Raw genomic sequence first — 57,245 nt, forward strand, 5'->3', positions numbered from 1 at the left:
TCGGTCCGAAAACCATGCGAAGGAACCTCGCCTTCGCAATCGTTCGAGAAGCGGACGCGGCCCGCGCCTAGCAAACGTCCTGCATGTTCCGCGCCAGATCGTCGAGCAGCATCCGCGCGGTCGCGACGTTGGTCGCCACCGGCACGTCGTGCACGTCGCACGCGCGCACCAGCGCGGTGATGTCGGGATCGTGCGGCTGCGCGGTCATCGGGTCGCGCAGGAACACGACGATGTCGACGCGGCCGTCGGCGAGCTCCGCGCCGATCTGCAGGTCGCCGCCGAGCGGCCCCGACAGCTTGCGCTCGACCTCGAGCCCGTGCGCGGCGGCGATACGGCCGCCCGTCGTGCCGGTCGCGACCAGCCGGCATTGCGCGAGCGTCTCGCGATACTGGCCCGCGAGCGCGACGATCTCGTCCTTCTTCGCGTCGTGCGCAATCAGTGCGATGCGGGGTTTGCTCATCTCCAGTTCCTTCGTCGTTCGGTTGTTGTCGTCGTGAATCGAAAAGCGCGGGTCAGAACGTACCCGGATACGCGCCGCCGTCGAGCAGCCAGTTCTGCCCGGTGATGTAGCCGGCGTGCACGCTGCACAGGAACGCGCAGGCCGCGCCGAACTCGGCGCGGGTGCCGAGGCGCCCGGCCGGAATGTCCCTGGTGCGACGCGCACGCATCTCGTCGACCGTCACGCCCTGCGCCTGCGCCGACGCGGCGAGCGTCGTCGCGATCCGGTCGGTGTCGAACAGCCCCGGCAGCAGGTTGTTGATCGTCACGCCCTGCCCCGCGACCTTGCGCGACAGCCCCGCGACGAAGCCGGTCAGCCCCGAGCGCGCACCGTTCGACAGCGCCAGCACGTCGATCGGCGCCTTCACGGCCGAACTCGTGATGTTGACGATCCGGCCGAAGCCGCGGCCGATCATCCCGTCGACGGTCGCGCGGATCAGCTCGATCGGCGTCAGCATGTTCGACTCGAGCGCACGGATCCAGTCGTCGTGCGAGAAGTCGCGGAAGTCGCCGGGCGGCGGGCCGCCGGCATTCGTCACGAGAATGTCCGGCTGCGGGCACGCGGCGAGCGCGGCCGCGCGGCCGTCCGGCGTCGTGATGTCGCAGGCGACCGCCGTGACCGACACGTTCGCGCCGGCCCGGATCTCTTCCGCGGTTTCCTCCAGCGTGTCGCGCGTACGCGCGACGATCACGAGGTTCACGCCCTCCGCGGCCAGCGCTTCCGCGCAGCCGCGCCCGAGGCCCTTGCTGGCCGCGCATACGAGCGCGGTCTTTCCTTCAATGCCGAGATCCATCGTCGCTTCCCTGGTGGCGCGCGTGCCGGCGCGGCCCCGTGTGGCCGCCGACGGGCGGGCGAACGGGCGTGCGCGGCACGCGGATTGTCGTGAGACGTCGATAATATCCGGATCGCGCGGCGCGCCTTGGTAAAATTGCGGCCATAAGCGACGGCCGGCCCGTGCCCGCCGCCGCCCCGATCCCCTTTTGCCGCCAAGGCACCCCGTCATGAAACAGGACAGCCGTTTCCCGAACCTCTTCATCACCGATCACCCGCTGATCCAGCACAAGCTCACGCACATGCGCGACAAGGACACGTCCACGCGCACGTTCCGCGAACTGCTGCGCGAGATCACGCTGCTGATGGGCTACGAGATCACCCGCAACCTGCCGATCACGACCAAGCGGGTCGAAACCCCGCTGGTGGCGGTCGACGCGCCGGTGATCGCGGGCAAGAAGCTCGCGATCGTGCCCGTGCTGCGCGCGGGCATCGGGATGTCGGACGGCCTGCTCGACCTGGTGCCGTCCGCGCGCGTCGGCCACATCGGCGTGTACCGCGCCGACGACCACCGCCCGGTCGAATACCTGGTGCGCCTGCCTGACCTGGAAGACCGCATCTTCATCCTGTGCGACCCGATGGTCGCGACCGGCTATTCGGCCGTGCACGCGGTCGACGTGCTCAAGCGCCGCAACGTGCCGGCCGCGAACATCATGTTCGTCGCGCTGGTCGCCGCGCCCGAGGGCGTGCAGGTGTTCCAGGACGCGCACCCGGACGTGAAGCTGTTCGTCGCGTCGCTCGACTCGCACCTGAACGAGCACGCGTACATCGTGCCGGGCCTGGGCGACGCGGGCGACCGCCTGTTCGGCACCAAGAACTGACTCGCCGGCGCCGCCTGCCGCGCGGCCCGGCGCGCCGCGACGGCCGCCCCGGCCGTTCGGCCATGCGCGGCGGCCCCGAACCGGCGGTCGCCGCGTGATAAAATCACGATCCACTCGACACGCGCGGCCCCGCGGCTTCATGCCCGCCGAAACGGCCGCCGATTCAACGACACACTGAAACAATCGCCCGCGCTGCGCGCCCGGGCACGGAGAAAGGTATGGCTGGTCATTCGAAATGGGCCAACATCAAGCATAAGAAGGCTGCGGCCGACGCGAAGCGCGGCAAGATCTGGACCCGCCTGATCAAGGAAATCCAGGTCGCGGCGCGCCTCGGCGGCGGCGACGTCAACTCGAACCCGCGCCTGCGTCTCGCGGTCGACAAGGCAGCCGACGCGAACATGCCGAAGGACAACGTCAAGCGCGCGATCGATCGCGGCGTCGGCGGCGCGGACGGCGCGAACTACGAAGAAATCCGGTACGAAGGCTACGGCATCAGCGGCGCGGCGATCATCGTCGACACGCTGACCGACAACCGCACCCGCACGGTCGCGGAAGTGCGCCACGCGTTCTCGAAGTTCGGCGGCAACATGGGCACCGACGGCTCGGTCGCGTTCATGTTCGATCACGTCGGCCAGTTCCTGTTCGCGCCCGGCACGTCGGAAGACGCGCTGATGGAAGCCGCGCTCGAAGCCGGCGCGAACGACGTGAACACGAACGACGACGGTTCGATCGAGGTGCTGTGCGACTGGCAGGCATTCTCGGCGGTGAAGGACGCGCTCGAAGCCGCCGGCTTCAAGGCCGAACTCGCCGAAGTGACGATGAAGCCGCAGAACGAAGTCGAATTCACCGGCGACGACGCGGCGAAGATGCAGAAGCTCCTGGACGCGCTCGAGAACCTCGACGACGTGCAGGACGTGTATACGAACGCCGTCATCGTCGAGGAATGAGATGCCGGCCGCCGCGCACCTGTCGCGGCGGCGGCCCGACCGATTCCGCGGCCGGCGCGCCTGAGCGTGCCGGCCGCCCTGTTTTCTAGTCTGCGGGGAATCCCATGAAACTACTCGTCGTCGGTTCCGGCGGCCGCGAACATGCACTGGCGTGGAAGCTCGCGCAGTCGCCGCGCGTCCAGATGGTCTACGTCGCGCCCGGCAATGGCGGCACGGCGCAGGACGAGCGTCTGAAGAACGTCGACATCACGTCGCTCGACGAACTCGCCGATTTCGCGGAACGCGAAGGCGTCGCGTTCACGCTCGTCGGGCCGGAAGCGCCGCTCGCGGCCGGCATCGTCAACCTGTTCCGCGCACGCGGCCTGAAGGTGTTCGGCCCGACCCGCGAAGCCGCGCAGCTCGAAAGCTCGAAGGATTTCGCGAAGGCGTTCATGAAGCGCCACAACATTCCGACCGCCGACTACGAAACCTTCTCCGATGCGGCCGCCGCCCACGCGTACCTCGACGCGAAGGGCGCGCCGATCGTCGTGAAGGCCGACGGCCTCGCGGCCGGCAAGGGCGTCGTCGTCGCGATGACGCTCGAAGAGGCGCATGCGGCCGTCGACATGATGCTGTCGGGCAACAAGCTCGGCGATGCCGGCGCGCGCGTCGTGATCGAGGAATTCCTCGATGGCGAGGAAGCCAGCTTCATCGTGATGGTCGACGGCAAGCACGCGCTGGCACTGGCTTCCAGCCAGGACCACAAGCGCCTGCTCGACGAGGATCGCGGCCCGAACACCGGCGGCATGGGCGCGTATTCGCCCGCGCCGATCGTCACGCCGCAGATGCACGCACGCGTGATGCGCGAGATCATCATGCCGACCGTGCGCGGGATGGAGAAGGACGGCATCCGCTTCACCGGCTTCCTGTACGCGGGCCTGATGATCGACAAGGACGGCAATCCGCGCACGCTCGAGTTCAACTGCCGGATGGGCGACCCGGAAACGCAGCCGATCATGGCGCGCCTGAAGAGCGATTTCTCGAAGGTCGTCGAACAGGCGATCGCGGGCACGCTCGACACGGTCGAGCTCGACTGGGATCGCCGCACCGCGCTCGGCGTCGTGCTGGCCGCGCACGGGTACCCGGACGCGCCGCGCAAGGGCGACCGCATCAACGGGATCCCGGCCGAAACCGAACAGGCCGTGACGTTCCATGCGGGCACGACGCTCGCCGACGGCGACAAGCTCGTGACGTCCGGCGGCCGCGTGCTGTGCGTGGTCGGCCTCGCCGATTCGGTGCGCGAAGCGCAGCAGCATGCGTACGACACGATCAACCAGATCAACTTCGAAGGCATGCAGTACCGCCGCGACATCGGCTTCCGCGCGCTCAACCGCAAGAGCGCGTGACGTCGCCATCGCCGCCCCGCGCCCGCGCGGCGGCGGCCCCTCTGCCGGGGTTCGATAGAATGCCCGGCAGACGCTTTTTTTACGGCCCCCGCGTCAGGCGGGGGCAGCCAGTCCAGACATGACCGATTCGACCTACGACGTGGCGCGTGTGCGCACGTACCTCCAGGGCCTGCAGACACGGATCGCCGACGCGCTCGGCGCGCTCGACGGCACGCCGCTCGCGACCGACACGTGGCAGCGCGGGCCGGCCGAACGCCTGCGCGGCGGCGGCTGCACGCGGATTCTCGAAGGCGGCCGCGTGTTCGAACGCGCGGGAATCGGCTTTTCCGACGTGGCGGGCGATGCGCTGCCGCCGTCGGCGAGCGCAGCGCGCCCGCAGCTCGCGGGCCGCGGCTTCGAGGCGCTCGGCGTGTCGCTCGTTTTGCACCCGCGCAATCCGTACTGCCCGACCGTGCACATGAACGTGCGGATGCTGATCGCGACGAAACCGGGCGAAGCGCCCGTGTTCTGGTTCGGCGGCGGCATGGACCTGACCCCGGTTTACGGTTTCGAGGACGACGCGCGGCATTTCCACCAGACCTGCAAGGATGCGCTCGATCCGTTCGGCATCGAGCTCTATCCGCGCTTCAAGCAGTGGTGCGACGAATACTTCTTCCTGAAGCACCGCAACGAGACGCGCGGCATCGGCGGGATCTTCTTCGACGATTTCTCGGAGCCCGGTTTCGAACGCTCGTTTGACCTGATGCAAAGCGTCGGCGATGCGTTCCTGCACGCTTACCTGCCGATCGTCGAGCGCCGCGCCGAGCTGCCGTACGGCGAGCGCGAGCGCGACTTCCAGGCCTACCGCCGCGGCCGCTACGTCGAATTCAACCTGGTGTTCGACCGCGGTACGCTGTTCGGCCTGCAAAGCGGCGGCCGGACCGAGTCGATCCTGATGTCGATGCCGCCGGTCGCGAACTGGCGCTACAACTGGCAACCCGAGCCGGGTTCGGCGGAAGCGCGGCTGTATAGCGACTTCCTCGTGCCGCGCGACTGGGTCTGAGCCCGCGCCCCCCGCTGCCCCAACGAAAGGACGCGTTTCTGGACACCACCGCCCGCCCCGCCCCGCTGCCGCGCCGTATCGGCTTGCTGGGCGGCACCTTCGACCCGATCCACGATGGCCATCTCGCGCTCGCGCGCCGGTTCGCCGAGCTGCTCGACCTGACCGAACTCGTATTGCTGCCCGCCGGGCAGCCGTACCAGAAGCGCGACGTGTCGGCCGCCGAGCACCGGCTCGCGATGACGCGCGCGGCCGCCGGCACGCTGTCCGTGCCGGGCGTGACCGTAACGGTCGCCACCGACGAGATCGAGCACACCGGCCCGACCTACACGGTCGAGACGCTCGCGCGCTGGCGCGAGCGGATCGGCCCGGATGCGTCGCTGTCGCTGCTGATCGGCGCGGACCAGCTCGTGCGCCTCGATACGTGGCGCGACTGGCGCACGCTGTTCGACTACGCGCACATCGGCGTGTCGACGCGCCCGGGCTTCGAGCTCGGCGCGGCGCCGCCGGACGTCGCGCGGGAAATCGCCGCGCGGCAGGCCCGCGCCGACGTGCTGAAGGCCACGCCGGCAGGCCGCCTGCTGATCGATACGACCCTTTCGTTCGACATCGCCGCGACCGACATCCGCGCGCACCTGCGCGAATGCATCGCACGCCATGCGCAAATGCCCGACGCGTCGGCCGAACATGTGCCGGCCGCCGTATGGGCCTATATTCTTCAACATCGCCTCTACCATTCCTGAATCCATGGATATTCGCAAACTGCAGCGCGTGATCGTCGACGCCCTCGAAGACGTCAAGGCGCAAGACATCAAGGTGTTCAACACCAGCCACCTGACCGAACTGTTCGACCGCGTGGTCGTCGCATCGGGCACCTCCAACCGCCAGACCAAGGCGCTCGCGTCGAACGTGCGCGACAAGGTCAAGGAAGCCGGCGGCGACGTCGTCAGCTCCGAAGGCGAGGACACCGGCGAATGGGTGCTGGTCGACTGCGGCGACGCGGTCGTGCACATCCTGCAACCGGCGCTGCGCCAGTACTACAACCTCGAGGAAATCTGGGGCGACAAGCCCGTGCGGATGAAGCTCGGCGGCGGCAAGGGCAACGGCTTCGCGACGGCGAGCGAAGACGACGAGGAAGAGGAAGAAGCGCCCGCACGCCCGGCGCGCAAGACGGCCGCCCGCCGCCGTTAAGCCGCCACGCGTGTCCCGATGAAGCTTTTCATCCTCGCGGTCGGCCACAAGATGCCGGGCTGGATCGCCTCCGGCTTCGACGAATACACGAAGCGGATGCCGCCCGAGCTGCGCATCGAGTTGCGCGAAATCAAGCCCGAACTGCGTTCGGGCGGTCGCAGCGCCGAAAGCGTGATGGCGGCCGAGCGGCAGAAGATCGAGGCCGCGCTGCCGAAGGGCGCGCGCCTCGTCGCGCTCGACGAGCGCGGCCGCGACTGGACCACGATGCAGCTCGCGCAGGCGCTGCCCGGCTGGCAGCAGGACGGCCGCGACGTCGCGTTCGTGATCGGCGGCGCCGACGGGCTCGATCCGGAACTGAAAGCGCGCGCCGACGTGCTGCTGCGCATCTCGAGCATGACGCTGCCGCATGGCATGGTGCGCGTGCTGCTCGCCGAACAGCTTTACCGGGCGTGGAGCATCACGCAGAATCACCCCTACCACCGCGCATGACGTGTCGTCCTCGAGACGCGCGCCGCGCGCGCTCAACGAGATAACGACACCATGCCGTCCAGCACGTCCCCCGCGCTTTTTCCGACCCCGCTTTTCCAGACGCTTTACCTCGCTTCGCAAAGCCCGCGCCGCCAGGAGCTGCTGCAGCAGATCGGCGTACGCTTCGAGCTGCTGCTGCCGCGCCCCGACGAGGACGCCGAGGCGCTCGAGGCCGAACTGCCCGGCGAAGCCGCCGACGCGTACGTGCGGCGCGTGACCGTCGCGAAGGCCGAGGCCGCGCGTGCCCGCCTCGTCGCGAGCGGCAAGCCGGCCGCGCCGGTGCTGGTGGCCGATACGACCGTGACGATCGACGGCGCGATCCTCGGCAAGCCGGCCGACGCCGACGATGCGCTCGCGATGCTCACCCGCCTCGCCGGCCGCGAACACGCGGTGCTGACCGCCGTCGCCGTGATCGACGCCAGCGGCGAGCTGCTGCCGCCCGCGCTGTCGCGCTCGTCGGTGCGCTTCGCGGCCGCGTCGCGCGACGCATACGTGCGCTACGTCGAAACCGGCGAGCCGTTCGGCAAGGCCGGCGCGTACGCGATCCAGGGCCGCGCGGCCGAATTCATCGAGCGAATCGACGGATCCCATTCAGGTATCATGGGTCTGCCCCTTTTTGAGACTGCCGCGCTGCTGCGTACCGCACGCGTCGCCTTCTGAACCGCACCATGAACGAAGAAATCCTGATCAACCTCACGCCGCAGGAAACGCGCGTCGCACTCGTCCAGCAAGGCGCGGTGCAGGAGCTTCACGTCGAGCGCACGCTGTCGCGCGGGCGGGTCGGCAACATCTATCTCGGCAAGGTCGTGCGCGTGCTGCCCGGCATGCAGTCGGCGTTCATCGACATCGGCCTCGAGCGCGCGGCGTTCCTGCACGTCGCCGACATCTGGCATCCGCGCCTCGCGGGCGAGCCGCAGTCGGGCGCGCCGCACCAGCCGATCGAGAAGATCGTGTTCGAGGGCCAGACGCTGATGGTCCAGGTGATCAAGGATCCGATCGGCACGAAAGGCGCGCGGCTGTCGACGCAGGTCAGTATCGCGGGCCGCACGCTCGTCTACCTGCCGCAGGAACCGCATATCGGCATCTCGCAGAAGATCGAAAGCGAGGCCGAGCGCGAGGCCGTGCGCGCGCGGCTGACCGCCGTGATCCCGCCGGACGAGAAAGGCGGCTACATCGTGCGGACGATCGCCGAGGACGCCACCTCCGACGAGCTGGCCGGCGACGTCACGTACCTGCGCAAGACGTGGGCGACGATCGTCGCGCAAGCGCAGCGGCTGCCGGCGACAAGCCTGCTGTACCAGGATCTCGATCTCGCGCAGCGCGTGCTGCGCGATTTCGCGAACGACGACACGACGCGCATCCAGGTCGATTCGCGCGAGACGTACACACGTCTCGCGGAGTTCGCGGGCGAGTTCACGCCGGCCGTGAGCCCGAAGCTGCATCACTACACGGGCGAGCGGCCGCTGTTCGACCTGTACAACATCGAGACGGAGATCCAGCGCGCGCTGTCGCGCCGCGTCGACCTCAAATCGGGCGGTTACCTGATGATCGACCAGACCGAGGCGATGACGACGATCGACGTGAACACGGGCGGCTATGTCGGTGCGCGCAACTTCGACGACACGATCTTCAAGACCAACCTCGAGGCCGCGCACACGATCGCGCGGCAACTGCGGCTGCGCAACCTCGGCGGGATCATCATCATCGACTTCATCGACATGGAGAACGCCGAGCATCGCGACGCGGTGCTGTCCGAGCTGAAGAAGGCGCTCTCGCGCGACCGCACGCGCGTGACGGTGAACGGCTTCTCGCAACTCGGGCTCGTCGAGATGACGCGCAAGCGCACGCGCGAATCGCTCGCGCACGTGCTGTGCGAACCGTGCCCGACCTGCCAGGGCAAGGGCCAGGTGAAAACGTCGCGCACCGTGTGCTACGACATCCTGCGCGAGATCCTCCGCGAATCGCGGCAGTTCAACCCGCGCGAGTTCCGCGTGATCGCCGCGCAGCAGGTGATCGACCTGTTCCTCGATGAAGAGTCGCAGCATCTGGCGATGCTGATCGACTTCATCGGCAAGCCGGTGTCGCTGCAGGTCGAGTCGAATCTGAGCCAGGAGCAGTACGATATCGTGCTGATGTAACCTTCCGCCCATCCGCCGCCGGCAGCGCCGCGCGGCGCTCCGCTGCGGTGACCGGGCTGTTCGCGCATGCCGCGCCGGCACCTGCCACCGCCCTTTCATTGACCCTTTTCGCATTCACCCCACACCATGAGCCAAGGCCACAACCGCCGCCAGCGCAAGAAACTCCACATCGGCGAATTCCAGGAACTCGCATTCAACGCCACCGCGCAGTACCGCAACGACATGACCGACCTCGAGCGCGGCCAGTTGATCGATGCGTTCATCGACTTCGTCGAAGCGAACGGGCTGCTGACCGTCGCGTCCGCGGACGAAGGCATCGGCGCGTACGTGATCTCCGGCGCGCCGCGCGGCACGACGACCGACGCGGACCGCGAACTCGTGCGCGGATGGCTGGCCGCCCGTCCGGAACTGACGGACGTCAAGGTCAGCGAATTCAGCGACGCGTGGTATCCGGACGCCTGATTGCCCGGCGTCACGCTGCTTCAAACGGCGCCCGCGCCTGCCCGCCATCACGGCGGGCCAGGCCGGCGTCGCGTGTTTCCCCTTCCGCCGCCCCTCTCCTCCCCGGCACCGGCTCACACGATTCGCGCCGCGTCGACCGTGATTATCCCGATTTCCGCAGTGAATCGGACGCTTACTTCAATTTAACGATCGTTAAAAGACGGCTCGTGTTGACGGACCTACTCTGATCGCACGAATCCGGTGGTTTTCGGCACGATCGGCAAGCAAGACGAAAGAATTCAAACGATTCGTCCTGCAGGCGCTCCGGGTTCCGACTCAGGCGAAAACGCGACACGGCGACAGGTCAATCAGGGAGACAACAACGATGCGTCCGACGCCTTGCTTCCGTCGCGACGATACGTCGACGCACACGAAGGCTGCCTGAGATCCATTTCCATAATCGAGACGAGGACGACATGAACACGCCCACCCTTCATCAAGCAGGACTCCGAATGATCATGATCGCGGCCGGCGCCGCGGCGCTGATGTCGCTGTCCGCGTGCGGCGGCTCCGGCTCGCTGAGCCAGGGCACCGGCGGCAGCGGGTCGGGATCGGGCGACACGACGGCCACGACCGGCGGCACGGGCAACGGCTCCAGCGGCACGTCCGCCAACGGCGTCGGCCAGACGACCGCGGCGTCGAGCAACATCGTGACCGCCGCGGGCGGCACCGTGTCGGGCGGCGGCGCGGTGATCGCGAGCCAGTCGGTGCCCGGCACCAACGCGGCGACCATGCAGGGGCTCGGCACCGTCGTGCAGGACGTCGGGGCGGCCGTCACCACGCTCGGCACCGGTCTCGGCGCCGGGCTCGGCCAGCTCGGCGCGTCGTCGAATCCGGTCGGCACGACGGTCGCGAGCACGGGCGGCGTGGTCACGAACCTCGGCGACGCGGTCGCGGCGACCGGCGGCGTGGTGTCCAGCCTCGGCGCCAGCGGGTCGGCGCTGGCGCCCCTCGCGCCGGTCACGTCGCCCGGCGGCGGCGCGATCACGACGCTCGGCAACACGATCGCCGGCGGCGGCGCCACGCTCGGCACGCAGTTGTCGACCGGCCCCGTCGCGCAGGTCACGGGCGCCGCCAGTTCGGCGATCACGCCGATCACGACGCAGGTCGGCTCGATCACGCAGACGGTCGCGTCGAGCACGCCGCTCGGCGCGCCGCTCACGAACCTCGTGACGACGGTCGGCAACGGGGTCGCGAACGCCGGCACGACGATCGCGAAAACCGGCGGCAACCCGGTGGCGACCGGCGTCGGCAACGTGGTGACGGCAACCGGCAACACGGTCGCCACCGCCGGCACGGCGCTGCTCGGCGGCGGCGCCGCGACGAGCCCGCTCGCACCGGTGACGGGGTTGCTGTCGACGGGTGCACTCGGCGGTGCAACGGGCGGCGGCAACCCGGCAGGCGCGCTCACGTCGGCGGCCGGCACCGTGACGGCCGCCGTGTCGGGCGCGACCGGCGGCGCGCCGGTCGCGGGGCTGACGGGCGGCAGCGGCACCGGCGCGCTGTCGAAGACGGGTGGCGTGCTCGCCCCGGTGACGACGACGCTCGGCTCGCTGGTCAAATAAGCAACACTCCATGCGGCGCCCGCCGCGTCGTCGACGCTCGGGCGCCGCAACCGCATCTCCGACGGTTTCCGCGGTCGTCCGCCCGCGTCCGATCCCTTCCTTTTCCCGACGGTCCGCCTGCAACAGGCCATCGAAATCGGTCCTGAAAGCAAGACACGTTAAACTCTCACCTCGCGTGGTGCGCCGCCCGCACCCGCCATCCATCGCCAGCCGCGTGCCCTCGGGCCGCCCCCGACCCATGGAGTGAGTGTCAATGAGCGGCGGACTCCCGTTTCCCGCATCCCGCAAGTCGTTGCCGTCGTCGACGGTCTTCCTGATTCTCGCCGCCGCCGCGCTGCTGTCCGGCTGCGGGCTGCTGCCGGTCCAGAACCCGCCCGCCCCGATCAGCGAGGCGCTCGTCGAGCCGGTCGAGGAGACCGCCGGCGAGCCGCTGACGATGCCGCCCGTGCCGGCGCCGACGCAACCGGAGACGCCGGAAGCGCCGAAGAAGCCGCACCGCGAGGTGACGCGGTCGAAACCCGTGCAGCGCCCCGAATCGCCGACCCCGCCACCCCCTCCGCCCCCGCCGATCGTCGCGACGCGCCCGCTCGACCGTACCCAGATCCACGCGCTGCTCGACAGCGAAGTCGCGCGCCGCAACGGCAAGGTGGTCGGCCGCGCGGTCGACATGGTGGTCGACGCGAGCGGCAAGCCGCGCGAGATGATCGTCAACCTGCAAGGCTTCATGGGCATCGGCGACCGCAAGGTCATCTTCCCGTGGAACGTGTTCCGCTTCACGCCGGGCGGCAAGCAGGAGCCGATCGTGCTCGACGTCCCGTCGGGCGACCTGCCGCCGGCCGCGCGACCGAAGGCGGTGCCGCTGTCGGGTTCGGCCGCGGCGTCGCCGACGACGCGGCTGCCGATGCTCGACAGCGATGTCGAGCGCCCGAACGGCACGAAGATCGGCCGCATCGTCGACGTGCTGATCGACCGCGGTGCACAGCCGCAGGCCGTCGTGCTCGACCTCGGCGGGCTCGTCAATACCGACCGCCGTTCGATCGCCGCGAGCTGGGGCGCGCTGCGCTTCGTCACGCGCGACAAGGCGCTGCACCCGCAGCTCGACCTGAACGACGCCCAGATCAAGGCATCGCCGCCCTACGCGGCCGACAAGCCGATCGTCGCGGTCTTCCCGCCCGTTGTCCCGGCCGCGCCGGCTTCGTCTGCGAGTGCCACCCGATGACGATCAAGCATTCCGTCAGCGTTCGCAGTCTCCGGGCCCTCGACTGGCTCAACTTTTTCGTTGCAAACGTTCAAACCGGGTTCGGTCCGTTCATCGCGTCCTACCTCGCGTCGCACAAATGGACGCAGGGCGAGATCGGCATGGTGCTGTCGATCGGCACGATCAGCGCGATGGTCAGCCAGGTGCCGGGCGGCGCCGCCGTCGATGCGCTGAAGAACAAGAAAGGCGCGGCCGCGTGGGCGATCGCGGCCATCATCCTGTCCGCGGTCCTGCTCGCGTCGAGCCCGACGATCGTGCCGGTGATCGCCGCGGAGGTATTCCACGGCTTCGCGAGCTGCATGCTGGTGCCGGCGATGGCCGCGATCTCGTTCTCGCTCGTCGGCCGCGCCGACCTCGGCGACCGGCTCGGCCGCAACGCGCGCTGGGCGTCGATCGGCAGTGCAGTCGCGGCCGGGCTGATGGGGCTGACCGGCGAATACTTCTCCGCGCGCGCGGTGTTCTGGCTGACCGCCGTGCTGGCGCTGCCCGCGCTGTTCGCGCTCGCGATGATCCAGCCGACGCACCAGGTGATCCCGCAGTCGTCGAAGCCGGACGACCTCGACGAAGCCGGCGAGCGCGAAACGCTGCTCGAACTGCTGCGCGACCGCCGGATGCTGATCTTCGCGGCCTGCGTCGTGCTGTTCCACCTGTCGAACGCCGCGATGCTGAACCTCGCGGCCGGCGAAGTCACGGCCGGGATGGGCGAGAACGTGCAGCTCGTGATCGCCGCGTGCATCATCGTGCCGCAGGCGATCGTCGCGATGCTGTCGCCGTGGGTCGGCCGCTCCGCGCAGCGCTGGGGGCGCCGGCCGATCCTGCTGCTCGGCTTCTCCGCGCTGCCGGTGCGCGCGCTGCTGTTCGCGGGCGTCAGCAGCCCGTACCTGCTCGTGCCGGTGCAGATGCTCGACGGCATCAGCGCGGCCGTGTTCGGCGTGATGCTGCCACTGATCGCAGCCGACGTCGCGGGCGGCAAGGGCCGCTACAACCTGTGTATCGGGCTGTTCGGGCTCGCGGCCGGGATCGGCGCGACGCTCAGCACGGCCGTGGCCGGCTACGTCGCCGATCACTTCGGCAATGCGGTCAGCTTCTTCGGACTCGCGGCCGCGGGCGCGCTCGCGGTGCTGCTGGTCTGGCTCGTGATGCCCGAAACCCGCGTCGAGAATGGCGATGCGACGGCCGACGAACCGGCCGCCGCCTCGCCCGAACAGGCGCATTGACGGCGGCCCGCCGCCACCCGCTTCTTGGCCGACGCACGATGGATACGATCAGGACACTCAACGAAGCCCGCCAGCAGATCCAGCAGTCGATCTTCGATCTGTTCAAGGGGCTGTCATTCAGCGAGCGGCTCGCACAAGGCGCGCTGATGGCGCTGCAGGCCGTCTGCGGCGCGTGCGTCGCGTATGCGATCGGCCGCGCGATGCATACCGAGCAGGCCGTGTGGGCGGCGATCACCGCGATCGCCGTCACGCAGCACAACTACTCGGACACGATGTCGCTGTCGCGCGACCAGTTCATCGGCGCGATGGTCGGCGGCGTACTCGGTTTCGCCGGCGCGGCGCTGGGCGGCGATCGCCTCGTCGCGTATGCGCTCACGGTCGCGGTCGTGATCGTCTGCTGCTGGTGCCTGAACGTCGGCAGCGCGGCGCGGCTCGGCGGCGTGACCGCGACGATCGTGCTGCTGTTCCCGGGCAACGGACCGCTGTGGGACGTTCCGCTGATCCGGCTCGGCGAAGTGACGCTCGGCACGGTATGCGCGCTGGGCGTGTGCTGGCTGATGTCGAGAATCGAACGGCGCTGGTTCCGCCGCGCGGCGGCAAAGTGACGCGCTAATCCGGCGGCCCGGCGCGCATCGCGGCATCGCGATCCATGCCGGGCCGCGGGCTAGGTCAGTCGCCGATTCGCAGCACGATGCCGGAACCGATCTGCACCAGCAGGTGATCCCCGCCGACGCCGACCCATTGATAGCCGCGCGGCGGCGGACTCAGGTGATAGCCGCGCCAGTCGTCGATCACGTATTGGCGGTCGCGGAACTCGGGAGGAAGCCGGTCACCCTTGTGCCACTCGCGGCGCGGCTGGTCGGCCCAGCGCGGCGGTACGTCTTCAACGCGGCCGGGCCCTTTGCGCATGTCGTGCTTGCCGTGACCATACGCATGGCCATTGCCATGCCCATGCCCGTGGTCGTCCTGTTGCGCGCTGGATAACGTCGGCGCCGCCAACGCGGCGGCCACGAACACAACGGCAAGAATCGGGTGCCTTGTTACCATCATCCACCTCCCGTCGAACCGCCGGCGCCGGGATGACGCCGGCCGCACACAAGGCTAGCACACCTCGCGGGGCCCGCCGGTTGCGCGGCGCCACGCACGAGGCAGCGGGTATACTCTCGCTCACCTTCGATCCGTACGATTTTTCATGGCTGAACCTACGCTCGGCGTCGCCATCATCGCCCACAACGCGGCCCGCCGGCTCGCGCAGTGCCTCGACGCGCTCGCCTTTGCGGACGACATCGTGGTCGTCGACGGCGGCAGCACCGACGACACCGTCGAGATCGCCCGCGCACACGGCGCCCGGGTGATCGTCGCCGCCGACTGGCCGGGCTTCGGCCCGCAGAAGAATCGCGCGCTCGCAGCGCTGTCGACGGACTGGGTGCTGTCGATCGACACCGACGAAGTCGTGTCGGACGAGCTCGCCGCATCGATCCGTGCGGCGTTGCGCGCCCCGCAGGCCGATGTGTACGCCATCGACCGGTTGTCGGCGTTTTGCGGCAGCTGGGTGCATCACAGCGGCTGGTATCCGGACTGGATCCCGCGCCTGTTCCGGCGGGACACCGCCCGCTTCTCGGACGCCCTCGTCCACGAGCGGCTGGTGTTCGACGGCCGCGTCGCGCGGCTCGACGGGAAGCTGCACCACTACTCGTACGACGACATCGACGCGGTGCTGCGCAAGCTCGACGCGTATTCGAGCGCCGGTGCGCGGCAACGCCGCGCGGCCGGCGAGCGGGCGACGGTCGGCAAGGCCATCCGGCGGGGGGTGTGGGCGTTCGTGCGGACCTACGTGCTGCGTCGCGGGTTCCTCGACGGGCGGGCCGGATTCATGATCGCGGTGTTCAATGCGGAGACGGTGTACTACCGCTTCCTGAAGCTCGCGCACGACGGCGCGGCTGAACCCGCATCGCGCCGCTAGGCAGCGGCCGAAAGGTGCGCCGATGGCGCACCGGTTATACGCCGCCGCGCGGCAAGGCCGACACGTCGATGATCGACTCGCGCGGCGCCTCCACCACCGGACGGCCTTCGACGAGCGCCGCCGCGGCGGCAATCACGCGCTGCGCGGAAAGCTCCGTCAGGCAGCGGCTCCAGCTTTCCAGATGACGGTCGCAGCCTTCGAGTTTGCAAGGCACGCAGTCACCGTCACCCTGCATCAGGTAAACGTTGCCGCGCTGCGCCGAACCGCGCAGCGCCCACGGCTCGTCGTGAGCGGGCCAGTGGGCGGGCCACGGCCCCCAGCGCACCGGGTTGGACGGCCCGAACAGCGCGAGCGTCGGCGTCCCGCACGCGGCGGCGACGTGCGTCGCGCCGGTGTCCGGCCCGACGAACAGCCGTGCGCGGCGAATCAGTTCGGCGGTCTCGCCGAACGTCAGGCGCCCGACGAAATTCGCGACCGACTCGCCCGCGGCAGCCACGATCCGCTGCGCATAGTCGACCTCCGCCGCGCCTGGCCCACCGCTCAGCGCGACGTCGAAGCCGCTTGCGCGGGCCCAGCGGATCAGTTCGACCCAGCCGTCCTCGCGCCACTGCTTGTAACGGAACATCGGGGATGGGTGCAGCACGATGTGCGCTCGAGTACGCGACAGCGCGGCCGGCCCATACAGCAGTGCGTCGAATTGCGCGACGCGCGCCGGATCGGTGCCGATGCCGGGCGCGACCACTTCAGCGCAAGGCGTCACGCCGAGCACTTCTGCAATCGCGAGACTGCTCGTCACCGTATGGACATCGCCGTGGCGATTGAGCGCAATGCCGTCCAGCATGAAACGCGTCAGCCGCGTGATCCGCTCCGGATCGACGAGCCCGACGCGCCGACGCCCACCGAACCACGTATAGAAACGGGCACGATCGGAGCTGATCGCCGCGCATGCGAGATCGTAGCGCCGCCACAGCCTGGCCGCGTCGGCGAACCGCTCGCGCGGCTTCGCGCGCTGCGCGACGACGATCACCCGGCGAATGTCGGGATTGTGCTCGAGCACGCCCTCGGTGCCGCGAAACACGACCATGTCGATCTGCGCGTCAGGCCAGCGCCGCTTCAGGGAGCGGACCAGCGGCGTCGCCAGCAGCACGTCGCCGATCCTGCGGGTGCAGGTGACGAGAATGCTGCGCGGCGGCGTATCGAACGTAAGGGAAGCGGTCACGGCGGGTATCGACTGACGGAAGCGGGCCATTTTAGCGAAATCGCGCGGCGCGAACCATGCTGCCGGCTCAGCGCGCCGCCGCGAGCAGGTCGGCGGCGAGCGCAGCGAAACGCCGGTTCGCCGCCGGCACGTCGAACGTCGCGATCCGTGCCGCGGCACAAGGCGCGAGCGCCGCGCGCACGTCCGCGTCGGTCACGAGGCGTTCCAGCGCCGCCGACATCGCATCGACATCGCCGACCGGCACGAGCAGGCCTGCGCGGCCGTCGTCGAGCATGTCGCGCGGGCCGGTCGGGCAGTCGGCCGCGAGCACCGGCGTGCCGAGCGCCATCGCTTCGCCGAGCACCATGCCGAACCCTTCGTAGCGGCTGCTCAGCACGAGCGCTTCGGCGGCGCGAACGTACGGAAACGGATTCGCGCAATAGCCCATGAAATGCACGGCATCGCGAATCCGCAGTTCGTCCGCAAGCTGCTCGAGTGCTGCGCGATCCGGCCCGTCGCCAAGCAGGACGAGATCTACCGCGTCCGGCCGGCGAGCACGCCATTGCGCATACGCGCGCAGCAGTGTCCGGTGATCCTTCTGCCCTTCGTCGAGCCGCGCGACCGACACGACGAACCGTTCGGCCGGCCACTCGACCGACGCCGTTGCTTGCTGCCGGATCGCCGCGATGTCGATCACGTTCGGGAGTTCGACGACCCGCACGCCGGAGCCGGCGAACATCTTCTCGGCTTCGTGCTGCATCGCAGGCGTCAATACCGCGATCGCCGCGTAGCGCGCGTACTGGCGCGTGCGCCGCGCCATGTACGCGTCGCCTTTTTTGCCGAAGCGTGCGACGAAGCTGTAGTGGCTGACGCCCAACCACGGCGCGGTACCGCGGCCGGCAATCCGCCGCAGCGAGAAATCGTAATCGCAGACGAGGTCGTAGCCGGAGGCGACCTGCAGGAAGCGTCGCGCGACCAGCCGGCGAATCGCCGCATGGGTCGTCAGCTTGTGCAGCAGCTTTTCGCCGAAGCGCAACCGGCGGCGGCGCTCGAGCTGGTGCAACGCATGCGACCAGCGCGCCGTCGCGAGCACGTGAACCGGCACGTCGGCCGGAATCGCGCCGCTGCGGCGCAGCGCATCGAGATCGTCGGTCGGGAAGGCAACCGACAACGCGGGAGCAAACTGGCGGCGATCCAGCGCGTTCAGCCACGCGACCAGCGCGGTTTCGGTACCGCCCCGCCCGAAGTCGTCGATATGGAACAGCAATCGCACGGGCTTGCCGTTCGCGATCGACGGGCCGGCTTCCGCGCGGCTCGCGACGGCGTTCACGATCCGCTCCCCGGCTGCGCGCGACGCACGCGTGCGCGTCGCTCGCCATGCCCGAGCACCAGCCCGGCAAATGCCCAGAATGCCAGGATCGTCGTCTGCCACATGAAATCGTCCACCAGGTTCTTCGTGACCATCCCGACCACGAGCGCGATGCCGCCCGCCGCAATCCACGGATCAGCCTTCCGCAGTCGCCAGAACGCGAATGCGAGCGCCGCCAGCAACAGTGCCTGCATTGCCAGGCCGATGCGCCCGGTCTGTAGCCACGTATTCAGGAAAAGATTGTGCGCGTGCGTCAGCGCCTGCGGCTCGAGTGCCAGCAATTCGGGCGGCATCTCGCTGCGGTAGGCCATTCCCGGCACCGGTTTGCCGAAACCGATACCCAGCCATTTGTGACGGCTACCTTGCTCGTCATAGAACCGCCACAGCTTGGGCCGCGTGTCCGACGACAGCGTGTCGCCGACTGCCGTCATGCCGGGCGGCACATACAGACGCACGCCGGCGATCGAGACGTCGCGCGATGCGGCCAGCGGCGGCGGTGAATCGTGATAGCGCAGCCGCGCGCTCATTTCGAGCGTGCCGATCGCACCGGCGCCGACGACGACCACTGCCAGCCCCGCCAGCAGCAGATGATGCCGGTACAGCGGATAAAGGCCGATCAGCAACACCACCGCGGCAGCAGGCCAGAAGAAGCGGTTGAGGCTGGCAAGCCCGACCATCCCGCACAGCACGAGTCCCGACACGCCGAACCAGCGCCAGCCGCGCCTGGGCACGAAGAACGCACAGAACAACGCCATGGCGAACGCAACGAGCGTACTCGTATGCCCCACCCGCGCATAGAACCGCAACGGGAACGTTTCGGGTGTCGGCGGCTGCAGCTTGCCCCAGTAGATCACGCTGACCGCGGCGAGCAACGCGCACGCGAGCCAGACGGTCAGCGTGACGCGTTCGGGCCGCTCGACCCGCGTGCCGAACAGCCAGAAGCCCCAGAACGACAGCAGCGGATACACGACCTCGTCGAGCCACGCATGCCGGCTGACGTCCGGGAACACCGACCAGCGGGTGGCCGCGAAACTCCACGCCGCCCAGCCGACGATCGGGACGAACAACGGCCACCGGAACACCGCCGGCCGGTCGCGCCCGCACGCGGCGCCGATCAGCGCAATCCCGACCAGCACCATGCTGCAATTCACGAACGCCGCCATGTGCCCGAACATGATCGCGAACATCAGAACGGGGCAGCCAATCCACAGAAGACGCTCCATACGCGCCGCAATAGCCGTCATCGAACTTGCACCAGAACGTGTTTCAGTGCGCCACGTACCGCGTCCACCGACAGCCCGCTCATGCAGCCCGCGGAGCCGTCGTGCCACGCGACGCATGTCGTGGCGTCGCGATCGCATCGCCTGACCCATTGGACGTGACGCCGGAAAATATACGGTTGATCGCGGCATGGCATGTCCGCGATCGTTACGGCGACGAACGGAACGTCGCGCCAGTAACGTCCGGCACCGTGAACCAGCGCGCTGCCGGGCCCGAACAGCGCGACGGTCGGTACGCCGATGAGGCGCGCGAGATGCGCGACGCCCGTGTCGGGACAGACAACTGCCCGAGCGCCTGCATAGAGATGCCAAAGATCGGCGAGACCGAGTTTCCCGGCAAAGTTCGGCTGCCCGGCGTGCGGCCCGATCTGCTCGATCAGGTCGGCTTCGCTCTTGCCGCCGCTCCACACCACCCGATAGCCACCCGCCTCCATGTCGGCCGCCAGCGCTCGCCAGCGCTCGATCGGCCAGCGCTTGACCATCGTGCTGGCACCCGGATGCAGCACCACGTAGGGCCGCTCCCGAAGCGCCGCTGGCAACGCGACGCTCGGCGGCGGCGCCGGCCAGTCGCCCGGCCGGTATGCGCGCGGAGGGCTGCCGTCGACCAGGTCCGCGATCAGGTCGCCCCACGCGGCCGGCGCATCGGGATACGGACGGCGTTCGTCGACCGGCCAGTTCTTCCACGCCGGGGCATCGCCGTCGTGCGCGACGATCCAGCGACAGCCGGCCGCGAGCGCCAGCCAGCTGTGACGGTTATCCGCCGCGACGAGGCCGAGATCGTACGGCCCCGACGCCAGCAAGCGGCGCACCGACACGGGATCACGCGGATCGAAAGCCAACGCCTGGACGCCAAACGGCTCGCCCGCATACAACGGTGCGATCGCCTTCGGACACGCGAGCGCGATGCGCGCGTGCGGATATTGTTCGCGCAGCTTCGCCAGCAACGGTGTCAGCAACAGCGTATCGCCGAGCAGGAGATGGTGCGCGACGAAAATGCTCGCCGGTTGCCGAGGCTTGCGCCGCAGCGGCTTGAACAGCAATCTCGGCAGAGCCCGCGCGAAGATGTGGATACGTCCGGGGAAGCGGCTCATCGTTAACAGCGGGCTGTCTCGATGGCAAAATTCGCGACGCGGATCGGCCCGATGAACAGCCGAGTCGCCACACGAATCACCATGATCATTGTGAATTGAATAAGTATTTGCACGGAGCAAATCGCGCCGATCAACCGGCACGAATCACCGGAGCGGAATAGCCAGCCGCACCACCCAAACAGGCCGCCAGAGTATACCATCGCCCCCTCGCGCGCCCGAACCGGAAGCCGTCTGACAGATTGCCCCTTACAGGGACGGACCGCTACGCCGGCGCCCACGCCTCGCGGGCCAGCGCGAGCAACTGCTCGACATGATGGCGCACGCCCGGGTCGTAGCCTACCGCGTCGCGCGCGACGGCAGCCCGGTCGCCGGCTCGCACGCGCTGTGCGGCCGTCGCCAGCACGGCGCGCAGCGCCTCGACATCGTCGGCTGCGAACGTCAGCTTCGCATGGTCCGCAATGACGTCATGGCAGCCGAGCGTGGGCGGCAAGATCACGGGCGTCCCGCACATCACTGACTCGATGCCGACCAGCCCGAACGGCTCGTATTTCGATGCAAGGATCGTGTAATCCGCCGCGCGGTATCCGTCCTCGATGTCCTTCACGTAGCCGATGTAGCGCAGTTGCGCCGAGGTCCGCTCGGGCGGGCGGCCGGCCACCGCGACGACGATCGACGCGTCCGTCCCCTGCAGCGCGGCCTCGATCAGCGGCAAGCCCTTGCGCACGTGGCTGCTCGACGGAAACAGCAGCACGACGTCGCGCTCGCCGAAACCGAAGCGGCGCCGCAACGCGGTGCGCTCGTCGTCGCCGACAGGCGTGAAGCGCTGCGCATCGACGGGGGGATACAGCATGCGGATCCTGGCGTCGTCGACGCCGTACAGCGTGCGCAGTTCGTCGCGCATCATCTGCGAATGCGCGACCACATAGCGCGCATTCGCGTACTGCCGGCTCTCGAGCGCAATCTGGCGCCGGTCGAAATAGCCCGGTGCGCGGCCGATCGCGCGCAAGAACCCTCGATGTGTGCCGCCGCAAATCGCGATCTCCGAGCAGGCGACCCGATTACAGCCGATCAGCACATCCACGTCGGCCGCGCGGCGTGCACCGCGGAGCCGCCACGAGAACCATTCGTCGCGCAACTTGCCAGGCAGGAACGAGACGTTGATCCGATGCGGCTCGACGAGCCGCGCCTCCGGAATCGACGCGTCGACGGAACGCGCGAAGAACGCGGGCGTCACGCCCGCCTCCGCCATTCCCCGCGCGATATCGATCGCGTAGCGCTCGAGGCCGCCCCCGTGCTTCAGCGCATTGGCCGACAGGCCGATCTTCATCTCCGCACGCGCGACACGGGCCCGCACGACGCTCACCCGGCCTCCTGCTGGAACTGAATCCGATGCAGATGGGCATACAGGCCGCCGGATGCGAGCAGCGCCGCGTGGCTGCCGCTCTCGACGATTCTGCCGCCGTCCATCACGAGAATCCGGTCTGCACGCTCGATCGTCGACAGCCGGTGTGCGATCACCAGCGTCGTGCGGCCCTTCATCAGCGTCTCGAGCGCCGCCTGAACGTGACGCTCGGATTCCGAATCGAGCGCCGACGTCGCTTCGTCGAGAATCAGGATCGGCGCATCCTTGTAGATCGCGCGCGCAATCGCGAGACGCTGGCGCTGGCCGCCCGACAGGCGCATGCCGTTGTCGCCGACGAGCGTGTCGAGCCCGTCGGGCATCGCCTCGACCGTACTGAGCAGATTCGCGGCGCGCAGCGCCGCCGTCACGCGTTCGCGGTCGGGGGTTTGGCCGTACGCGACGTTGCTCGCGATCGTGTCGTTGAACAGCACGACATCCTGACTCACCATCGCAATCTGGTCACGCAGGTCACGTAGCCGATACTCGGGTAACGCGACGCCGTCGACGAGAATCTCTCCGGACGTCGGATCGAAAAAGCGCGGCATCAGGTTGACAAGCGTCGTCTTGCCGCTGCCTGACGGCCCCGCGAGCGCGATCATCTCGCCAGGCGCCACGTCGAACGACACGCGGTCGAGCGTTGGCTTGCCGGTGCCGGCGTGATACGCAAACGACACGTCGTTGAAACGAATCCGGCCGGTGGCCCGCTCGAGCGGCTTGCCGCCGCCTTCGGGCTCACGCGGCTCGTCGATCAGGCCGAAGATCAGCTCGGCCGCCGTCATCCCGCGCTGCAGCGGCTGGTTCACGTCCATCAGGTGCTTGAGCGGCGAAATGATGAGCAGCATCGCGGTGACGAACGCGACAAAGCCACCGACCGTCGTCTGGTCGTTCGCGGACTGCACGACGGCAATCGTCAGCACGACGGCCAGCGCGATCGACGCGAGAAACTGCGTGAGCGGCTGCGCAAGCCCACCCGACACGATCATCCGCATCGAATAGCCGCGCAGACGCCGGCTCAATTCGTTGAAGCGGCTGATTTCGTACTGCTCGCCGTTGTGGATCTTGACGACCTTGTAGCCGCCGACGGTCTCCTCGACGATGTACGCGAGCTGGTTCGTCAGCATCTGGTGCTCGCGGTTCAACCGGCGCAAACGCCGGTTGATCTTGCCGACGAGCCAGCCGATACACGGCAGCAACACGGCGACGATCAGTGTCAGTCGCCAGTTCAAATAGAACAGATAACCCAGCAGAAAGACCACCGTCAACGAATCGCGCACGAGCGTAATCAACACGCCCAGCAATACGTTCAGGACCTGGTTGACCTCGAAGACGACCGCATTGATCACCGTACTCGCGGTCTCGCGCTGGAAAAACGACACGCCGGTGTGAATCATCCGGTTGAACATCTCGATCCGCAGGTCGAGCAGGATCCGGTTCGAGACATACTGAAGCAGATAGTTGGACGCGTACTGCGCGGCGGCACGCACCAGCGCGAGACCGACGACCGCGATCGGCACGTAGAGCTTCGCGGTCACGTCGCCCTTCGTGCCGAAGCCGCGGTCGAGCAGCGGCTTGAGCAACGCCGGAATCCCGGCTTCCGTTGCCGCGACGACGGCCATCGCGAGAACGCCCGCCACCATCACCCACAGGAGCGGCTTCAGGTACGGCCAAAGGCGGCGCGCGACGACCACGGGCGACGATGCGTCTTCCCCGCCTATGGGTTTGCTAAGAGTAGGCTTGACGCTCAAGGTGCCCTCAAGGAATTTGAATCGAAAATCATTCAGTAGACGATTTCGGCGGAACTACCGTCGAACGCCGCGCGCAGCTCTGCCAGCAGCACGTCGCTCGGTTTCACGCGCCAGGCATCGCCCAGACGCATTTCGCCTTGCGCGCGCGCGTTGCTGTAGTGGATCTGCACCGCGAGCCCGTTCGGCAGCGGCGCCTGCGGGCGCCGACCGCCATCGCGCCCGCCGCCGCGCGGCGCGGGCGCTTCGATCACGTTCGCGGCGGCCGGATCGTCCTTCGACACGTGCGGCTCGAGCACACGGCGCAGCGCGAGCGCGTCGGCGTTGCCGTTCATCGTCAGCCGCACGGCCTGCGCGTAGCGGCTGCGCGCGCGTTCGAGATCCATCACGGTATCGGCCGTGAAGCGAATGCCGCCGGTGAACGCGTCGTTGCGCGCCTGCCCCTGCACGATCAGCAGCTCGTCTTCCTTGAACAGCGCCTTGTTCGCCTCGAACTGTTCGTTGAAGATCGTGATCTCGCACTGGCCCGTGCCGTCGTCGAGCAGCGCGATCAGCATCTTGCCGCGCTGCGTCATCTGCGTGCGCAGCGACGCGATGATGCCGGCGACGAGCTTGTCGCGCCCTTCCTTCAGGTCACCGACCTTCTGCCGCACGAACCGCCGCACTTCGTCGCGATACGCATCGAACAGGTGGCCGGACAGATAGAAACCGAGCGCGGCCTTTTCTTCCTGCAGGCGGCGCTTGTCGTCCCACGCGGGTTCATCGACGAGCGCATGCGCGTGCGGCGACTCGGCGCCCATGTCGAACAGGCCGGCCTGCATCGCGTTCGCTTCGGCCTGGTCGGCCGCTTCCATCGCGAGCGGCACCGACGCGATCAGTTGCGCACGGTTCGGATTCAGCGAATCGAACGCGCCGGCGCGGATCAGCGCCTCGACCGTGCGGCGGTTGACGACGCGCCGGTCGATCCGTTCGCAGAAGTCGAACAGGTCGGTGAACGCCTTTTCCTCGCGGGCGCGCAGGATTTCCTCGATCGCGTTCTGGCCGCTGCCCTTCACCGCGCCGAGGCCGTAGCGGATCGTGCGCGAGCGCTTGCCGTCGGCTTCCGCGACCGGCTCGAACCGGTAATGCGACTGGTTGATGTCCGGCGGCAGCACGGCGAGGTTGTTCACGACGCAGTCGTCGAACAGGATCTTCACCTTGTCGGTGTCGTCCATCGCGAGCGTCATGTTGGCCGCCATGAATTCGGCCGGATGGTGCGCCTTCAGCCACGCGGTGTAATACGCGAGTAGCGCATACGCGGCCGCGTGCGACTTGTTGAAGCCGTAGCCCGCGAACTTCTCCATCAAGTCGAAGATCTCGTCGGACTTCTCGCGCGTGAGGCCGTTCTTCGCGGCCCCCTCGGCGAAGATCTCGCGGTGCTTGACCATCTCCTCGGGCTTCTTCTTGCCCATCGCGCGACGCAGCAAGTCCGCGCCGCCGAGCGAGTAGCCGCCGATGATCTGCGCCATCTGCATCACCTGCTCCTGATAGACCATGATGCCGTAGGTCTCTTTCAGGACGGGTTCGACGCGCGGATCCGGGTATTCGACCTTCTCGCGGCCGTGCTTCCGCGCGCAGAAGCTCGGGATCAGGTCCATCGGGCCCGGCCGGTACAACGACACGAGCGCGATGATGTCCTCGAAGCGGTCGGGCTGCGCATCCTTCAGCATGCCCTGCATCCCGCGGCTTTCCAGCTGGAACACCGCGACCGTGTTGGCCTTCTTCAGGATCTGGAACGACGCCGGATCGTCGAGCGGCACCTGCGCGAGCGACCAGTCTGCCTTCGACGGATCGAGACGGCGGATGTAGCGCTCGGCCCAGTCGAGGATCGTCAGCGTCGTGAGACCCAGAAAGTCGAACTTCACGAGGCCGACGGCTTCGACGTCGTCCTTGTCGTACTGGCTGACCACGCCGCCGTCGTCGCCCTGCGTGTACAGCGGGCAGAAATCGGTCAGCTTGCCGGGCGCGATCAGCACGCCGCCCGCGTGCATCCCGACGTTACGCGTGAGGCCCTCGACGCGCTGTGCGAGATCGAGCAGCTGGTGGACTTCGTCCTCGTGGTCGTAGCGCTCCTGCAGCTGCGGTTCTTCCTTCATCGCGTCGGCAATCGTCACGTGCTTGCCGGGCTTGAACGGAATCAGCTTCGCGACGCCGTCGGTAAACATGTAGCCGAGGTCGAGCACGCGGCCGATGTCGCGCACGGCCGCCTTCGCGGCCATCGTGCCGAACGTGGCGATCTGCGAGACGGCGTCCGCGCCGTATTTCTCCTTCACGTACTGGATCACGCGATCGCGGCCGTGCTGGCAGAAGTCGATGTCGAAGTCGGGCATCGACACGCGTTCCGGATTCAGGAAGCGCTCGAACAGCAGGTTGTAGCGCAGCGGATCGAGGTCGGTAATGCCGAGCGCGTACGCGACCAGCGAACCGGCGCCCGAGCCGCGGCCCGGGCCGACCGGCACGCCGTTGTTCTTCGCCCAGTTGATGAAGTCCGCGACGATCAGGAAGTAGCCGGGGAAGCCCATCTTCGTGATGGTCCCGCACTCGAATTCGAGGCGCTTGTAGTACGTGTCGCGCTGCGCGTCGCGCTCGGCTTCGACCGGATACAACTGCGCGAGGCGGGTTTCGAGCCCCTCCTTCGACAGCTGGACCAGGTAGTCGTCGAGCGACATGCCGTCCGGCGTCGGGAACAGCGGCAGTTTCGGCTTGCCGAGCTCGAGCTTCAGGTTGCAGCGCTTCGCGATCTCGACCGTATTGGCAATCGCCGACGGCAGGTCGGCGAACAGCGCGGCCATGTCGTCCTGCGTGCGGAAATACTGGTCGGTCGTGAAACGCTTCTGGCGCCGCGGGTTCGCGAGGATGTCGCCTTCCGAGATGCACACGCGCGCCTCGTGCGCGGTGAAATCGTCGTCGGTCATGAACTGCGTCGGGTGCGTCGCGACGACCGGCAGCTTCAGCGACGCGGCGAGCGTCGCCGCCTGCTGGATGTACGCCTCGGCGCCCGGCTGGCCGTAACGCTGCAGCTCGATGTAGAAGCCGCCCGGGAACACCCTCGCCCAGCGCTCGGCGTGACGGCGCGCGGCTTCTTCGTTGCCCGCGGCCAGCGCAAGCCCGATATCGCCCTGTTGCGCGCCCGACAGCGCGAGCAGCCCCTGCGCGAGCTCGCCGTCGAGCCAGCTCGCGTCGAGTTCCGCGCGGCCGCGATACTGGTTCGTGAGCCACGCCTTCGACAGCAGCTCGCAGAGATTCAGGTAACCGACCTTGTCCTTGACCAGCAGCAGCAGCCGCGACGGCTTGTCGCGGTCGTCCGGATTGGCAATCCAGACGTCGCAGCCGGCGATCGGCTTGATGCCCTTGCCGCGGGCTTCCTGGTAGAAACGGACGAGGCCGAATGCGTTGCCGAGATCGGTGAGCGCGAGCGCGCCCTGACCGTCCGCGGCCGCCGCCTTGACGATGTCGTCAATGCGCACGATGCCGTCGGCAATCGAGAATTCGGAGTGAACGCGAAGATGGACGAAGCGAGGATCTGACATGGGCGCTATTGTAGCCGCCCCGCCGCGCGGGCTGCCCAAAAAATGCCCGCTTTGGCCGTTCGGCCGATGCACGCGGCGACGCGTCGCGCGGTTGGCCGATCGGCCAGGTACCGACGCCCGCGCCGTTTGCGGGATAATACGGTTTTTCGAATCAGCGCCCCGGCTTCGCACCCTTTTTTGCGGGCCGCCGGGCAGCCGTTTTCCCGTCGGACCATCATGACCATCGTCAACCTCGCCGCCTACCACTTCGTATCGCTCGACGCGAACGAGCAATGGCGCCCGCTCGTCACCGCCCGCTGCAACGAACTCGGCCTGCGCGGCACGATCCTGCTCGCGCCGGAAGGCATCAACCTGTTCATCGCCGGCACGCGCGAAGCCACCGACGCATTCATCGCGTACATCCGCCACGATCCGCTGTTCGAAGGCAAGTTCGCGACGCTGCAGTTCAAGGAAAGCCTGTCCGACTCGCAGCCGTTTCGCCGCATGCTCGTGCGCCTGAAGCGCGAGATCATCACGATGAAGAAGCCCGCGATCAAGCCGGAACTCGGCCGCGCGCCGTTCGTCGACGCGCGCACGCTGAAGTCGTGGCTCGATCGCGGCCACGACGATACCGGCCGCCCGGTCGTGATGCTCGACACGCGCAACGCGTTCGAGGTCGACGTCGGCACGTTCGACAACGCGCTCGACTACCGGATCGACAAGTTCAGCGAATTCCCGGAAGTGATCGACGCGAACCGCGCCGACCTCGAAGGCAAGACGGTCGTGTCGTTCTGCACCGGCGGCATCCGCTGCGAGAAGGCCGCGATCCACATGAAGGAAATCGGCATCGACAACGTGTACCAGCTCGAAGGCGGGATCCTGAAATACTTCGAGGAAGTCGGCGGCGCGCATTATCACGGCGACTGCTTCGTGTTCGACTACCGCACCGCGCTGAACCCGCAGCTCCAGCCGACCGAGAACGTCACGTGCTTCGCGTGCCGCGCGGTCGTCACGCCGGAAGCGCAACGATCGCCGAGCTACGTGGCCGGCAAGTCGTGCCCGGCCTGCGCGCAGGCAGCCAGCGCCGCGTAACGGCGCGTCGCACCGCGACCCGCGATGAATCCCGGCTATCGCGGCCGCTTCGCGCCGTCGCCCACCGGCCCGCTGCACTTCGGCTCGCTGGTCGGCGCGCTCGCAAGCTGGCTCGACGCCCGCGCGCACGGCGGCACATGGCTCGTCCGCATCGAGGATCTCGACGGCCCGCGCACGGTCCCCGGTGCGGCCGACGACATCCTCGCGACCCTCGCGCATTTCGGCATGACGCCCGACGAACCGCCCGTCTGGCAGAGTACGCGCGATGCGGCCTACACGGCCGCGCTCGAGCGGCTCGTCGCGGCGGGGCTCGTCTATCCGTGCGGCTGCACGCGCAAGGAAATCGCCGATTCGCTGCGCGCCGCCCATGAACGCCATACGACGCTCGCGTATCCGGGTACCTGCCGCACCGGCCTGCACGGCAAGCCCGCGCGCGCATGGCGGCTGCGCGTGCCGGACGGCGACGATGCGGTCGTCACGTTCGACGATCGCTGGCAGCACGCGCAATCGCAGAACCTCGCGACCGAAGTCGGCGATTTCGTGCTGAAACGCGCGGACGGCCAATGGGCGTATCAGCTCGCGGTCGTCGTCGACGATGCCGATGCCGGCATCACGCACGTCGTGCGCGGCGCCGACCTGCTCGATTCGACCGCGCGCCAGATCTACCTGCAGCGCTGCCTCGGCGTGCCGACTCCCGCGTACCTGCACGTGCCGGTCGTCGTCGATGCCAACGGCGAAAAGCTCAGCAAGCAGACGGGCGCGACGGCACTCGAACGCGACGATCCGCTGCCGGCGCTGCGGGCCGCGGCCGCGCATCTCGGTCTGGCGGACGATGGCGATCGGCCGGTCCATACGATCGACGCGTTCTACGCGGCCGCGACCGATGCATGGGCGCGTCGCTTCGGGCCGCGTGCCGGTTGAATCGCTTGCACGACGCCGGCCCATGCCGACGACGCGCCTGTCTCGGTCAGTGCCGAATCCAGCCGCATGAAAGCAAGGCGAAAGCCACGTCCGCCGACGACTCGGCATCGAAAGCTCCTCCCCCACGCGGCAAGCAATAGCTCGCACGCGCCCCGCCCCGATCGCCTCGCCCAATGAAAAACGGGCACATGCTCGTCACATGTACCCGCTTGTCCGGCAGCGCTCACGCGCCGCCCCAACCACTCGGCCGGCCTTATGCCGACGGCTTGCGCGGCATCCCGAAGCCGCCGAGCAGCGCGGCGACCTGGCGCTTCGGCCCTTTCTTCTCGGGCTGCTGCGCGGGCTGCGCGTCGTCCGGCTGCTTCGCCGACGCCGACGGCTCGTACGGCTTCAGGAAGAAATCGTCGACCGGCGTTTCGTGGCGGCGATGATGGCCACCGCGCTCGGCGCTGCCCGACGACCGGCGGCCCGAGGCACCGCGATGCTCGTCGCGATCGCGCCGGCCGCCCCGTTCGCCACCGCGCTCACCGCCACGCTCGCCGCCGCGCTCGTCGTGACGATGGCGCGCCGGCTTGTCGAGCTTGAGCGTCTGCATTTCGAGCGGACGCTTGATCAGCTTCTCGATATCGGCGAGCTGCTTGCGCTCGTTCGGGCTGCACAGCGACAGCGCGTCGCCCGTCGCACCCGCGCGGCCGGTACGGCCGATCCGGTGCACGTAGTCTTCCGCGCTGAACGGCAGGTCGAAGTTGATCACGGCCGGCAGCTCGGCGATGTCGAGACCGCGCGCGGCCACGTCGGTCGCGACCAGCGCCTCGATCTCGCCGCGCTTGAACGCGTCGAGCGCCTGCATCCGCTCGATCTGCGTCTTGTCGCCGTGGATCGCCGATGCGACCACGCCGTCGCGCTCGAGATTGCGCGCGAGGCGGCTCGCACCGATCTTGCTGTTGCAGAACACGATCACCTGCTTGAGGCCGCGATCGCGCAGCAACTGCACGACGGCCGCCTGCTTGTCGCCTTCGGCGACGTCGTAGACGATCTGCGTGACGTTCGCGTTCGTCGAGTTGCTGCGCGCGACCTCGATCGTCTGCGGGTTGCGCAGGTAGGTCGACGCGAGCTTCTTGATTTCGCCCGAGAAGGTGGCCGAGAACAACAGCGTCTGACGCTCCTTCGGCAGCAGGTTCAGGATGCGCTGCAGATCGGGCAGGAAGCCCATGTCGAGCATCCGGTCGGCTTCGTCGAGCACGAGGATCTGCACCTGGCCGAGGTTCGCCGTCTTCTGCTGCACGTGGTCGAGCAGGCGGCCCGGCGTCGCGATCAGGATCTCGACGCCGCGGCGCAGTTCGGCCGATTGCGGGTTCATGTCGACGCCGCCGAACACCACCGCGCTGCGCAGCGGCGTGTGCTTCGCATACGCGTGCACGTTCGCGGCGACCTGGTCGGCGAGTTCGCGGGTCGGCGTGAGGATCAGCGCACGCACCGGGTGGCGCGCCGGTGACGCGCTCGTGTTGGCCTGCGGCAGCAGACGCTGGATGATCGGCAGCGAGAAGCTCGCGGTCTTGCCGGTGCCCGTTTGCGCGGCGCCCATGACGTCGCGGCCGGCGAGCACGACCGGAATGGCCTGCGCCTGGATCGGCGTCGGCGTCGTATAGCCCTGCTCCGCAATGGCTTTCAGGATATCGGCGGCAAGGCCGAATTGATCGAAGGTTGCGTCGACGGGCTTGGCGACAGAATCGGACATGGTGGCGTTTCGCTCAAAAGGCGCGGCGGGGACATCGTGCGTCAGGCCAGCCGGGCCTGCGCTCATCACAATTCGGAAATAGACGGAGCCGCGGCGCGCCGCGCGGCGCCGCTCTGGCGCTTGGGACCGGTTCAATGCGAACGCTGGACGCCAGGCCGTGCGGACTCCGTTCGGCGCGAATGCCGGCGGAAAGGGCCGTATTGTAGCACCGTGCGGGCATCTGTCCGTGACAAGCCGCGAACGGCCGTGGCGGCGGTTCGCGCGGCGGGGCCGCCCAGGCCCGCCCAAGGCCCGCGCGGGCGAACGGCTGGCCGATCGGGTTATCCGACTCGGCCGGCACACGATATTAGGGGTTCGATCTCTAAGCGTCGTATCGACAGGTGCGCCGCCAGCCCGACAGCCGGTCAACACGGGTGGCGAATACGCTCCGCGATCGTGCCCGCCGGTCAGCCCTTCTTCTTTTTCTTCTCGACCTGCACGCAGTCGCCCAGCAGCGGCGGCGACTTCGGGTCGGCGATCTCGTCGCGCAGCGTCGCTTCCTTGCCCTTCGTCCACCACGTATAGCGGCCTGCCTGATAGCGCGCGCCGGACGCCGACACCGTATCGACGAACAGCATCTGCTTGCCGTCGACCGGCACGAGCGCGAAGCTCTGGCCGTTGCCCGCGAGCCAGTACGACACGCGCACCGGCTGCTTGTGGTTCGCGCACTGGTAGACGGTTTGCTGGCGCGCGTCGGCGTCGATCTCTTCGACGGTCAGTTGCGCGGCATGCGCGACGGAAACGGCGGTGCCGGCGAGCGCAAGCGCAGCGAAGGTTTGGCGAATCATGCAGGTCCTCTCACGAGACGGGTGGAAACGCGCCCTCGCGGGGCGCGCGGTTATTGTTTATCGGGGTGGCGGGTTAGCACGCCGGTTGCCGGAATCAGGGATCGATCACGTCCGCGCACGCATCGGTCGGCGCGGCGGCGACATGGCCGACGAGCGGCACGATCTTGAGCCCGGCCGACGCCACGCGGCACGGCGCGGCCGCAAGGCCGCAGCCCGCGAGACTCGCGACGAGCGCCAGCGCGACGCCCAGCTTTCCGATACGCAACCATCTCGACGCCATCGTCCTCTCCTCGTTCCGTCAGCGCGCCGACACGGGCCGGACGGCCGCGGCCGCGCGCTTCGCGCGTTCGCGGGCTTCGTCGACGGTCGCGCCGGTCGCCAGCGCGACGCCCATGCGTCGCTTCGCAAAACTTTCCGGCTTGCCGAACAGGCGCAGGTCCGCGCCCGGCACCGCGAGCGCGTCGCGCACGCCTTCGAACGCGATCCCGCGCTCGTCGAGCCCGCCGTAGATCACCGCCGACGCAGCCGGCGTGCCGAGCGCCGGATCCACCGGCAGCCCGAGAATCGCCCGCGCGTGCAGCTCGAATTCCGACTGGCGCTGCGAGGCGAGCGTGACGAGGCCCGTATCGTGCGGCCGCGGGCTCACCTCGGAGAACCAGACGTCGTCGCCGCGCACGAACAGCTCGACGCCGAACATCCCGCGCCCGCCGAGCGCCTCGGTCACCTTGTGCGCGATCTCGCGCGACTTCGCGAGCGCTGCCGCGCGCATCGGCTGCGGCTGCCACGATTCGACATAGTCGCCCGCCACCTGCACGTGGCCGACCGGCTCGCAGAAGTAGGTACGCGTGTCGAGCGTCGCGGGGTCGATCGCGCGCACGGTCAGCTGCGTGATCTCGTAGTCGAAATCGACGAAGCCCTCGACGATCACGCGGCCGTGGTTCACGCGCCCGCCCGCCATCGCATGGTCCCACGCGGGTTTCACGTCGGCGTCGGTCTTCACGACCGACTGCCCCTTGCCCGACGACGACATCACGGGCTTCACGACGCACGGCATGCCGATCTTCGCGACGGCCGCGCTGAAGGCTTCGAACGAATCGGCGAACGCATACGGCGACGTCGGCAGGCCGAGTTCCTCGGCCGCGAGCCGGCGGATCCCTTCGCGATTCATCGTGAGCTGCGTCGCGCGCGCGGTCGGGATCACCTCGGCGAGGCCGGCCGCCTCGATCGCCGCGAGCGCGTCGGTGGCGATCGCCTCGATCTCGGGCACGATCAAATGCGGGCGCTCGGCCTCGACGATCGCCCGCAGCGCGGCCGGGTCCGTCATGTCGATCACGTGCGCGCGATGGGCGACCTGGTGGCCCGGCGCATCCTGATAACGATCGACCGCGACGACTTCGACGCCGAGGCGCTGCAACGCGATGATGACTTCCTTGCCGAGTTCGCCGGCGCCGAGCAGCATGACGCGCGTGGCCGAGGGTGAAAGCGGCGTACCGAGCCGCTGACCGATCTGCATGTGATTTCCCGCTGGTTCTGTTGGAGGACGAAAACGGCTTCGATGTTAACACGGGCATCCGGGCCGGTTTGGGCGGTTTGGTCGCGCCCACGCCGCGCCGCGCGATCCCGTGGGCGGGCTGCGAACGTTTTCACGCGCGAAGTGTCGGCTCGCCTGCCGCGGGGCGGGTGCGTTACTCTTACGCCTTGATCAGAATCCGAAGAGGAACGAGGCTCATGTCCCACCTGTCCGCGGCCGCACGCGCACGCACCGGCCTGCTTCGCCCTTTGCGCGCGCCGCTTTGCGCGCTGACGCTTGCCACGCTTCTCGCCGCCTGCGCGATGCCGACCCATCCCGATTCCGCCGCCCCCGCGCCCGACCCGTACAACCCGGCCGCCGTCCAGCTGCTCGACGACACCAGTTGGGAGCTCACCAGCTGGGTGAACGCCGACGGCACGCCACGCGCGATCCCGCACGGCGACAACGGCGAACCGATCAAGCTCGCGCTGTCGACCGATTCGGGCATCCGGCGCGCGAGCGGGTTCTCCGGCTGCAACCGCTACATGGGCACCTACGCGATCAAGAACGGCGTGCTGAGCTTCGGCCCGCTCGCCGGCACGCGGATGGCCTGCCCAAACACGCTCGGCGGCCAGCTCGAAGCCGCCTACCTCGATGCGCTCGCCCACGTCGAGAAGACCGGCGTGCAGATGCGTGCGCCCCAGCAATTGCAGATCGTGACCCAGGCCGGCGCAACGCTGACGTTCACGCACCGGAGCCCCTGATGTACGGCGCGCGCGAAGGCCGACCGACCGCCTTCGCGTGGCGCGCCACGCGCACGCGCCAGCCGCGTGCGTCGCGCAGCGTGAATCGGAATCACGCCGCGTTAGAGTCTTGTTCGCCGGCCGGTTAAACTCGGCGGGTCGCGCCCCGCGCGCCCCGCCCCACTCCTGTTTCAAAGCATGCACACGGTTGTCTTCGGCTGGTTCGGCATCTCCGCCGTCTGGTTCCTCCTTCTCTTCTGGCGTCTCGTACAGGCGATGCTGCCCGGTGGCGGCGGACTCGCCGGTCGCGGCTCGATTCGCCTGTGGCTCGGCTTCGCCGCGGTATTCGTCGCAAGTTGCACGCTGACGAGCCCGCTGTCGGGCCCCGACACGAACGCGCTCGGTCATGCGTTCTCGGCCGGCTTCGCCCACGTGCTCGGCCCGGTCGGCACGCCGGTCGCGATGGTCGTGCTGTTCTTCGCCGGCCTGCCGTGGCTGACCGGCATCGGCTGGCGGCAGTTCGCCGCATGGGTCGACACGTCGTTCGGCGTCAAGCTGTCGCGCGACGGCGGCGACGACGACGCGCGCGGAATCGCCGACCTGCCGCGCAGCGCGCTGCATCGCGACGACGACGTCGTGCAACCGACCACCGCGCACACCGTCAACTCGATGGCGCCGCGCCAGAACGGCCGGTATTCGCGCCCGACATTGTGGAAACCCGATCCGCAGGCACGACCGAAGCCGCGCAGCAAGACGCCCCCGCGCCCCCTTGCGGAACCCGTCGCGCCGTCGGGCTGGCTGAAGCCGACCGCCTCCCCGCGCACGCCGGTGCCGCCCGCCCCCATCCCGGCCAGCGCGATGCCGCCGCCGACCACCGGCAGCACCGCCAGCCTCGCGCGCGCCGCCGCGAACGCGCAAGTGCCGCGCCCCGCGCCCGCCCCGCTTCCGGTCGGATTCGAACCCGTCCGGCCGCGTCCGACCGCCGCGCGGCCGGCCACCGCTGCGCTGACGCAGACCGCGCCGCGCGCGACCGTCACGCCGCGACCGGCCGGCACGCAAGCGCAACGTCCGCCGGTGCGCCCGGTCGCGGGCACGGCGGCCACCGGCCAGTCGCCGGACGCCGCACGTCGCCGCCCGGCGCCGCCCGCCCCGGCGCGCGCACCGCTCTATGCGTGGAACGAGAAGCCGGCCGCGCCGATTACGCCGGCGCCGAGCGTTCACGACACGCTGCGTTCGATCGAGGCCAGCACCGCGCAATGGGCGTCGCTGGGCGGCGCACAGACGGCCGATGCAACGCACGCGGCAACCGCGGCCGCCGCCGTGGCAGCAGGCAGCGTGGCCGCGCCGGTATCGGCGGCATCGGCGGTCGCGTCGAACGCATTCGCCTCCGCGGCACATGACGTTGCAGCCCAGGACACCAACGTTCCGGCAGCACACAAAGAACACGATGCCGTGCCCGCGTACGACGATGGCGCGCCGATCGTGCTCGACGCCTTCATGCCGGCAGAATCGAGCATCACGCAGGCGCCGGCTGGCGAGTTGCGTGGCCCTGCGCTCGATGACGCTACATCGCACGCGCTGCCGGAAACCGGCACCGACGATCGCGTGGTTTCGCATCACGCCGACGACGAGATCCGTCACGTCGACGATGCGCCCGCCGCGCCGGCATTCGAGATCGCAGCCGCGCCGTCGTTCGACGCGCCCATCGATCTCGCGCCGTGGGAAGACGTTGTCAGCGCGCCGGTTTCCGCCCTCGACGTGTCGACCGAAAATTCGATCGCCGAATCGCTGGCGAACACCGCAGGATCGGAATCCGCTCATTCAGCCTCCACGCAAACAGGCGATGCAGCGGTTCGCGACCTCGGCACCAGCACGCCGGCCGGGTCCGTCGATATCGACGACAAGGACGACGCGCAACCGGCGGCTGCCATCGACCGCGCCGCACCGGTCCACGTGCCGCAAGGCGCTGCCGATGCGCACGCCGGTGTAACACCCGTCGAAAGCATCGTTCCGTTCGCTGCGCTGCCCTCTTCGTCGATCGCGCAGACGTCTGCCCGCACGCTTTCCGGGACCGCGTCGACTGCGGCAACGTCCGCACCGGCCGGATCGCAGCCTGCACCGGAAGCTGGCAAGGCAATGGAGGCGGACCCAGCGGCACCGCTGTCGGCCGGCGCTCAACGCGCGACGCCCGCCGCCACACAGTGGACAGCCCCGACGATGCCGTCCGCTGCGGCACCGGCGACCGTCGCTTCGGAAGTGCCGAAATCGCCCGCGGCTCAACCGTTTGCCGCAGCTTCGACGGCTTCGGCCATCGCTGCATCGCCACTGGCCGGCGCGGCTCATGGCTCGACTGCACAAGCATCCACACCCGCATCGAGCGTCGCCCCCGCTACCGCCGCCATCTCACCCGTTGGCACAACCGGCACCGCGTCCGCTTCGCTGACGCAACCGGCCGCATCGGCACCGCCCGTTACTTCCGCCGCGCCGGCATCGCCGGCCGGTGTTACGGGCATGACTTACGGTTCGCTTTCCCGCGCTTCGACGCCCGCATCGACCGCTGCGCCTGCCGTGACGGCATCGACGACCGGTGCGTCGGGTTCGACGTTCGGTTCGATCGCGCCGACGCCGGACACATCGGCGCCCGCCATCGCGACGCCCGCGACTTTCACGTCCGCGCCGAACGCTGCACCGTCTTCCGCGCCGGCATCGACGCTTCCCGCCAGCACGGCGACCACGTCGACCGGTACAACGACCACGACCTTCGCTACATCCGGCTCATCCGGCGCAGTCACCCCGCAGCCGCCAATCAGCTTGCCGGTGTCGCCCACCGCGTCCACCACGACGTCGGCGTCCTTCAGCGCGCTCGCTCCGGCCACCACGGCCGCCGCCACTCCGGCCCACCCGCCCGCGGGTGCGCCTTCAGCCGCAGCCGGATCGCCGATGTCGATCGCGCCCGTACCTGCCGCAACCACAACCGCAGCCGCAACCCAGACGTTCACGACATCGCCCGCCCCTGCCGCTTCGTCGGCAGGCTGGACCATGTCGCACGACGTGACCGCGACGCCGACCGCGGCGCCGCCGGCAGCAATCGTCCCCGGCACGAACCTCCCGGCCACGCCGGCAGCCGTCAGTTCGGCGCCGCCGACCGTGATCCCGCCAATCGGCGCACCCGCGGCCCATGCAACCGAGGCCACCGACGCAACCGAACCGCCCCCGGCCGACACCCCCGTCCGTCAGCCGCGCCCGAACGCGTTCGAATTCCACGCACCCGCGTCGTTCAGCGTCGAACTGCCGACGCTCGACCTGCTCGAACCGGCATCCGACGACATCGAAACGATCACCGAGGAACACCTCGCGCAAACCGCGCAGGTGATCGAGCAGCGGCTGCAGGAATTCAAGGTGCCGGTGACGGTGGTCGGTGCATCGGCCGGCCCCGTGATCACGCGCTTCGAGATCGAACCCGCGCTCGGCGTGCGCGGCAGCCAGATCGTCGGCCTGATGAAGGATCTGTCGCGCGGCCTCGGCCTCACGTCGATCCGCGTCGTCGAGACGATTCCCGGCAAGACCTGCATGGGCCTCGAACTGCCGAACGCGAAGCGTCAGATGATCCGCCTGTCGGAAATTCTTGCCGCACGCGAATATCAGCATTCGCCGTCGCAACTGACGATCGCGATGGGCAAGGACATCACCGGCCATCCGGTCGTCACCGACCTCGCGAAGGCGCCGCACATGCTCGTTGCCGGTACAACCGGTTCGGGCAAGTCGGTCGCGATCAACGCGATGATCCTGTCGCTGCTGTACAAGGCGACGCCGGAAGACGTGCGGCTCATCATGATCGACCCGAAGATGCTGGAGTTGTCGGTCTACGAAGGCATCCCGCACCTGCTCGCGCCGGTCGTCACCGACATGAAGCTCGCGGCCAACGCGCTGAACTGGTGCGTCGGCGAAATGGAGAAGCGCTACCGGCTGATGTCGGCCGTCGGCGTGCGCAACCTCGCGGGCTTCAACCAGAAGATCCGCGACGCGGAAGCGAAGGAAAAGAAGATCGGCAACCCGTTCTCGCTGACGCCCGACGATCCGGAGCCGCTGTCGAAGCTGCCGCTGATCGTCGTCGTGATCGACGAGCTGGCCGACCTGATGATGGTGGCCGGCAAGAAGATCGAGGAGCTGATCGCCCGCCTCGCGCAGAAGGCGCGCGCGGCCGGCATCCACCTGATCCTCGCGACCCAGCGGCCGTCCGTCGACGTGATCACGGGCCTCATCAAGGCGAACATCCCGACGCGCGTCGCGTTCCAGGTGTCGTCGAAGATCGACTCGCGCACGATCCTCGACCAGATGGGTGCGGAGTCGCTGCTCGGGATGGGGGACATGCTGTTCCTGCCGCCCGGCACCGGCTATCCGCAGCGCGTGCACGGCGCGTTCGTCGCCGACGAGGAAGTACACCGGATCGTCGAGTACCTGAAGCAGTTCGGCGAGCCGCAGTACGAGGAAGGCATCCTCGACGGCCCGGCCGCCGACGGCGCGACGCAGGACCTGTTCGGCGACGCGCCGGACGCGGAAGCCGATCCGCTGTACGACGAAGCGGTCGCATTCGTCGTGCGCACGCGGCGCGCGTCGATCTCGTCGGTGCAACGGCAGTTGCGCATCGGCTACAACCGCGCGGCGCGCCTCGTCGAGCAGATGGAAGCGGCCGGCCTCGTGTCGGCGATGGGCATCAACGGCAGCCGCGAGGTACTCGTGCCGGCCGCGGCCGACTGAAGCCGGCAGGCCGGCGGCCGAGAATCATCGATCCGGGCGTGCCACACAACCGGCCGCCCCGCAAAAAAAGGCGCTGCCTCGGCAGCGCCTTTTGCATTTACTGCACCGGCACCAGCTTGAAGTCGACCGGCTTGCCGACCGCGACCTTCTGCGGATTCGCGCCGAGTTGCCCGGTTTCGACATCGCGGCTGAACACGTAGAACGTGTCGCTGTCCTGGTTGCCGACGATCAGCCACTTGCCGGTCGGATCGATCAGGAATTCGCGCGGCGTCTTGCCGAGGCTCGACTGGCGACCGACGTGCTTCAACCGGCCGTCGGCCTTGTTCACCGCGTAGATCACGAGGTCGTTCGCGTCGCCGCGGTTGCTCGCGTACAGGAAGCGGCCGTCCGGCGACAGGTGGATCGCGCCGCCGCCGACCTTGCCCTTGAAGCCCGGCGCCGTCATCGGCAGCGTCTCGATCGGCGTCAGCTTGCCGTCGTGGTAGCCGAACACCTCGACCGATGCGTTCAGCTCGCTCGTCACGTACGCGAACCGGCCGTCGGCGCTGAACACCATGTGGCGCGGGCCCGAGCCGGCCTTCACCGGCGTGTAGCGCGCCTCGGTCGGGCTGATCAACCCGCGGCTGCCGTCCACCGTGTAGCGGTAGCCGTAGATCTTGTCCGCGCCGAGATCCTGCACGAACAGGTAGCGGCCGTCCGGCGAAAACACCGTCGAATGCACGTGCGCGCCGTCCTGGCGGCCCTTCACGGGCCCGGTGCCTTCGTGGTGAACCGTCAGCACGGCCTGGCCGAGCGCGCCGTCGTCGCGCAGCGGGAACACCGCGAAGCTGCCGCCCGGATCGGCCGCGACCGAGTAGTTGGCCGTCACGAGGTACTTGCCGTCCGGCGACAGCGCGAGATAGCAAGGATCGTTCCCTTCGGACGATACGCGGTCGATGAAGCTCAGCGCGCCCGTCTTCGCGTCGAAGCGGAATGCGCTCACGCCGCCGCGCTGCGTCGCCGGGCCGTTGTCGCCGGGCAGTTCGTTGACCGCGTAGACGGTGCGACCGTCGCGGCTCGGCAACAGATACGACGGATTTTCGGTCTTCGCCGACGATACCGGCGCGACGCCGCCGGTCTTGGTATCGAAGCGGTAAACGTAGATCCCGTCGCTGCCGCCGCCCGTATAGGTGCCGACGAGCAGGTTGTAGACGCCGTCGGCCGGGGCGGACGATTGCTGTGCAAACGCGTGGGTCGCGGACAGGGAAAGCACGATCGCGAAACCTTTCATCCAGTGAGCGAGCCTAAGCGGGAACCCTCGTGTCGAAGCGCGTGCGTCATGCTCGCGTAAACGGTTGGGCATTGAATCCTCCTTGCATCGAGTCGCTTCAAGTGTTGAGATAGGACGAAACGCCGGCCGTTCATGCGCTCCGCCGCCCGGCCGAGTATACGGGGCGCGGCGCCCGGGCGTGAAGTCCGGGCCGCCGACGTCCGCATTGTGAACTCGAATACCCAAGGATCGCCTGCCCATGCCCGCCCTGATCGAAGACTACGCCCTCGTCGGCGATGGCCATACGGCCGCGCTGATCGCAAAAGACGGCTCCGTCGACTGGCTGTGCTGGCCCCGCTTCGATTCGGGCGCCTGCTTCGCGGCGCTGCTCGGCACGCCCGAGCACGGCCGCTGGCTGCTTGCTCCGGCCGCCGACGCCGCGATCACGCACACGACCCGCCGCTATCGCGGCGACACGCTGATTCTCGAAACCGATTACGAAAGCGCGGACGGCGCCGTCACCGTGATCGACTTCATGCCGCCCGGCAACGGCTGGTCCGAGCTGGTGCGGATCGTCGTCGGCCGCCACGGCACGATGAAGATGCGCATGGAGCTCGTGTTGCGCTTCGACTACGGTTTCTCGATTCCGTGGGTCACGCAACTGACCCGCGAGGACGGCATGAAGGCCATCGCCGGGCCCGACACCGTCGTACTGCGCACGCCGGTGCCGCTCACCGGCAAGAACCTCCATACGCTCGCGGAATTCACGGTCGGCGCCGACGAGCGCGTGCCGTTCTCGCTCGGCTACGCGGCGTCGCACATGCGGCTGCCGCCCGCGCGCGATCCGCTGTCGATGCTCGCGCGCACCGAGAACTACTGGCTCGAATGGGCGGGCCGCTGCCAGGTGCAGGGCCGCTACGCGGCCGCCGTGCGCCGCTCGCTGATCACGCTGAAGGCGCTCGCGTACGAGCCGACCGGCGGCATCGTCGCCGCGCCGACCACGTCGCTGCCCGAGAAGATCGGCGGCAACCGCAACTGGGATTACCGCTACTGCTGGCTGCGCGACGCGACGATCACGCTGCTCGCGCTGATGCGCGGCGGCTACTACGACGAGGCGCGCGCTTGGCGCACGTGGCTCGGCCGCGTGATGGCCGGCTCGCCCGAGCAGATCCAGATCATGTACGGGATCGCCGGCGAGCGCCGGCTGCCGGAGATGGAGCTCGACTGGCTGCCCGGCTACCAGGACTCGCTGCCGGTACGCGTCGGCAACGGCGCCGCGAACCAGCTCCAGCTCGACGTGTTCGGCGAGGTGATGGCCGCGCTGCACCTCGCGCGCGTGGGCGGCCTGCAGGCCGACGACACGGTCTGGTCCGTGCAGTGCGCGCTGCTCGACCATCTGGAAAAGATCTGGCAGGAGCCCGACGAAGGGATCTGGGAAACGCGCGGAGGCCGGCGCCATTTCACGTTCTCGAAGGTGATGGCGTGGGTCGCGTTCGACCGCGCGATCAAGTCGGCGGAAATGTTCCGGCTGCCCGGCTCGCTCGACCGCTGGCGCGCGCTGCGCGAGCGGATCCATGCGGACGTCTGCGCCAATGCGTGGCACGAAGGCAAGCAGGCGTTCGCGCAAAGCTACGGCAGCGACGAACTCGACGCGAGCGTGCTGCTGCTGCCGCAGCTCGGCTTCCTGCCGCCGGAAGACCCGCGCATCGTCGGCACGGTCGACGCGATCGAACGGGAATTGCTGCACGACGGGCTCGTGATGCGCTACCGCACGACCGAATACGACGACGGCCTGCCGCCGGGCGAAGGCACGTTTCTCGCATGCAGCTTCTGGCTGGTCGACAGCTACGCGCTGCTCGGCCGGATCGACGACGCGCATCGGCTCTTCAGCCGCCTGCTCGCGCTGTCGAACGACCTCGGGCTGCTCGCCGAGGAATACGACCCGGTCGCCGGGCGGCTCGTCGGCAACTTCCCGCAGGCGTTCTCGCACGTGGCGCTCGTGCACACCGCGATGAACCTGATGCACCACGAAGACGCGATGGCGCGCGCGGCCGGCCAGCCCGCGCCGGCCGTGGCCACCGGCCGCTGAACGCTGCCGCCGCGGCCTTGGTCAGAGATCGTCAAATCGCAACACTTTGATGAAAACCCGGGGAAATGTTGCATTGCACCACCGATCGTTGTCCGATATGATCGACGCGATTGTCCGGCTGCAATGCAACATGGCCGGTCGCTGACCCACACGGCACGCCGCGACGCCTCACGCCGCCCTTGCGCACCGTCCCCCACGCGGGAGTAGCCTGCATGCTTTACCAACTGCACGAATTCCAGCGGGCCATGCTGAGCCCCCTCACGGCCTGGGCCCAGGCCGCCTCGAAGTCGTTCGCGAATCCGTCCAGTCCGTTCTCGCTGATGCCCGGCGCCCCGCGGATGGCAGCCGCCTATGAGCTGATGTATCGGCTCGGCAAGGATTACGAAAAGCCCGAATTCAACATTCATCAGATCGTCAAGGACGGCCACAACATTCCGATCGTCGAGCAGACGATCATCGAGAAGCCGTTCTGCCGGCTGCTGCGCTTCAAGCGCTATTCGGACGACGCCGACGCCGTCACGCAACTGAAGGACGAGCCGGTCGTGCTGGTCTGCGCGCCGCTGTCGGGCCACCATTCGACGCTGCTGCGCGACACCGTGCGCACGCTGCTGCAGGATCACAAGGTCTACATCACCGACTGGATCGACGCGCGCATGGTGCCGGTCGAGGTCGGCCCGTTCCACCTGCACGACTACATCGCGTACATCCAGGAATTCATCCGCCACATCGGCGCGCGCAACCTGCACGTGATCTCGGTATGCCAGCCGACGGTGCCGGTGCTCGCGGCGATTTCGCTGATGGCGAGCCGCGGCGAGGACACCCCGCTCACGATGACGATGATGGGCGGCCCGATCGATGCGCGCCGCAGCCCGACTTCCGTGAATTCGCTCGCGACGCAGCACTCGACCGCGTGGTTCGAGAACAACGTGATCCACACGGTGCCCGCGAACTATCCGGGCGAAGGCCGCCAGGTGTATCCGGGCTTCCTGCAGCACACGGGCTTCGTCGCGATGAACCCGGAGCGGCACGCGCAATCGCACTGGGATTTCTACCAGAGCCTGCTGCGCGGCGACGAGGACGATGCCGAAGCGCACCGCCGCTTCTACGACGAGTACAACGCGGTGCTCGACATGGCCGCCGAGTATTACCTCGAAACCATTCGCGTCGTGTTCCAGGAATTCCGGCTGGCGGAAGGCACGTGGGACGTCGAAGGCGAGCGCGTGCGGCCGCAGGACATCAAGCACACCGCGCTGATGACGATCGAAGGCGAACTCGACGACATCTCGGGCAGCGGCCAGACCCACGTCGCGCACGAGCTGTGCACGGGCATTCCGCAAGACGATCGCCGCAGCCTGACCGCCGAGAAGTGCGGTCACTACGGGATCTTCTCGGGCCGCCGCTGGCGCACGATCATCTATCCGCAACTGCGCGACTTCATCCGCGAGCATGCGCCGGAGCCGAAGAACGGCGCGACGAAGTTGCCCGCCGATGCGCAGGATGCCACCGCGATCGGCGTCGTGCCGGCCGCAAAACCGGAGCCGGAGACGACGGCGCGCGCCACCGCCGCGAAGCGTACGCGCGCGAAGGCGCCGGCCGTGACGGTCGCGCCCGCGAGGACACCCGCCGCAAAGGCCGCGCCCGCCGCGAAACGCGCGGCAAGCAGCCCGCGCGCAAAACCCGTGCGTGCCCGCAAGGCCGCCTGACACGCCGCCCTCCGACGCAAAAACGCCGCCGTTGCTTGCGCACGGCGGCGTTTTTTCATGCGGCGACGACGAGCGGGCGGCTCGCCGGCTCGTCCGTTCGTTGCGTCAGCGCCGCAGCAGATACGCGAGCAGCACCTCGGTGTTCATCCGGACCATCTCCGCGCGTTCGTCGGTGTCGGTGAAGTCGCGGCCGAGCGTCGCGGCGAGCGTGAAGCGGTTCGAGACGATGTAGTAGCCGAGCCCCGACAGCGTCACGTAGAAGCGCAGCGGATCGACGTCGTTGCGAAACAGCCCGGCCTTCTGGCCGCGCATCAGCACGTTGCCGAGCTTCGCGACGATCGGCGACATCATCTCGCGGATCCGCGTCGACTTGTGCAGATAGCGGGCTTCGTGCAGATTCTCGTTGTTGATGAGCCGGAGCAGCTCCGGATGGTCGCGGTAGTAGTCCCAAACGAAATGCGCGAGCCGCGTGACGGCTTCGACCGGCGCGACGCCATCGAGATCGAGCACGCGCTCGGCCTCGGTCAGCGCGGAAAACGCGTGTTCGAGCACCGCCGTGAAGAGCTGCTCCTTGCTGCCGAAGTAGTAATAGAGCATGCGCTCGTTGGTTTCGGCCCGGCGCGCGATCTGATCGACGCGCGCGCCGAACAGCCCTCCATTCGCGAACTCTTCGGCTGCCGCCATCAGGATGCGGCGGCGCGTACCTTCAGGATCTCTTTTGATTTTTGGCTGATTCATGGTGGCGTTTTGCTATGTGAGCCGCTTGATCCGGACCGGCACCCCCACCGCCTCGGCGCCGGCCGCCCTGGAACGGGCGCGCCGCGGACGGCCGCCCTCCTGCTGAGCCCCTGCAAAAAAGCGGTTCGATTATGCGCATAGACGGCGTCCAGCGCAATGCGGGAAATCGGCGATAATCGAGCTTTGGCAAACCTTTCCGGCCGCGCCCGACGCGGCCGAGAGCCATTCGGCGCCGTTGCGCCCGCTGTTACCGTGACCGACTCCAAAACACTCGCGGATCGCATCGAAGATCTGCTGCCCCAGACGCAATGCACGAAGTGCGGCTATAACGGCTGTCGCCCGTACGCCGAGGCGATCGCCGCCGGCGACGCGAACTACAACCAGTGCCCGCCCGGCGGCGCCGAAGGCATCGCGCGCCTCGCGAACCTGCTCGGCAAGCCGGTGATTCCGCTGAACCCGGTCAACGGCACCGAGCATCCGCGCGCGATCGCGTTCATCGACGAAAACCTGTGCATCGGCTGCACGCTGTGCATGCAGGCGTGCCCGGTCGACGCGATCGTCGGCGCGCCGAAGCAGATGCACACGATCGTCGCGTCGCTGTGCACGGGCTGCGACCTGTGCGTGCCGCCGTGCCCGGTCGACTGCATCGCAATGCTGCCGGTGACCGGCGATCGCACGGGCTGGGAGGCGTGGTCGCAGGAACAGGCCGACGCCGCACGCGAACGTCACGACCTGCGGCTCGCACGCCAGCGCCGCGAGCGCGAGGCCGCCGAAGCGCGCGCCGCCGCACGCCGCGCGGCCAGCGCCACGAAGCCGGCCGCGGAGCCCACCGCCGCACAGCCCGGCGCGCCAGCCGCCGCACCGGCCGACGACGACGCCGAAGCGAAGAAACGCGCGATCATCGCCGCCGCGCTCGAACGCGCGCGCAAGAAGAAGGAAGAACTGTCCGGGCAAGGCGCCGGGCCGAAGAACACCGAAGGCGTGAGCGCGGCCGTCCAGGCGCAGATCGACGCGGCCGAGGCCCGCCGCAAGCGGCTCGCCGAACAGCAGGCGCAGCGCGACGCCGAAGCGGCATCGGGCAGCAACGACAACGACGCAGGCAACGACGATCCGGACGGCCCGTCCGCGCCGCCCGACCAGAACGCTCCATGAACGCCAGCAAACGACGCGCGATCTACGAAACGCTGCAGAGCCTCAATCCGCATCCGACCACCGAGCTCGAATATTCGACGCCGTTCGAGCTGCTGATCGCCGTGATGCTGTCCGCGCAGGCGACCGACGTGTCGGTCAACAAGGCAATGCGGAAAATGTTTCCGGTCGCGAACACCCCGCGACAAATCGTCGCGCTTGGCGAGGAAGGCGTCACCGAGTACATCAAGACGATCGGCCTCTATCGCACCAAGGCGAAGAACGTGGTCGCGACGTGCCGGATCCTGCTCGAGCGTTACGACGGCGAGGTGCCGGCCGATCGCGAAGCGCTCGAAGGCCTGCCGGGCGTCGGCCGCAAGACGGCGAACGTCGTGCTGAACACCGCGTTCGGCCAGCCGACGATCGCGGTCGACACGCATATCTTCCGCGTCGCGAATCGCACCGGGCTCGCGCCGGGCAAGGACGTGCGGGCCGTCGAGGCCGCGCTCGAGAAGTTCACGCCGAAGGAATTCCTGCAGGACGCGCATCACTGGCTGATCCTGCACGGGCGCTACGTGTGCAAGGCACGGCGGCCCGAATGCTGGCACTGCGCGATCGAGCCGCTGTGCGAATTCCGGCCGAAGACGCCGCCGCCCAACGAATAAGCGTCCGGTACGACGGGCCCGCGCCGCGGGCCGTCGCAGTCCCCGCCCCCTTTCCCGACTACGCGTTGGACGTCGCCGTCGCGTCGTCGGCCGCCGCGCCGCCCGCGCGCATGAGCGCCAGCACGGCCGCCAGAATCGCGACGCCGCCCGCCCATTGCAGCGGCGACAATGCCTCCCCGAACAGCAGCGCCGCGAGCGCGACCGTCACGACCGGCTCGAGCGTCGACAGCATCGACGTGCGCGCGGCCCCGAGCCGCGCGAGCCCGGCGAAGAACGCGAGCATCGCCGCGACCGTCGATATCAGCGCGATCGCGAGCATCGACGCCCAGCCGCCGGCCGTCGCCGGCCAGCGCGGCGGCGCGCCGAACGCCGCCGTTCGCACGACGGCGATCGCGACGAGCGTCGCGCTGGCCGACAGGCAGATGATCGCGGTGGTCGCGAGCGGATCGACGCCGCGCGTCGCCTTCGTGCCGCCGACGATGTACAGCGAGTAGATCACCGCGGCGGCCAGCGCGAGCGCGATCCCGAGCGGCTCGCCGTGCCCGCCGCCGACCATCAGCGCCGAACCCGCGACGCACAGCACCAGCGCGACGGCCTTCGCGCGCGTCAGGCGCTCGCCGAGCCACCACGCGGCCAGCAGCGTGACGAACGCCGGATAGAGGTACAGCAGCAGCGCGACGAGGCTCGCCTGCGCGTGCTGCAGCGCGCTGAAATAGCAGAACGACTGCCCGACGTAGCCGAGCGCGCCCATCGTCACCAGCGGCGCGAGCGCGCGCCCGCGCGGCCACGCGACGCGGCGCTGCCGTGCGATCGCGGCGAGCACCGCGCCGCCGATCGCGAAGCGCACGATCAGCAGCCCGAGCACGTCGACGCCGGCCGCATACGCATAGCGGCCGAAAATCGCCATCGCGCCGAACGCGGCGGCGGACAACGCGACGTAGAGCGCGCCCTGCAGGGCCGCGGACGATGGGCGGACGGTGGCGGTCATGACGAAACGGGCGGCAACGCGCCGTGACGGGAATCGTCGGAGTGTAGCGGCGCGGCGGCGGCGAGCCTACCCGCGCTTACCCGTTCCGCGGCGGGCGGGCGCAACACCGCCTCGACCGCTGCCGGGGCCGCCGCCAGCGCCGTGCGCCGCTCCGGCGTACAATGCCCGACGCGGCATGAGCCGCCCGAATCACGACGTTTCCCCACCATGTTCAATCCAAGCCGCGACGACGTGCGTCGCTTTTTCACCGAGACCTGGCGCAAGCAGCGCGCGGGCGAGATCCTGACGCCGCTGGAAGCGATTGCCGCCGACTGGATCGTCGAGCATCCCGAATACCACGACGAACTGGCCGACGCCGACGGCGCGGCGGCGCGCAACTACACGCCCGAGGAAGGCCGGACCAATCCGTTCCTGCACCTGTCGATGCACCTCGCGATCAGCGAACAGCTATCGATCGACCAGCCGCCCGGCATCCGCGCCGCGCACGACAAGCTGGCCGCGAAGCTCGACTCGACCCATGACGCGCAGCACGCGATCATGGAATGCCTCGGCGAGACGATCTGGGAAGCGCAGCGCACCAACACGCCGCCCGATACCGACGCGTACCTGCAGCGCATCCTGCGCCGCGCGTCGCGCGACTGACGCCCCGAGGCCGGCACATCGGCCCCGCACCGGGCCGCGGCCAAAAAAATACCCCGCCGAGGCGGGGCATTCTTGCTGCGTGAGCCCGCGAGGCCCGTCGCGCTTACTTCTTGAACACGAGGTCGGTTTCCTTCAGCGACTCGATGTAGGACGCGATGTCCTTCATGTCGCTGACCGACAGGTTCTGTACCTGCGCCTGCATGATCGCGTTGTTGCGACCGAGCAGCGGGTTCGTCAGCCCCATCTGGTACTGGCGCATCGCCCACACGAGGTAGTCGGCGTGCTGGCCGGCGAGGCGCGGGTACTCCGCGTTGATCGGCTTGTTCAGCTGCGCGCCGTGGCAGGCCGCGCAATTGTGCGACTCGACCAGTTCCTTGCCCTTCGAGATGTCCGCGGCGTGCGCGGTACCGATCGCGAGGCCGGCCGCCAGTGCAACCGCCGCCGTCTTGAATGCGTTGTTCATGAATGCTCCTGTCCCGCCGGAGAGATCGGCGGCGCGCGCTTTACTTGTAGGGATTGTCCTTCGTGTCGGCCTTCTGCGCGGCGTAGTACGCCGACAGATCCGCGATGTCCTGGTCGGTCAGCGAACCGGCGATCGCATTCATCGACGGGAAGTGACGATCCTTCTTGCGGTAGGCCTTCAGCGCGTTCTCGAGGTATTGCTGGTTCTGGCCGCCGAGGACAGGCACCCGGTAGACCTCCGGGTACGCCGCGCGGTAGTCCTGGATGCCGTGGCAACCGATGCACATGGCGGCCTTGCTCGCCCCGTCCTTCGGGTTGCCGACCACACCGGCCGCCTGCGCGCTGCCCGCGAGCGCCACGAGCGCTGCGACAACGACGTGTTTGCCGACGAATTTGTTCATAGCTCTTGTAACCTAGCTTGAGGGGAAACTGGCGCCAAAGCGGCAACGGCCCGCGCCGTTTTGCTTATCGGATCGCCACGCAGGCCAAAAAAAACGGCCAGATTGTACCGCGTCGGCGGGGAACGCGTCCATACGGCGCCCCGGTTCGCCCCGCCGCAGCCCCGCAACGATACGCGGGCGCGGCCCAACCGGACAGCCCTTCTGACTTATACTGGGTTTTTTTCCCGATGAAGAAGAGCGCCGCCATGCGTTTCGAAGGGTCCTCGCAGTACGTCGCCACCGACGATCTGAAGCTCGCGGTCAACGCCGCATTGACGCTGCAACGCCCGCTGCTGATCAAGGGCGAGCCCGGCACCGGCAAGACCATGCTCGCCGAGGAAGTGGCCGCCGCGCTCGACATGCCGCTGTTGCAGTGGCACATCAAGTCGACCACCAAGGCGCAGCAGGGCCTGTACGAATACGACGCCGTGTCGCGGCTGCGCGATTCGCAGCTCGGCGACGCGCGCGTGAAGGACATCGCGAACTACATCGTCAAGGGCGTGCTGTGGCAGGCGTTCGACGCCGAGCGCCCGAGCGTGCTGCTGATCGACGAGATCGACAAGGCCGACATCGAATTCCCGAACGACCTGCTGCGCGAGCTCGACCGGATGGAGTTCCACGTGTACGAGACGCGCGAGACGGTGCGCGCGAAGCACCGTCCGCTCGTCATCATCACGTCGAACAACGAGAAGGAGCTGCCCGACGCGTTCCTGCGCCGCTGCTTCTTCCACTACATCCAGTTTCCGGACCCGTCGACGATGCAGAAGATCGTCGCGGTGCACTTCCCCGACATCCGCGAGGAGCTGCTGCGCGCGGCGCTCGAGAGTTTCTTCGAATTGCGCGGCGTGTCGGGCCTGAAGAAGAAGCCGTCGACGTCCGAACTGCTCGACTGGCTGAAGCTGCTGCTCGCCGAGAACATCCCGGCCGACGCGCTGCGCGGCGCGGACGCGAAGCAGATCGTGCCGCCGCTCGCGGGCGCGCTGCTGAAGAACGAGCAGGATCTGAGCCTGCTCGAACGGCTCGTCTACATGAACCGGCACAACCGGTAACTCCCCCACCCCCGAAGGCCCGGCCATGCTGCTCAATTTCTTCTACGCGCTGCGCGCAGCCAAGCTGCCCGTCTCGGTGAAGGAATACCTGACGCTGCTCGAATCGCTGAAGGCCGGGCTGATCTCGCCGTCGATCGACGCGTTCTACTTCCTCGCGCGGATGACACTCGTCAAGGACGAACAGTACTTCGACAAGTTCGACCAGGCGTTCGGCGCATATTTCCACGGTGTGTCCACGCTGCCGTCCGAGGCGTTCGACATCCCGCTCGACTGGCTCGAGAAGCGCCTCGAGCGCGAGCTGTCGCCGGAGGAGAAGGCGCAGATCGACGCGATGGGCGGGCTCGACAAGCTGATGGAGCGCCTGAAGGCGCTGCTCGACGAGCAGAAGGAACGCCACGAAGGCGGCAACAAGTGGATCGGCACGGGCGGCACGTCGCCGTTCGGGCACGGCGGCTACAACCCCGAAGGCGTGCGCATCGGCGGCCCGTCGAACGGCAACCGCACCGCGGTAAAGGTGTGGGAGGCGCGCGCGTACCGCGACTACGACGATTCGGTCGAGATCGGCACGCGCAACATCAAGGTCGCGCTGCGGCGGCTGCGCCGCTTCGCGCGCGAAGGCGCCGCCGAGGAGCTCGACCTGCCCGGCACGATCCGCAGCACGGCCGCGAACGCAGGCTGGCTCGACCTGCGGATGGTGCCCGAGCGCCACAACAACGTGAAGGTGCTGATGCTGCTCGACGTCGGCGGCTCGATGGACGACCACATCAAGCGGACCGAAGAGCTGTTCTCGGCCGCGAAGGCCGAATTCAAGCACCTCGAATTCTTCTACTTCCACAACTGCGTGTACGACCACCTGTGGAAGAACAACCGCCGCCGCCACGCGGAACGCACGGCGACGTGGGACGTGCTGCACAAGTTCACGCCCGACTACAAGCTGATCTTCGTCGGCGACGCGACGATGAGCCCGTACGAAGTGCTGCAGCCCGGCGGCTCGGTCGAATACAACAATCCGGAAGCCGGCGCCGTGTGGCTGCGCCGGCTCGCCGACCAGTTCCCCCATCATGCCTGGCTGAACCCCGAGCCCGAGCGGCTATGGGAGTACCGGCAATCGATCGCGATCATTCGCGACGTGCTCGGCCAGCGCATGTATCCACTGACGCTCGCGGGCCTCGAAACCGCGATGCGCGCACTCAGCAAGTAACGACACCCACCCGCAGATACACAGGCCGCGTCCGAGCGGCCGCCCCGGAGATTGCATGAACCCTTCGCCCACCGCGAGCGCCGGCCGCGCCGGCGGCCGCCGCTTTTTCGCCGATACGTCCGTGTCCGCGCTCGTCGCCGGCTTCGTCGCGATGATGACCGGCTACACGAGTTCGCTCGTGCTGATGTTCCAGGCCGGCCGCGCCGCCCACCTCACCGATGCGCAGATCTCGTCGTGGATCTGGGCGCTGTCGATCGGCATGGCGCTGACGACCATCGGCCTGTCGCTGCGCTATCGCGCGCCCGTCGTGGTCGCGTGGTCGACGCCCGGCGCCGCGCTGCTGATCGCGTCGCTGCCCGGCGTGCCCTACCCCGAGGCGATCGGCGCGTTCGTCGTGTGCGCGCTGCTGCTGACGGCCGTCGGCGTAAGCGGGCTGTTCGACACGCTGATGAAGCGCATTCCGGCCGGCATCGCGGCGGCGCTGCTCGCGGGCATCCTGTTCGAGATCGGCATCGAGATCTTCCGCGCCGCGCAGTTCCAGACCGCGCTGGTGCTCGCGATGTTCTTCACCTACCTGATCGTCAAGCGCCTCGCGCCGCGCTATGCGATTCCGACGACGCTGATCGTCGGCACGGCCGTGGCCGGCGGCCTCGGCCTGCTCGATTTCAGCCGCTTCCACATCGCGCTCGCGCAACCCGTGTTCACGATGCCCGCGTTCTCGATCGCGTCGATCGTCAGCATCGGCATTCCGCTGTTCGTGGTCGCGATGGCGTCGCAGAACGTGCCGGGCATCGCGGTGCTGCGCGCGGACGGCTATCCGACGCCGTCGTCGCCGCTGATCGCGACGACCGGCCTCGCGTCGCTGCTGCTCGCGCCGTTCGGCTCGCACGGCGTGAACCTCGCGGCGATCACGGCCGCGATCTGCACCGGCCCCGAAGCGCACGAGGATCACACGAAGCGCTACACGGCCGCCGTGTGGTGCGGCACGTTCTACCTGATCGCCGGCATCTTCGGCGCGACGATCGCCGCGCTGTTCGCGGCGCTGCCGAAGGCGCTCGTCGTGTCGGTCGCGGCGCTCGCGCTGTTCGGCTCGATCATGAGCGGGCTCGCGAACGCGATGCAGGACGTGAAGCAGCGCGAAGCGGCGCTCGTCACGTTCATGGTGACCGCGTCGGGCCTCACGCTGCTGTCGATCGGCCCGGCGTTCTGGGGGCTCGTCGCGGGCGTCGTCACGCAGGTGATCCTGAACGCGCGGCGCCCCGCGTGACGCGGCTCGCCGGCCGCCGCGGCGCGCCCCCGGCACGCCAAAACGTGCTCGACACGAATCGGGCCTAAAATGATGGATCGGAGGCGGCGCCCGGCGCCGCTTCGCTTCGCCGCCGCGCTCGCGCGGCCCGTGAGAACCCGGCGCCCCGCGCGCTTCTTTCGAATCGCCATGACTACCGCACTCGACCAGCTGAAGCAGTACACGACCGTCGTCGCCGACACGGGCGACTTCCAGCAGCTTGCGCAATACAAGCCGCAGGACGCGACCACGAATCCGTCGCTGATCCTGAAGGCCGTCCAGAAGGATGCGTACAAGCCGATCCTCGAGAAAACCGTCCGCGATCATCGCAACGAAAGCACCGATTTCATCATCGACCGCCTGCTGATCGCATTCGGCACCGAAATCCTGAAGCTGATCCCGGGCCGCGTATCGACCGAGGTCGACGCGCGCCTGTCGTTCGACACGCAGCGCTCGATCGACAAGGGTCGCGAGCTCATCAAGCTGTACGAAGCAGCCGGCGTCGGCCGCGAACGCATCCTGATCAAGCTTGCGTCGACGTGGGAAGGCATCCGCGCGGCCGAGGTGCTGCAGAAGGAAGGGATCAAGTGCAACATGACCCTGCTTTTCTCGCTCGTGCAGGCCGCCGCGTGCGCGGAAGCCGGCGCGCAGCTGATCTCGCCGTTCGTCGGCCGCATCTACGACTGGTACAAGAAGCAGGCCGGCGCCGACTGGAATGAAGCGCGGGACGGCGGCGCGAACGATCCGGGCGTGCAATCGGTGCGCCGCATCTACACGTACTACAAGACCTTCGGCTACAAGACCGAAGTGATGGGCGCGAGCTTCCGCACGACCAGCCAGATCATCGAGCTCGCCGGCTGCGACCTGCTGACGATCAGTCCCGATTTGCTGCAGAAGCTGCAGGAGAGCAACGACACGGTCGCGCGCAAGCTGTCGCCCGACACGCTGCAGGACAAGCCGGCCGAGCGCGTCGCGATCGACGAGGCGTCGTTCCGCTTCCAGCTGAACGACGAAGCGATGGCCACCGAAAAGCTCGCCGAAGGCATCCGCGTGTTCGCCGCCGACGCGGTGAAGCTCGAGAAGCTGATCGACGCGCTGCGCTGAGCCATGCCGCGCGTCAGCGGCTGTCAGCAAGACTGACAACAGCCGTCAGCACTTGCTGCACACGGTCGCGAACGTGATGTTCGCGGCCGTTTTTATTTTTCATTCCATCGTCAAGCGCGCGCACTACAATCCACGTCACGGGTGCGACGGCCGCCTCCCGATGCACCCTTTCCCCCCAGTCAGTCTTGCACGACGCCGTGCCAGCGCCGCCGCGCCGGCACGGCTCATCCCAGGAGACAACGATGCAAGTTCAACCGTACCTGACGTTCTACGGTCGCGCCGACGAAGCCCTTCAGTTCTACGAAAAGGCACTCGGCGCGAAGACGATGTTCAAGATGCACTTCAAGGACGCCCCGCCGAATCCCGATTACCCGATGTCGCCGGAGATGGCCGACAAGGTCATGCACGCGAGCTTCACGATCGGCGACTCGATGATCATGTGCTCGGACGGCGATTGCAGCCAGCCGGCGGGCGCCGCGCATGCCGGCTATTCGCTGTCGCTGAACCCGGCGACGGTCGACGAAGGCCAGAAGCTGTTCAATGCGCTCGCCGACGGCGGCGAAGTGACGATGCCGTTCGGCAAGACGTTCTGGGCGCTCGGCTTCGGGATGGCGAAGGATCGTTTCGGCGTGCACTGGATGGTCAACGTCGAGGACCTGTCGCAGCGCGAGGATCTCGCGAAACGCGCGCAGGGCTGACGCAAAACGAACGCCCGCCACCTTGCGGTAGCGGGCGTTTTCGTTGCCGGGCAGCCACGTAATGCGTCGTGCGCGGCGAGCGGCCGTGCAGCGGCCGTATCAGCCCTCGACGACGTCCAGATAATCCTCCGGCCGCGTGCGATCCTCCGCATGCGCCATGCCCATCACCCGCACCAGCACACTCACCGCCACCGATACCACCAGGTTCACGACCAGCGACCACACGGCCGCATAACCGGGGATCGCGAGACCGAACAGGTGGATCGTGAAGATCGAGCTGGCCAGCTTCAGCGAAATCGCCATCCACGTACCGCACACGATGCCGGCCGCCCAGCCGGCCAGCAAGCCGCGATGGTCGAGCACGCGCGTGTACAGGCCGAGCACGATCGCCGGCAGCGTCTGGATGATCCAGATCCCGCCGAGCAGTTGCAGCTGGATCGCGTAGGTCAGCGGCAGCCCGAGGATGAACGCCACCGCGCCGACCTTCACGATCAGCGACACGAGCTTCGCGACGTGCGTTTCCTGGTCGTGCGACATGTTGCGGTTCACGAACTCGCGGTGGATGTTGCGCGTGTACAGGTTGGCGGCCGCGATCGACATGATCGCCGCCGGCACCAGCGCGCCGATGCCGATCGCCGCGAACGCGACGCCGACGAACCACGACGGGAAATACTCGAGGAACAGCGCGGGCACCGCGAAGTTCGGGCCGAACGCCTTGAAGTACGGCGCGTACTGCGGCATGTCCTTCACGCCGGAGGCGAGCGCCATGTAGCCGAGCAGCGCGAGCAGGCCGAGCACGAACGAGTATGCGGGCAGCATCGCCATGTTGCGGCGGATCGAGTTGCCCGACGACGACGACAGGATCGCCGTGACCGAGTGCGGATACAGGAACAGCGCGAGCGCCGAGCCGATCGCGAGCGTCGCGTACGCGCTGTAGCCGTTCAGGCTCGTCGCGTCCGGCGCCTTCAGCAGCAGCTTCGCGGGCGGCACCGCGGAGAAGATGTGCCCGAAGCCGCCGAGCTTCGCGGGGATCACGATGACCGCGGCCGCGATCGTGACGTAGATCAGCACGTCCTTCACGATCGCGATCATCGCGGGCGCACGCAGCCCCGACGTGTACGTGTACGCGGCGAGGATCGCGAACGCGATGATCAGCGGCAGATCGCCGACGAAGCCGGTCGTGTCGAAGCCGAGCGCGCCGATCACCACCTCGATGCCGACCAGTTGCAGCGCGATGTACGGCATCGTCGCGACGATGCCCGTCACCGCGATCGCAAGCGCCAACATCCGGCTGCCGTAGCGTGCGTTGACGAAATCGGCGGCCGTCACGTAGCCGTGCCGCTTCGCGATGCTCCACAGTTTCGGGAACACGACGAACGCGAACGGATAGATCAGGATCGTGTACGGCAGCGCGAAGAAGCCCATCGCGCCGGCGCCGAATACGAGCGCGGGCACCGCGACGAACGTGTAGGCCGTATAGAGGTCGCCGCCGAGCAGGAACCACGTGACGATCGTGCCGAAGCGGCGTCCGCCGAGGCCCCATTCGTCGAGATGAGCGAGATCGCCGCGCCGCCAGTTCGCGGCCAGGAAACCGATGATCGTGACGCCGATGAACAGCAGGACGAAGACGAAGGTCGCGCCGAGATTCATTGCGCACCTCCTTGCGTGCCGCTCGCCTTCCACGCGTTCTTGGTCTTGAAATACACGAACGCGGTGATCACCGCGCTGATGAAGACCCAAAGCAACTGGTACCAGTAGAAAAACGGAAAACCGAGCCATTGCGGTTCGATCTTGCTGTACGACGGCACCCAGACCATCGCGATCAGCGGCAGTACCAGCAGCCAGAGCCAGCGCTTGGCGGCCCGGTTGGCGTCGGCATCGTGAGCCATGACGTCTCCTCTTGTTTCCCGGTTATCGATCTTGTTGAGCGGGTACGGCACCGAGAGGAGCGGCAAAACGGGTAGGCTGCGGCTCCCCTGGCTTCGCGCCAGTATAGGAGCCGCGAGCACGCGGTCAAGCAGGGGCGAACCCGAGGTGATCCGCCCCTTGTCGCGGGTTGCACCGGCCTGCCGCCGGTGCATCCGGCGTCAGATCGCGAACGCGGTGTCGCGTGCGCCGGTCGTTGCTTTCAAAGCTTTCACCCACTTGCGCGCGGGCAGCTTCAGCGTGTCCTCGATCAGCTTCGCCCGGGCGTCGAGCTGCGCGAACGGCACGTCGAGCGCGGGGCCCGAAAACGCGATCGCGATGCGGTTGCCGTCGTGTACTTCGGGCAGCGCGATCACGCGGTGATCGAACGCCGCGTTCAGGTGCTTCATGTTGCGCACGAAGCTCGGATGATCGCCGAACAGGTTGATCGTCGCGATGCCGGCATCGGCCAGGCAGCCGCGCACCGCGCGGTAGAACGCGACGCTGTCGAGCACGGGGCCGCGCGCGGTCGCATCGTACAGGTCGATCTGGATCGCGCCGGTCGTGCCGCGGTTGGCCGGATCGTTGACGAAGTCCCAGGCGTCGGCTTCGTGCACGACGAGGCGCGCGTCGTCGGGCGGCAGCGCGAACATCGTGCGCGCGGCAACGATCACGGCCGGGTTCAGCTCGACGGCCTCGACCTTCGCGTGCGGCAGGAAACGGTGCGAGAACTTGGTCAGCGCGCCGGTGCCGAGCCCGAGCTGGACGATCCGCTCGGGCGTTTCGAGGAACAGCAG

51 protein-coding genes (1 of these 51 only partly in view) are annotated in these 57,245 nt (G+C 68.3%); 29 read left to right on the forward strand and 22 right to left on the reverse strand.

All coding sequences use genetic code 11. The annotated features are described in order from the left end of the window. Positions 1-67: 67 nt before the first annotated feature. Entirely contained in the window at positions 68-460 is a 393-nt protein-coding gene (locus KU887_RS12305) for a methylglyoxal synthase (RefSeq protein WP_006478230.1), read from the reverse strand. 52 nt (positions 461-512) lie between these two features. Continuing rightward, on the reverse strand, positions 513-1,292 hold the full coding sequence (locus KU887_RS12310; protein WP_006481870.1) for an SDR family oxidoreductase: 780 nt from the start codon (positions 1,290-1,292) through the stop codon (positions 513-515). A gap of 208 nt (positions 1,293-1,500) precedes the next feature. On the opposite strand from KU887_RS12310, the gene upp reads away from it, so the two are divergent. The 14 genes from upp to KU887_RS12380 all read left to right on the forward strand — a co-directional run bounded on the left by upp (position 1,501) and on the right by KU887_RS12380 (position 14,525). After that, positions 1,501-2,151, forward strand: coding sequence for a uracil phosphoribosyltransferase (gene upp / locus KU887_RS12315; protein WP_006481871.1), 651 nt, complete (start codon positions 1,501-1,503; stop codon positions 2,149-2,151). Positions 2,152-2,369: 218 nt separating this feature from the next. Then, on the forward strand, positions 2,370-3,098 hold the full coding sequence (locus KU887_RS12320) for a YebC/PmpR family DNA-binding transcriptional regulator (protein ID WP_006478227.1): 729 nt from the start codon (positions 2,370-2,372) through the stop codon (positions 3,096-3,098). A 104-nt stretch (positions 3,099-3,202) separates the two neighbouring features. Further along, positions 3,203-4,483, forward strand: coding sequence for a phosphoribosylamine--glycine ligase (gene purD / locus KU887_RS12325; RefSeq protein WP_006484263.1), 1,281 nt, complete (start codon positions 3,203-3,205; stop codon positions 4,481-4,483). 118 nt (positions 4,484-4,601) lie between these two features. Then, the gene (gene hemF / locus KU887_RS12330; protein ID WP_006484264.1) at positions 4,602-5,525 is read left to right on the forward strand and encodes an oxygen-dependent coproporphyrinogen oxidase; all 924 of its coding nucleotides are present in this window, start codon (positions 4,602-4,604) and stop codon (positions 5,523-5,525) included. 14 nt (positions 5,526-5,539) lie between these two features. Continuing rightward, positions 5,540-6,265: a nicotinate-nucleotide adenylyltransferase gene (locus KU887_RS12335; protein ID WP_077184383.1), complete on the forward strand. Its 726-nt coding sequence runs from the start codon at positions 5,540-5,542 to the stop codon at positions 6,263-6,265. 4 nt (positions 6,266-6,269) lie between these two features. Then, entirely contained in the window at positions 6,270-6,713 is a 444-nt protein-coding gene (rsfS, locus tag KU887_RS12340; RefSeq protein WP_006484266.1) for a ribosome silencing factor, read from the forward strand. 18 nt (positions 6,714-6,731) lie between these two features. Then, positions 6,732-7,202 carry a 23S rRNA (pseudouridine(1915)-N(3))-methyltransferase RlmH gene (gene rlmH / locus KU887_RS12345; RefSeq protein ID WP_006484265.1) on the forward strand — a complete coding sequence of 157 codons (471 nt, stop codon included), beginning with the start codon at positions 6,732-6,734 and terminating at the stop codon, positions 7,200-7,202. A 51-nt stretch (positions 7,203-7,253) separates the two neighbouring features. Beyond that, positions 7,254-7,901 (forward strand): nucleoside triphosphate pyrophosphatase, encoded by a 648-nt coding sequence (locus KU887_RS12350; protein ID WP_006497036.1) that lies wholly within the window; start codon positions 7,254-7,256, stop codon positions 7,899-7,901. A gap of 8 nt (positions 7,902-7,909) precedes the next feature. Continuing rightward, positions 7,910-9,379, forward strand: coding sequence for a ribonuclease G (rng, locus tag KU887_RS12355; RefSeq protein WP_006490773.1), 1,470 nt, complete (start codon positions 7,910-7,912; stop codon positions 9,377-9,379). Positions 9,380-9,505: 126 nt separating this feature from the next. Next, the gene (locus KU887_RS12360; RefSeq protein ID WP_060211831.1) at positions 9,506-9,841 is read left to right on the forward strand and encodes a YggL family protein; all 336 of its coding nucleotides are present in this window, start codon (positions 9,506-9,508) and stop codon (positions 9,839-9,841) included. A gap of 455 nt (positions 9,842-10,296) precedes the next feature. Next, on the forward strand, positions 10,297-11,445 hold the full coding sequence (locus KU887_RS12365) for a collagen-like triple helix repeat-containing protein (RefSeq protein WP_212252431.1): 1,149 nt from the start codon (positions 10,297-10,299) through the stop codon (positions 11,443-11,445). A 253-nt stretch (positions 11,446-11,698) separates the two neighbouring features. Beyond that, entirely contained in the window at positions 11,699-12,664 is a 966-nt protein-coding gene (locus tag KU887_RS12370; protein ID WP_060266945.1) for a PRC-barrel domain-containing protein, read from the forward strand. Beyond that, the gene (locus KU887_RS12375; RefSeq protein ID WP_006489615.1) at positions 12,661-13,920 is read left to right on the forward strand and encodes an MFS transporter; all 1,260 of its coding nucleotides are present in this window, start codon (positions 12,661-12,663) and stop codon (positions 13,918-13,920) included. Before KU887_RS12370 ends, KU887_RS12375 begins: the two co-directional genes overlap by 4 nt. A gap of 38 nt (positions 13,921-13,958) precedes the next feature. Further along, complete coding sequence (locus KU887_RS12380; protein ID WP_258250081.1) at positions 13,959-14,525, forward strand: aromatic acid exporter family protein; 567 nt, start codon at positions 13,959-13,961, stop codon at positions 14,523-14,525. 64 nt (positions 14,526-14,589) lie between these two features. Here the strand turns inward: KU887_RS12380 and KU887_RS12385 are convergent, their stop codons facing one another. After that, a complete protein-coding gene (locus tag KU887_RS12385) occupies positions 14,590-14,967 on the reverse strand; it encodes an RcnB family protein (RefSeq protein ID WP_046337625.1) in 378 nt (125 codons plus the stop codon). A 145-nt stretch (positions 14,968-15,112) separates the two neighbouring features. Between KU887_RS12385 and KU887_RS12390 the strand changes: the two genes are divergently transcribed. Further along, on the forward strand, positions 15,113-15,883 hold the full coding sequence (locus KU887_RS12390) for a glycosyltransferase family 2 protein (RefSeq protein ID WP_258250082.1): 771 nt from the start codon (positions 15,113-15,115) through the stop codon (positions 15,881-15,883). Positions 15,884-15,917: 34 nt separating this feature from the next. Here KU887_RS12390 and KU887_RS12395 read toward each other — a convergent pair whose 3' ends face one another. From KU887_RS12395 to dnaE, 7 genes are all read right to left on the reverse strand, one after another. Further along, the gene (locus tag KU887_RS12395) at positions 15,918-17,132 is read right to left on the reverse strand and encodes a glycosyltransferase family 9 protein (protein ID WP_212247794.1); all 1,215 of its coding nucleotides are present in this window, start codon (positions 17,130-17,132) and stop codon (positions 15,918-15,920) included. 37 nt (positions 17,133-17,169) lie between these two features. Next, on the reverse strand, positions 17,170-18,411 hold the full coding sequence (locus KU887_RS12400; RefSeq protein ID WP_006497042.1) for a glycosyltransferase: 1,242 nt from the start codon (positions 18,409-18,411) through the stop codon (positions 17,170-17,172). After that, positions 18,408-19,637 carry an O-antigen ligase gene (locus tag KU887_RS12405; protein ID WP_006497044.1) on the reverse strand — a complete coding sequence of 410 codons (1,230 nt, stop codon included), beginning with the start codon at positions 19,635-19,637 and terminating at the stop codon, positions 18,408-18,410. Before KU887_RS12405 ends, KU887_RS12400 begins: the two co-directional genes overlap by 4 nt. Before the next feature lie 53 nt (positions 19,638-19,690). Next, complete coding sequence (locus KU887_RS12410; RefSeq protein WP_077056577.1) at positions 19,691-20,821, reverse strand: glycosyltransferase family 9 protein; 1,131 nt, start codon at positions 20,819-20,821, stop codon at positions 19,691-19,693. Between the two features lie 262 nt (positions 20,822-21,083). Next, positions 21,084-22,148 (reverse strand): glycosyltransferase family 4 protein, encoded by a 1,065-nt coding sequence (locus KU887_RS12415; RefSeq protein ID WP_043205626.1) that lies wholly within the window; start codon positions 22,146-22,148, stop codon positions 21,084-21,086. Between the two features lie 32 nt (positions 22,149-22,180). Continuing rightward, entirely contained in the window at positions 22,181-23,968 is a 1,788-nt protein-coding gene (gene msbA, locus KU887_RS12420) for a lipid A export permease/ATP-binding protein MsbA (protein WP_034201493.1), read from the reverse strand. Between the two features lie 32 nt (positions 23,969-24,000). Continuing rightward, complete coding sequence (dnaE, locus tag KU887_RS12425; protein ID WP_006489624.1) at positions 24,001-27,534, reverse strand: DNA polymerase III subunit alpha; 3,534 nt, start codon at positions 27,532-27,534, stop codon at positions 24,001-24,003. Positions 27,535-27,750: 216 nt separating this feature from the next. On the opposite strand from dnaE, the gene KU887_RS12430 reads away from it, so the two are divergent. Both KU887_RS12430 and gluQRS read left to right on the forward strand, forming a co-directional pair. Then, complete coding sequence (locus KU887_RS12430) at positions 27,751-28,605, forward strand: sulfurtransferase (protein ID WP_006489627.1); 855 nt, start codon at positions 27,751-27,753, stop codon at positions 28,603-28,605. A 24-nt stretch (positions 28,606-28,629) separates the two neighbouring features. Beyond that, positions 28,630-29,526: a tRNA glutamyl-Q(34) synthetase GluQRS gene (gluQRS, locus tag KU887_RS12435; RefSeq protein WP_034201492.1), complete on the forward strand. Its 897-nt coding sequence runs from the start codon at positions 28,630-28,632 to the stop codon at positions 29,524-29,526. A gap of 253 nt (positions 29,527-29,779) precedes the next feature. Here the strand turns inward: gluQRS and KU887_RS12440 are convergent, their stop codons facing one another. The 4 genes from KU887_RS12440 to purT all read right to left on the reverse strand — a co-directional run bounded on the left by KU887_RS12440 (position 29,780) and on the right by purT (position 33,604). Next, positions 29,780-31,330: a DEAD/DEAH box helicase gene (locus KU887_RS12440; RefSeq protein WP_043205573.1), complete on the reverse strand. Its 1,551-nt coding sequence runs from the start codon at positions 31,328-31,330 to the stop codon at positions 29,780-29,782. Positions 31,331-31,710: 380 nt separating this feature from the next. Beyond that, complete coding sequence (locus KU887_RS12445) at positions 31,711-32,091, reverse strand: MliC family protein (RefSeq protein ID WP_006497051.1); 381 nt, start codon at positions 32,089-32,091, stop codon at positions 31,711-31,713. A gap of 94 nt (positions 32,092-32,185) precedes the next feature. Next, a complete protein-coding gene (locus KU887_RS12450; RefSeq protein ID WP_006489604.1) occupies positions 32,186-32,371 on the reverse strand; it encodes a DUF6726 family protein in 186 nt (61 codons plus the stop codon). Positions 32,372-32,389: 18 nt separating this feature from the next. Then, positions 32,390-33,604, reverse strand: coding sequence for a formate-dependent phosphoribosylglycinamide formyltransferase (gene purT / locus KU887_RS12455; RefSeq protein WP_034201491.1), 1,215 nt, complete (start codon positions 33,602-33,604; stop codon positions 32,390-32,392). A gap of 215 nt (positions 33,605-33,819) precedes the next feature. Here purT and KU887_RS12460 point away from each other — a divergent pair, with 215 nt between their 5' ends. Both KU887_RS12460 and KU887_RS12465 read left to right on the forward strand, forming a co-directional pair. Further along, positions 33,820-34,365 (forward strand): META domain-containing protein, encoded by a 546-nt coding sequence (locus KU887_RS12460; protein WP_006489608.1) that lies wholly within the window; start codon positions 33,820-33,822, stop codon positions 34,363-34,365. Between the two features lie 177 nt (positions 34,366-34,542). Next, positions 34,543-39,102, forward strand: a complete 4,560-nt coding sequence (locus tag KU887_RS12465; protein WP_258250083.1) for a DNA translocase FtsK — start codon at positions 34,543-34,545, stop codon at positions 39,100-39,102. Positions 39,103-39,199: 97 nt separating this feature from the next. Here the strand turns inward: KU887_RS12465 and KU887_RS12470 are convergent, their stop codons facing one another. Continuing rightward, entirely contained in the window at positions 39,200-40,444 is a 1,245-nt protein-coding gene (locus tag KU887_RS12470; RefSeq protein WP_112750493.1) for a lactonase family protein, read from the reverse strand. 166 nt (positions 40,445-40,610) lie between these two features. Between KU887_RS12470 and KU887_RS12475 the strand changes: the two genes are divergently transcribed. Both KU887_RS12475 and KU887_RS12480 read left to right on the forward strand, forming a co-directional pair. After that, a complete protein-coding gene (locus KU887_RS12475; RefSeq protein WP_006486779.1) occupies positions 40,611-42,440 on the forward strand; it encodes a glycoside hydrolase family 15 protein in 1,830 nt (609 codons plus the stop codon). A gap of 212 nt (positions 42,441-42,652) precedes the next feature. Further along, positions 42,653-44,143 (forward strand): polyhydroxyalkanoate depolymerase, encoded by a 1,491-nt coding sequence (locus KU887_RS12480; protein ID WP_006493406.1) that lies wholly within the window; start codon positions 42,653-42,655, stop codon positions 44,141-44,143. A 105-nt stretch (positions 44,144-44,248) separates the two neighbouring features. Here KU887_RS12480 and KU887_RS12485 read toward each other — a convergent pair whose 3' ends face one another. Beyond that, complete coding sequence (locus KU887_RS12485; protein ID WP_006485466.1) at positions 44,249-44,881, reverse strand: TetR family transcriptional regulator; 633 nt, start codon at positions 44,879-44,881, stop codon at positions 44,249-44,251. Between the two features lie 156 nt (positions 44,882-45,037). On the opposite strand from KU887_RS12485, the gene rsxB reads away from it, so the two are divergent. Together rsxB and nth are read left to right on the forward strand one after the other, a co-directional pair. Continuing rightward, positions 45,038-46,033 (forward strand): electron transport complex subunit RsxB, encoded by a 996-nt coding sequence (gene rsxB / locus KU887_RS12490; protein WP_058901678.1) that lies wholly within the window; start codon positions 45,038-45,040, stop codon positions 46,031-46,033. Further along, positions 46,030-46,674, forward strand: a complete 645-nt coding sequence (gene nth, locus KU887_RS12495) for an endonuclease III (protein WP_006478196.1) — start codon at positions 46,030-46,032, stop codon at positions 46,672-46,674. Before rsxB ends, nth begins: the two co-directional genes overlap by 4 nt. Positions 46,675-46,732: 58 nt before the next feature. Here nth and KU887_RS12500 read toward each other — a convergent pair whose 3' ends face one another. Beyond that, entirely contained in the window at positions 46,733-47,662 is a 930-nt protein-coding gene (locus KU887_RS12500) for a DMT family transporter (protein WP_077056580.1), read from the reverse strand. Positions 47,663-47,869: 207 nt separating this feature from the next. Between KU887_RS12500 and KU887_RS12505 the strand changes: the two genes are divergently transcribed. Then, on the forward strand, positions 47,870-48,304 hold the full coding sequence (locus KU887_RS12505; protein WP_006490655.1) for a DUF1841 family protein: 435 nt from the start codon (positions 47,870-47,872) through the stop codon (positions 48,302-48,304). 103 nt (positions 48,305-48,407) lie between these two features. On the opposite strand, the gene KU887_RS12510 is transcribed toward KU887_RS12505, so the two are convergent. Beyond that, positions 48,408-48,767, reverse strand: coding sequence for a cytochrome c (locus KU887_RS12510; RefSeq protein WP_006490657.1), 360 nt, complete (start codon positions 48,765-48,767; stop codon positions 48,408-48,410). Positions 48,768-48,807: 40 nt separating this feature from the next. After that, positions 48,808-49,167, reverse strand: coding sequence for a cytochrome c (locus KU887_RS12515; protein ID WP_006478192.1), 360 nt, complete (start codon positions 49,165-49,167; stop codon positions 48,808-48,810). Between the two features lie 245 nt (positions 49,168-49,412). Between KU887_RS12515 and KU887_RS12520 the strand changes: the two genes are divergently transcribed. The 5 genes from KU887_RS12520 to KU887_RS12540 all read left to right on the forward strand — a co-directional run bounded on the left by KU887_RS12520 (position 49,413) and on the right by KU887_RS12540 (position 54,543). Then, positions 49,413-50,255 carry a MoxR family ATPase gene (locus tag KU887_RS12520; protein WP_021033334.1) on the forward strand — a complete coding sequence of 281 codons (843 nt, stop codon included), beginning with the start codon at positions 49,413-49,415 and terminating at the stop codon, positions 50,253-50,255. Between the two features lie 25 nt (positions 50,256-50,280). After that, positions 50,281-51,456 (forward strand): VWA domain-containing protein, encoded by a 1,176-nt coding sequence (locus KU887_RS12525; protein ID WP_006497060.1) that lies wholly within the window; start codon positions 50,281-50,283, stop codon positions 51,454-51,456. A 55-nt stretch (positions 51,457-51,511) separates the two neighbouring features. Then, on the forward strand, positions 51,512-52,723 hold the full coding sequence (locus tag KU887_RS12530) for a benzoate/H(+) symporter BenE family transporter (RefSeq protein ID WP_058901681.1): 1,212 nt from the start codon (positions 51,512-51,514) through the stop codon (positions 52,721-52,723). A 168-nt stretch (positions 52,724-52,891) separates the two neighbouring features. Further along, on the forward strand, positions 52,892-53,845 hold the full coding sequence (gene tal, locus KU887_RS12535) for a transaldolase (RefSeq protein ID WP_012492750.1): 954 nt from the start codon (positions 52,892-52,894) through the stop codon (positions 53,843-53,845). A gap of 242 nt (positions 53,846-54,087) precedes the next feature. Next, positions 54,088-54,543: a VOC family protein gene (locus tag KU887_RS12540; protein WP_006490663.1), complete on the forward strand. Its 456-nt coding sequence runs from the start codon at positions 54,088-54,090 to the stop codon at positions 54,541-54,543. Between the two features lie 99 nt (positions 54,544-54,642). Here the strand turns inward: KU887_RS12540 and mctP are convergent, their stop codons facing one another. The 3 genes from mctP to KU887_RS12555 all read right to left on the reverse strand — a co-directional run. Continuing rightward, entirely contained in the window at positions 54,643-56,193 is a 1,551-nt protein-coding gene (gene mctP, locus KU887_RS12545) for a monocarboxylate uptake permease MctP (RefSeq protein WP_006490666.1), read from the reverse strand. Next, positions 56,190-56,432 carry a DUF3311 domain-containing protein gene (locus KU887_RS12550; protein ID WP_006490660.1) on the reverse strand — a complete coding sequence of 81 codons (243 nt, stop codon included), beginning with the start codon at positions 56,430-56,432 and terminating at the stop codon, positions 56,190-56,192. Before KU887_RS12550 ends, mctP begins: the two co-directional genes overlap by 4 nt. A 198-nt stretch (positions 56,433-56,630) precedes the next feature. Beyond that, a protein-coding gene (locus tag KU887_RS12555; protein WP_034201486.1) for a spermidine synthase crosses the window boundary here: on the reverse strand, positions 56,631-57,245 show its 3' portion. Its footprint extends 303 nt past the window's final position; the window shows 615 of its 918 coding nt (coding positions 304-918); its start codon lies off the right edge, out of view; its stop codon occupies positions 56,631-56,633.

The organism is Burkholderia sp. EMB26, assembly GCF_024730645.1.
GTDB lineage: Bacteria > Pseudomonadota > Gammaproteobacteria > Burkholderiales > Burkholderiaceae > Burkholderia > Burkholderia cenocepacia.

Coding starts and splice junctions, on each gene's coding strand:
- KU887_RS12445 (WP_006497051.1), bottom strand. CDS start 32,091: ATGATTCGCCAAACCTTCGCTGCGCTTGCGCTCGCCGGCACCGCCGTT.
- dnaE (WP_006489624.1), bottom strand. CDS start 27,534: ATGTCAGATCCTCGCTTCGTCCATCTTCGCGTTCACTCCGAATTCTCG.
- upp (WP_006481871.1), top strand. CDS start 1,501: ATGAAACAGGACAGCCGTTTCCCGAACCTCTTCATCACCGATCACCCG.
- KU887_RS12320 (WP_006478227.1), top strand. CDS start 2,370: ATGGCTGGTCATTCGAAATGGGCCAACATCAAGCATAAGAAGGCTGCG.
- KU887_RS12510 (WP_006490657.1), bottom strand. CDS start 48,767: ATGAACAACGCATTCAAGACGGCGGCGGTTGCACTGGCGGCCGGCCTC.
- KU887_RS12360 (WP_060211831.1), top strand. CDS start 9,506: ATGAGCCAAGGCCACAACCGCCGCCAGCGCAAGAAACTCCACATCGGC.
- KU887_RS12485 (WP_006485466.1), bottom strand. CDS start 44,881: ATGAATCAGCCAAAAATCAAAAGAGATCCTGAAGGTACGCGCCGCCGC.
- rsfS (WP_006484266.1), top strand. CDS start 6,270: ATGGATATTCGCAAACTGCAGCGCGTGATCGTCGACGCCCTCGAAGAC.
- KU887_RS12450 (WP_006489604.1), bottom strand. CDS start 32,371: ATGGCGTCGAGATGGTTGCGTATCGGAAAGCTGGGCGTCGCGCTGGCG.
- KU887_RS12405 (WP_006497044.1), bottom strand. CDS start 19,637: ATGTTCGCGATCATGTTCGGGCACATGGCGGCGTTCGTGAATTGCAGC.
- KU887_RS12480 (WP_006493406.1), top strand. CDS start 42,653: ATGCTTTACCAACTGCACGAATTCCAGCGGGCCATGCTGAGCCCCCTC.
- mctP (WP_006490666.1), bottom strand. CDS start 56,193: ATGAATCTCGGCGCGACCTTCGTCTTCGTCCTGCTGTTCATCGGCGTC.
- KU887_RS12380 (WP_258250081.1), top strand. CDS start 13,959: ATGGATACGATCAGGACACTCAACGAAGCCCGCCAGCAGATCCAGCAG.
- hemF (WP_006484264.1), top strand. CDS start 4,602: ATGACCGATTCGACCTACGACGTGGCGCGTGTGCGCACGTACCTCCAG.
- KU887_RS12390 (WP_258250082.1), top strand. CDS start 15,113: ATGGCTGAACCTACGCTCGGCGTCGCCATCATCGCCCACAACGCGGCC.
- KU887_RS12310 (WP_006481870.1), bottom strand. CDS start 1,292: ATGGATCTCGGCATTGAAGGAAAGACCGCGCTCGTATGCGCGGCCAGC.
- KU887_RS12475 (WP_006486779.1), top strand. CDS start 40,611: ATGCCCGCCCTGATCGAAGACTACGCCCTCGTCGGCGATGGCCATACG.
- KU887_RS12470 (WP_112750493.1), bottom strand. CDS start 40,444: ATGCCCAACCGTTTACGCGAGCATGACGCACGCGCTTCGACACGAGGG.
- KU887_RS12525 (WP_006497060.1), top strand. CDS start 50,281: ATGCTGCTCAATTTCTTCTACGCGCTGCGCGCAGCCAAGCTGCCCGTC.
- KU887_RS12505 (WP_006490655.1), top strand. CDS start 47,870: ATGTTCAATCCAAGCCGCGACGACGTGCGTCGCTTTTTCACCGAGACC.
- KU887_RS12515 (WP_006478192.1), bottom strand. CDS start 49,167: ATGAACAAATTCGTCGGCAAACACGTCGTTGTCGCAGCGCTCGTGGCG.
- KU887_RS12415 (WP_043205626.1), bottom strand. CDS start 22,148: ATGAAGATCGGCCTGTCGGCCAATGCGCTGAAGCACGGGGGCGGCCTC.
- rng (WP_006490773.1), top strand. CDS start 7,910: ATGAACGAAGAAATCCTGATCAACCTCACGCCGCAGGAAACGCGCGTC.
- KU887_RS12410 (WP_077056577.1), bottom strand. CDS start 20,821: ATGAGCCGCTTCCCCGGACGTATCCACATCTTCGCGCGGGCTCTGCCG.
- tal (WP_012492750.1), top strand. CDS start 52,892: ATGACTACCGCACTCGACCAGCTGAAGCAGTACACGACCGTCGTCGCC.
- KU887_RS12530 (WP_058901681.1), top strand. CDS start 51,512: ATGAACCCTTCGCCCACCGCGAGCGCCGGCCGCGCCGGCGGCCGCCGC.
- rlmH (WP_006484265.1), top strand. CDS start 6,732: ATGAAGCTTTTCATCCTCGCGGTCGGCCACAAGATGCCGGGCTGGATC.
- KU887_RS12370 (WP_060266945.1), top strand. CDS start 11,699: ATGAGCGGCGGACTCCCGTTTCCCGCATCCCGCAAGTCGTTGCCGTCG.
- KU887_RS12540 (WP_006490663.1), top strand. CDS start 54,088: ATGCAAGTTCAACCGTACCTGACGTTCTACGGTCGCGCCGACGAAGCC.
- purD (WP_006484263.1), top strand. CDS start 3,203: ATGAAACTACTCGTCGTCGGTTCCGGCGGCCGCGAACATGCACTGGCG.
- KU887_RS12395 (WP_212247794.1), bottom strand. CDS start 17,132: ATGGCCCGCTTCCGTCAGTCGATACCCGCCGTGACCGCTTCCCTTACG.
- KU887_RS12375 (WP_006489615.1), top strand. CDS start 12,661: ATGACGATCAAGCATTCCGTCAGCGTTCGCAGTCTCCGGGCCCTCGAC.
- KU887_RS12500 (WP_077056580.1), bottom strand. CDS start 47,662: ATGACCGCCACCGTCCGCCCATCGTCCGCGGCCCTGCAGGGCGCGCTC.
- KU887_RS12430 (WP_006489627.1), top strand. CDS start 27,751: ATGACCATCGTCAACCTCGCCGCCTACCACTTCGTATCGCTCGACGCG.
- rsxB (WP_058901678.1), top strand. CDS start 45,038: ATGCGGGAAATCGGCGATAATCGAGCTTTGGCAAACCTTTCCGGCCGC.
- KU887_RS12305 (WP_006478230.1), bottom strand. CDS start 460: ATGAGCAAACCCCGCATCGCACTGATTGCGCACGACGCGAAGAAGGAC.
- KU887_RS12465 (WP_258250083.1), top strand. CDS start 34,543: ATGCACACGGTTGTCTTCGGCTGGTTCGGCATCTCCGCCGTCTGGTTC.
- KU887_RS12365 (WP_212252431.1), top strand. CDS start 10,297: ATGAACACGCCCACCCTTCATCAAGCAGGACTCCGAATGATCATGATC.
- purT (WP_034201491.1), bottom strand. CDS start 33,604: ATGCAGATCGGTCAGCGGCTCGGTACGCCGCTTTCACCCTCGGCCACG.
- KU887_RS12385 (WP_046337625.1), bottom strand. CDS start 14,967: ATGGTAACAAGGCACCCGATTCTTGCCGTTGTGTTCGTGGCCGCCGCG.
- KU887_RS12520 (WP_021033334.1), top strand. CDS start 49,413: ATGCGTTTCGAAGGGTCCTCGCAGTACGTCGCCACCGACGATCTGAAG.
- KU887_RS12550 (WP_006490660.1), bottom strand. CDS start 56,432: ATGGCTCACGATGCCGACGCCAACCGGGCCGCCAAGCGCTGGCTCTGG.
- gluQRS (WP_034201492.1), top strand. CDS start 28,630: ATGAATCCCGGCTATCGCGGCCGCTTCGCGCCGTCGCCCACCGGCCCG.
- KU887_RS12460 (WP_006489608.1), top strand. CDS start 33,820: ATGTCCCACCTGTCCGCGGCCGCACGCGCACGCACCGGCCTGCTTCGC.
- nth (WP_006478196.1), top strand. CDS start 46,030: ATGAACGCCAGCAAACGACGCGCGATCTACGAAACGCTGCAGAGCCTC.
- KU887_RS12440 (WP_043205573.1), bottom strand. CDS start 31,330: ATGAGCGCAGGCCCGGCTGGCCTGACGCACGATGTCCCCGCCGCGCCT.
- KU887_RS12350 (WP_006497036.1), top strand. CDS start 7,254: ATGCCGTCCAGCACGTCCCCCGCGCTTTTTCCGACCCCGCTTTTCCAG.